At 63.7% G+C, this 55,774-nt stretch carries 55 protein-coding genes (1 of these 55 cut by a window edge); 24 read left to right on the top strand and 31 right to left on the bottom strand.

Going from position 1 to position 55,774, the window contains the following annotated elements; translation table 11 throughout:
- Positions 1-24, top strand: the 3' end of a protein-coding gene (locus tag AU465_RS37230; RefSeq protein WP_281396906.1) for a ubiquitination-like system serine protease family protein. The gene continues 345 nt to the left of window position 1, outside the view; the window shows 24 of its 369 coding nt (coding positions 346-369); its start codon lies off the left edge, out of view; it ends in the stop codon at positions 22-24.
- Between the two features lie 56 nt (positions 25-80).
- On the opposite strand, the gene dgt is transcribed toward AU465_RS37230, so the two are convergent.
- From dgt to AU465_RS27965, 5 genes are all read right to left on the bottom strand, one after another.
- Positions 81-1,379: a dGTP triphosphohydrolase gene (dgt, locus tag AU465_RS27985; protein WP_192255363.1), complete on the bottom strand. Its 1,299-nt coding sequence runs from the start codon at positions 1,377-1,379 to the stop codon at positions 81-83.
- A 7-nt stretch (positions 1,380-1,386) separates the two neighbouring features.
- Positions 1,387-1,608: a hypothetical protein gene (locus tag AU465_RS27980; RefSeq protein WP_192255361.1), complete on the bottom strand. Its 222-nt coding sequence runs from the start codon at positions 1,606-1,608 to the stop codon at positions 1,387-1,389.
- Between the two features lie 57 nt (positions 1,609-1,665).
- Positions 1,666-3,126, bottom strand: coding sequence for a site-specific integrase (locus AU465_RS27975; RefSeq protein ID WP_192255359.1), 1,461 nt, complete (start codon positions 3,124-3,126; stop codon positions 1,666-1,668).
- Between the two features lie 279 nt (positions 3,127-3,405).
- Positions 3,406-3,687, bottom strand: coding sequence for a hypothetical protein (locus AU465_RS27970; RefSeq protein WP_192255357.1), 282 nt, complete (start codon positions 3,685-3,687; stop codon positions 3,406-3,408).
- A 43-nt stretch (positions 3,688-3,730) separates the two neighbouring features.
- Entirely contained in the window at positions 3,731-4,171 is a 441-nt protein-coding gene (locus AU465_RS27965) for an Lrp/AsnC family transcriptional regulator (RefSeq protein WP_192255355.1), read from the bottom strand.
- Positions 4,172-4,317: 146 nt separating this feature from the next.
- Here AU465_RS27965 and rocF point away from each other — a divergent pair, with 146 nt between their 5' ends.
- A complete protein-coding gene (gene rocF / locus AU465_RS27960) occupies positions 4,318-5,250 on the top strand; it encodes an arginase (RefSeq protein WP_192255353.1) in 933 nt (310 codons plus the stop codon).
- Between the two features lie 2 nt (positions 5,251-5,252).
- Positions 5,253-6,311 carry an ornithine cyclodeaminase gene (ocd, locus tag AU465_RS27955; protein ID WP_192255351.1) on the top strand — a complete coding sequence of 353 codons (1,059 nt, stop codon included), beginning with the start codon at positions 5,253-5,255 and terminating at the stop codon, positions 6,309-6,311.
- A 147-nt stretch (positions 6,312-6,458) separates the two neighbouring features.
- Here ocd and AU465_RS27950 read toward each other — a convergent pair whose 3' ends face one another.
- The 5 genes from AU465_RS27950 to AU465_RS27930 all read right to left on the bottom strand — a co-directional run bounded on the left by AU465_RS27950 (position 6,459) and on the right by AU465_RS27930 (position 12,098).
- The gene (locus tag AU465_RS27950) at positions 6,459-7,460 is read right to left on the bottom strand and encodes a LacI family DNA-binding transcriptional regulator (RefSeq protein WP_192255349.1); all 1,002 of its coding nucleotides are present in this window, start codon (positions 7,458-7,460) and stop codon (positions 6,459-6,461) included.
- Between the two features lie 16 nt (positions 7,461-7,476).
- On the bottom strand, positions 7,477-8,493 hold the full coding sequence (locus tag AU465_RS27945; protein WP_192255347.1) for an ABC transporter permease: 1,017 nt from the start codon (positions 8,491-8,493) through the stop codon (positions 7,477-7,479).
- Positions 8,490-9,998 (bottom strand): sugar ABC transporter ATP-binding protein, encoded by a 1,509-nt coding sequence (locus tag AU465_RS27940; protein WP_192255345.1) that lies wholly within the window; start codon positions 9,996-9,998, stop codon positions 8,490-8,492. The genes AU465_RS27945 and AU465_RS27940 overlap by 4 nt, the downstream gene beginning before the upstream one ends.
- Positions 9,999-10,133: 135 nt before the next feature.
- On the bottom strand, positions 10,134-11,105 hold the full coding sequence (locus AU465_RS27935) for a sugar ABC transporter substrate-binding protein (RefSeq protein ID WP_192255343.1): 972 nt from the start codon (positions 11,103-11,105) through the stop codon (positions 10,134-10,136).
- A 69-nt stretch (positions 11,106-11,174) separates the two neighbouring features.
- Positions 11,175-12,098 (bottom strand): LysR family transcriptional regulator, encoded by a 924-nt coding sequence (locus AU465_RS27930; protein WP_192255341.1) that lies wholly within the window; start codon positions 12,096-12,098, stop codon positions 11,175-11,177.
- A 104-nt stretch (positions 12,099-12,202) separates the two neighbouring features.
- Between AU465_RS27930 and AU465_RS27925 the strand changes: the two genes are divergently transcribed.
- On the top strand, positions 12,203-12,847 hold the full coding sequence (locus tag AU465_RS27925) for an FMN-dependent NADH-azoreductase (protein ID WP_192255339.1): 645 nt from the start codon (positions 12,203-12,205) through the stop codon (positions 12,845-12,847).
- Positions 12,844-13,170 carry a DMT family transporter gene (locus AU465_RS27920; RefSeq protein WP_192255337.1) on the top strand — a complete coding sequence of 109 codons (327 nt, stop codon included), beginning with the start codon at positions 12,844-12,846 and terminating at the stop codon, positions 13,168-13,170. The genes AU465_RS27925 and AU465_RS27920 overlap by 4 nt, the downstream gene beginning before the upstream one ends.
- Positions 13,171-13,188: 18 nt before the next feature.
- On the opposite strand, the gene AU465_RS27915 is transcribed toward AU465_RS27920, so the two are convergent.
- The 3 genes from AU465_RS27915 to AU465_RS27905 form a co-directional block, all read right to left on the bottom strand.
- Positions 13,189-14,064, bottom strand: coding sequence for an SDR family oxidoreductase (locus AU465_RS27915; RefSeq protein ID WP_192255336.1), 876 nt, complete (start codon positions 14,062-14,064; stop codon positions 13,189-13,191).
- 143 nt (positions 14,065-14,207) lie between these two features.
- The gene (locus AU465_RS27910) at positions 14,208-15,227 is read right to left on the bottom strand and encodes an LLM class flavin-dependent oxidoreductase (RefSeq protein WP_192255334.1); all 1,020 of its coding nucleotides are present in this window, start codon (positions 15,225-15,227) and stop codon (positions 14,208-14,210) included.
- 164 nt (positions 15,228-15,391) lie between these two features.
- Entirely contained in the window at positions 15,392-16,885 is a 1,494-nt protein-coding gene (locus tag AU465_RS27905; RefSeq protein WP_192255332.1) for an aldehyde dehydrogenase family protein, read from the bottom strand.
- Positions 16,886-17,086: 201 nt separating this feature from the next.
- Here AU465_RS27905 and AU465_RS27900 point away from each other — a divergent pair, with 201 nt between their 5' ends.
- Together AU465_RS27900 and AU465_RS27895 are read left to right on the top strand one after the other, a co-directional pair.
- Positions 17,087-17,842 carry a COG4280 domain-containing protein gene (locus tag AU465_RS27900; RefSeq protein ID WP_192255330.1) on the top strand — a complete coding sequence of 252 codons (756 nt, stop codon included), beginning with the start codon at positions 17,087-17,089 and terminating at the stop codon, positions 17,840-17,842.
- Complete coding sequence (locus tag AU465_RS27895) at positions 17,839-18,057, top strand: hypothetical protein (RefSeq protein ID WP_192255328.1); 219 nt, start codon at positions 17,839-17,841, stop codon at positions 18,055-18,057. Before AU465_RS27900 ends, AU465_RS27895 begins: the two co-directional genes overlap by 4 nt.
- Positions 18,058-18,210: 153 nt before the next feature.
- On the opposite strand, the gene AU465_RS27890 is transcribed toward AU465_RS27895, so the two are convergent.
- Both AU465_RS27890 and AU465_RS27885 read right to left on the bottom strand, forming a co-directional pair.
- Entirely contained in the window at positions 18,211-18,396 is a 186-nt protein-coding gene (locus AU465_RS27890; RefSeq protein ID WP_192255326.1) for a hypothetical protein, read from the bottom strand.
- A gap of 132 nt (positions 18,397-18,528) precedes the next feature.
- Positions 18,529-19,161, bottom strand: coding sequence for a methyltransferase family protein (locus AU465_RS27885; protein WP_192255324.1), 633 nt, complete (start codon positions 19,159-19,161; stop codon positions 18,529-18,531).
- A 200-nt stretch (positions 19,162-19,361) separates the two neighbouring features.
- On the opposite strand from AU465_RS27885, the gene AU465_RS27880 reads away from it, so the two are divergent.
- From AU465_RS27880 to AU465_RS27870, 3 genes are read left to right on the top strand one after another with little or no spacing between them, the layout of a single operon-like run.
- Entirely contained in the window at positions 19,362-20,039 is a 678-nt protein-coding gene (locus tag AU465_RS27880; RefSeq protein ID WP_192255322.1) for a winged helix-turn-helix domain-containing protein, read from the top strand.
- 56 nt (positions 20,040-20,095) lie between these two features.
- Positions 20,096-20,476, top strand: coding sequence for a YkvA family protein (locus tag AU465_RS27875; protein ID WP_192255320.1), 381 nt, complete (start codon positions 20,096-20,098; stop codon positions 20,474-20,476).
- A gap of 4 nt (positions 20,477-20,480) precedes the next feature.
- Positions 20,481-21,860, top strand: a complete 1,380-nt coding sequence (locus tag AU465_RS27870; RefSeq protein ID WP_192255318.1) for a HAMP domain-containing sensor histidine kinase — start codon at positions 20,481-20,483, stop codon at positions 21,858-21,860.
- A gap of 8 nt (positions 21,861-21,868) precedes the next feature.
- Here AU465_RS27870 and AU465_RS27865 read toward each other — a convergent pair whose 3' ends face one another.
- Positions 21,869-22,735, bottom strand: a complete 867-nt coding sequence (locus tag AU465_RS27865; protein ID WP_192255316.1) for a helix-turn-helix domain-containing protein — start codon at positions 22,733-22,735, stop codon at positions 21,869-21,871.
- 106 nt (positions 22,736-22,841) lie between these two features.
- On the opposite strand from AU465_RS27865, the gene AU465_RS27860 reads away from it, so the two are divergent.
- The 6 genes from AU465_RS27860 to AU465_RS27835 all read left to right on the top strand — a co-directional run bounded on the left by AU465_RS27860 (position 22,842) and on the right by AU465_RS27835 (position 30,021).
- Entirely contained in the window at positions 22,842-24,110 is a 1,269-nt protein-coding gene (locus AU465_RS27860) for an ABC transporter substrate-binding protein (RefSeq protein WP_192255314.1), read from the top strand.
- 136 nt (positions 24,111-24,246) lie between these two features.
- Positions 24,247-25,107 (top strand): carbohydrate ABC transporter permease, encoded by an 861-nt coding sequence (locus AU465_RS27855; protein WP_192255312.1) that lies wholly within the window; start codon positions 24,247-24,249, stop codon positions 25,105-25,107.
- Complete coding sequence (locus tag AU465_RS27850) at positions 25,104-25,940, top strand: carbohydrate ABC transporter permease (RefSeq protein ID WP_192255310.1); 837 nt, start codon at positions 25,104-25,106, stop codon at positions 25,938-25,940. Before AU465_RS27855 ends, AU465_RS27850 begins: the two co-directional genes overlap by 4 nt.
- Positions 25,941-25,950: 10 nt before the next feature.
- Positions 25,951-27,036, top strand: coding sequence for an ABC transporter ATP-binding protein (locus AU465_RS27845; RefSeq protein ID WP_192255308.1), 1,086 nt, complete (start codon positions 25,951-25,953; stop codon positions 27,034-27,036).
- Between the two features lie 57 nt (positions 27,037-27,093).
- Complete coding sequence (locus AU465_RS27840) at positions 27,094-29,121, top strand: aldo/keto reductase (RefSeq protein ID WP_192255306.1); 2,028 nt, start codon at positions 27,094-27,096, stop codon at positions 29,119-29,121.
- A gap of 90 nt (positions 29,122-29,211) precedes the next feature.
- Positions 29,212-30,021, top strand: coding sequence for a class I SAM-dependent methyltransferase (locus tag AU465_RS27835; protein ID WP_192255304.1), 810 nt, complete (start codon positions 29,212-29,214; stop codon positions 30,019-30,021).
- 51 nt (positions 30,022-30,072) lie between these two features.
- Here AU465_RS27835 and AU465_RS27830 read toward each other — a convergent pair whose 3' ends face one another.
- Entirely contained in the window at positions 30,073-30,501 is a 429-nt protein-coding gene (locus AU465_RS27830) for an Lrp/AsnC family transcriptional regulator (RefSeq protein WP_192255302.1), read from the bottom strand.
- 181 nt (positions 30,502-30,682) lie between these two features.
- On the opposite strand from AU465_RS27830, the gene AU465_RS27825 reads away from it, so the two are divergent.
- Positions 30,683-31,786 (top strand): saccharopine dehydrogenase family protein, encoded by a 1,104-nt coding sequence (locus AU465_RS27825; protein ID WP_192255300.1) that lies wholly within the window; start codon positions 30,683-30,685, stop codon positions 31,784-31,786.
- Positions 31,787-31,948: 162 nt separating this feature from the next.
- Here the strand turns inward: AU465_RS27825 and lpdA are convergent, their stop codons facing one another.
- From lpdA to AU465_RS27805, 4 genes are all read right to left on the bottom strand, one after another.
- On the bottom strand, positions 31,949-33,346 hold the full coding sequence (gene lpdA, locus AU465_RS27820) for a dihydrolipoyl dehydrogenase (RefSeq protein ID WP_192255298.1): 1,398 nt from the start codon (positions 33,344-33,346) through the stop codon (positions 31,949-31,951).
- A 388-nt stretch (positions 33,347-33,734) separates the two neighbouring features.
- A complete protein-coding gene (locus tag AU465_RS27815) occupies positions 33,735-35,075 on the bottom strand; it encodes a dihydrolipoamide acetyltransferase family protein (protein ID WP_192255296.1) in 1,341 nt (446 codons plus the stop codon).
- An 11-nt stretch (positions 35,076-35,086) separates the two neighbouring features.
- The gene (locus tag AU465_RS27810) at positions 35,087-36,100 is read right to left on the bottom strand and encodes an alpha-ketoacid dehydrogenase subunit beta (RefSeq protein ID WP_192255294.1); all 1,014 of its coding nucleotides are present in this window, start codon (positions 36,098-36,100) and stop codon (positions 35,087-35,089) included.
- A 2-nt stretch (positions 36,101-36,102) separates the two neighbouring features.
- Complete coding sequence (locus AU465_RS27805) at positions 36,103-37,335, bottom strand: 3-methyl-2-oxobutanoate dehydrogenase (2-methylpropanoyl-transferring) subunit alpha (protein WP_192255292.1); 1,233 nt, start codon at positions 37,333-37,335, stop codon at positions 36,103-36,105.
- A 387-nt stretch (positions 37,336-37,722) separates the two neighbouring features.
- Here AU465_RS27805 and holA point away from each other — a divergent pair, with 387 nt between their 5' ends.
- Complete coding sequence (gene holA, locus AU465_RS27800; RefSeq protein WP_192255290.1) at positions 37,723-38,769, top strand: DNA polymerase III subunit delta; 1,047 nt, start codon at positions 37,723-37,725, stop codon at positions 38,767-38,769.
- Between the two features lie 304 nt (positions 38,770-39,073).
- On the opposite strand, the gene AU465_RS27795 is transcribed toward holA, so the two are convergent.
- The 5 genes from AU465_RS27795 to mnmE all read right to left on the bottom strand — a co-directional run bounded on the left by AU465_RS27795 (position 39,074) and on the right by mnmE (position 44,865).
- Complete coding sequence (locus tag AU465_RS27795; protein WP_192255288.1) at positions 39,074-39,964, bottom strand: ParB/RepB/Spo0J family partition protein; 891 nt, start codon at positions 39,962-39,964, stop codon at positions 39,074-39,076.
- 67 nt (positions 39,965-40,031) lie between these two features.
- Positions 40,032-40,829: a ParA family protein gene (locus AU465_RS27790; RefSeq protein ID WP_192255286.1), complete on the bottom strand. Its 798-nt coding sequence runs from the start codon at positions 40,827-40,829 to the stop codon at positions 40,032-40,034.
- A gap of 4 nt (positions 40,830-40,833) precedes the next feature.
- Positions 40,834-41,517, bottom strand: a complete 684-nt coding sequence (rsmG, locus tag AU465_RS27785; protein ID WP_376774911.1) for a 16S rRNA (guanine(527)-N(7))-methyltransferase RsmG — start codon at positions 41,515-41,517, stop codon at positions 40,834-40,836.
- On the bottom strand, positions 41,514-43,388 hold the full coding sequence (gene mnmG / locus AU465_RS27780) for a tRNA uridine-5-carboxymethylaminomethyl(34) synthesis enzyme MnmG (RefSeq protein WP_192255284.1): 1,875 nt from the start codon (positions 43,386-43,388) through the stop codon (positions 41,514-41,516). Before mnmG ends, rsmG begins: the two co-directional genes overlap by 4 nt.
- 163 nt (positions 43,389-43,551) lie before the next feature.
- Positions 43,552-44,865 (bottom strand): tRNA uridine-5-carboxymethylaminomethyl(34) synthesis GTPase MnmE, encoded by a 1,314-nt coding sequence (mnmE, locus tag AU465_RS27775; RefSeq protein WP_192255282.1) that lies wholly within the window; start codon positions 44,863-44,865, stop codon positions 43,552-43,554.
- A gap of 111 nt (positions 44,866-44,976) precedes the next feature.
- On the opposite strand from mnmE, the gene AU465_RS27770 reads away from it, so the two are divergent.
- A complete protein-coding gene (locus AU465_RS27770) occupies positions 44,977-46,995 on the top strand; it encodes a thioredoxin domain-containing protein (protein ID WP_192255415.1) in 2,019 nt (672 codons plus the stop codon).
- A gap of 154 nt (positions 46,996-47,149) precedes the next feature.
- Here the strand turns inward: AU465_RS27770 and rho are convergent, their stop codons facing one another.
- The 3 genes from rho to hemE all read right to left on the bottom strand — a co-directional run bounded on the left by rho (position 47,150) and on the right by hemE (position 50,143).
- The gene (gene rho, locus AU465_RS27765; protein WP_192255280.1) at positions 47,150-48,415 is read right to left on the bottom strand and encodes a transcription termination factor Rho; all 1,266 of its coding nucleotides are present in this window, start codon (positions 48,413-48,415) and stop codon (positions 47,150-47,152) included.
- A 166-nt stretch (positions 48,416-48,581) separates the two neighbouring features.
- Entirely contained in the window at positions 48,582-49,118 is a 537-nt protein-coding gene (gene hemJ / locus AU465_RS27760) for a protoporphyrinogen oxidase HemJ (protein WP_192255278.1), read from the bottom strand.
- Positions 49,115-50,143 (bottom strand): uroporphyrinogen decarboxylase, encoded by a 1,029-nt coding sequence (gene hemE / locus AU465_RS27755; RefSeq protein ID WP_192255276.1) that lies wholly within the window; start codon positions 50,141-50,143, stop codon positions 49,115-49,117. Before hemE ends, hemJ begins: the two co-directional genes overlap by 4 nt.
- Before the next feature lie 497 nt (positions 50,144-50,640).
- On the opposite strand from hemE, the gene AU465_RS27750 reads away from it, so the two are divergent.
- The 5 genes from AU465_RS27750 to dnaQ all read left to right on the top strand — a co-directional run bounded on the left by AU465_RS27750 (position 50,641) and on the right by dnaQ (position 54,343).
- Positions 50,641-51,462, top strand: coding sequence for a pyruvate, water dikinase regulatory protein (locus tag AU465_RS27750; RefSeq protein ID WP_127427036.1), 822 nt, complete (start codon positions 50,641-50,643; stop codon positions 51,460-51,462).
- A gap of 41 nt (positions 51,463-51,503) precedes the next feature.
- The gene (locus AU465_RS27745; protein ID WP_192255274.1) at positions 51,504-52,103 is read left to right on the top strand and encodes a Maf-like protein; all 600 of its coding nucleotides are present in this window, start codon (positions 51,504-51,506) and stop codon (positions 52,101-52,103) included.
- On the top strand, positions 52,096-52,929 hold the full coding sequence (locus AU465_RS27740) for a shikimate dehydrogenase (RefSeq protein ID WP_192255272.1): 834 nt from the start codon (positions 52,096-52,098) through the stop codon (positions 52,927-52,929). The genes AU465_RS27745 and AU465_RS27740 overlap by 8 nt, the downstream gene beginning before the upstream one ends.
- 28 nt (positions 52,930-52,957) lie before the next feature.
- Positions 52,958-53,563, top strand: a complete 606-nt coding sequence (gene coaE, locus AU465_RS27735) for a dephospho-CoA kinase (protein WP_192255413.1) — start codon at positions 52,958-52,960, stop codon at positions 53,561-53,563.
- Between the two features lie 75 nt (positions 53,564-53,638).
- Positions 53,639-54,343, top strand: coding sequence for a DNA polymerase III subunit epsilon (dnaQ, locus tag AU465_RS27730; protein WP_192255270.1), 705 nt, complete (start codon positions 53,639-53,641; stop codon positions 54,341-54,343).
- A gap of 102 nt (positions 54,344-54,445) precedes the next feature.
- Here dnaQ and secB read toward each other — a convergent pair whose 3' ends face one another.
- Positions 54,446-54,946 carry a protein-export chaperone SecB gene (gene secB / locus AU465_RS27725; RefSeq protein ID WP_059189571.1) on the bottom strand — a complete coding sequence of 167 codons (501 nt, stop codon included), beginning with the start codon at positions 54,944-54,946 and terminating at the stop codon, positions 54,446-54,448.
- A 296-nt stretch (positions 54,947-55,242) separates the two neighbouring features.
- Positions 55,243-55,653 carry a RidA family protein gene (locus AU465_RS27720; RefSeq protein WP_192255268.1) on the bottom strand — a complete coding sequence of 137 codons (411 nt, stop codon included), beginning with the start codon at positions 55,651-55,653 and terminating at the stop codon, positions 55,243-55,245.
- Positions 55,654-55,774: the final 121 nt, after the last annotated feature.

The raw sequence follows: 55,774 nt of genomic DNA, 5'->3' as shown, positions 1-55,774 counted from the left end.
TGGTGTCGGCAGATCGACACTTAGCATGGCAGGGTCGGCCCGCTCCTGGTGCCGCCGGGCGTAGGGGAGCGCCCGAGCCCTTAGCGTACGATTGGGTCCAAGACTGATCCCCCAGAGAGGCCGCATAACCTTCCATGCAGCGCCATAACTTCATGCTCAGTCAAGCTTGCAATGCAGTCGGCTGCAAATCGTGCTCTTTGCCCTTCGCCAATTTCCCAAATGTACCTTAATCTAACAGGCAGAAATTTAGGGCATCCCTTTTCAGAATTCTCCCATAATATATTGAACAGTTCTGCTATAACCTTCTTTTGCCCTAGCTGCTGAGCTATCAGAGAAGGGTTCGAAATAATATATTGCTTTGCTATCTGTTTTAGAAGTTTGACCTCCACCAGGGTATCCAATGGAATGTGTAATCCATTTCCCTCTTCGGTCAATTTCGCCGCTGTCAGGAAGCGCCCAATTAAGAACGATGTCAGGCTGCGGAGCGCCACTCGCTGCTCACGGGACCCTTCATAAGAGGTATTTAGAAGCACGCTAAATGTAGTGTTGAGCACCAGAGCTAGGCGGTCGAACCCCTCATTTAATTGCGCGAGTGCTTCGCTCGGTGCGCCGAACCAGACGTCATGGGTCTTATGGATAATATCTTGGGAGCCCTCATTGAGGATGTGGTTCCAGGGTATGGCTCCGACCCTGTGAAAGTCTTCTAAATCGTGAACCGAATAGGCAATGTCATCGGCCCAGTCCATCAGCGCGGCTTCTGTGGTTTGGAACGCGTGGTCTTGGTATTTCCTCGCAAAATCAAAGTCGGCTTGATCGACCTTGTAAGCGCCCCACTTGCTGCTCCGTTCAGGCTTTGTTGGATCTCGCGTCCAAGGGTACTTCAGGCACGCCGAAAGGGTAGCGCGAGTCAAATCCAGTCCGAGACAGTCCGGATATCGTACGCCCAATTTGGTCAGAATTCGGAAAGTTTGAGCATTACCTTCGAATCCGTCAGGGTCTCCCCTTTCCTCTACCAACTCGTCGAGTTTGGCTTCCCCAGCGTGCCCAAATGGGGGATGACCTAGGTCGTGGGCAAGACAGGCAGCCTCGACCACCTCAACTTCAACCCCCAGCTTCTTCGCGAGTTTAGGATCGGCATCGACACAATTCTGAGCGAGCCTTCGCCCAACTTGGGCCACCTTATACGTGTGTTGCTGCCGGGTATGGAACACATCGGCTTCGCCTACTCTAACGATTTGGGTGACGCCGGCGAGACGATGCAGCGCGGAAGAATACTGAATCCTATCGCGGTCGACCTCAAACGGTTTTCGCTGGTCTTTTTCAGGTGTGCTGTGGAGGCGCTTCCTCCGAGCCGCATCCGTCCATACGCGCGATACCATTCGCGATTTAGGCAGCCTGCAAAGTTTTGCCCGGCCTAAAGAAACGCATCTCTCTGTCGATGCGGATCTGATTGCGGCTCATGGCTAGATGCAACGCAGCTTGGATCTCACGGCGTGAGTACCCGTCCGCCGTCAGGAGCTCCACGAGCCGCTTGGGATCAACGGCTCGGTTTTCTTTGCGGATATGCCGCAGCAATGCATCTCTTGCTTCAGCGATTCGCTGGTCCATATGACGGTCTCCCTCGGTCACAACGTTGTCTCATACCCGTAAATTTTTGACAACAAGTTAGGTTGCACCAGGCATACCATGTCTGGCGGGGCTGGCCTCGCGCGCAGAGATCATGTCCGTCACGATAGCCTCAACGCGTGCCGCATCGATTCCCTCGACCAAGAGCCGAGCGGACAATAATTGAGTCAACCTATCGAGATCGGTTAAACCATCCGGCGCCACGGATTTTCTCAGGAGCTTGCGCGAGATCTGGTTGCCTCCGGCGAGGGCAGCAGCAATTTTCTTCGTCACGCGATTGGCGGCACGCCGAGACGGGTCGTTTTGCACGTGAGCGTAGATAGCTGTCGAACGCGGATTTGAATGGCCCAAGATCGCGCCCGTCAGTGCGAGCGCTTCACCAGTTGAGATTGCTGTCGAGCCGATCGTATGGCGAAGGGTATGTGGCGTAACCCCGGGAAGCTCCGCCTTCTTGATCGCCTTGGCCCAAATGCGCTTGGTGCCTTGGAAATAGCTGTCACCACGTTCGGCCGGGAAGACGAAATTGCAGTCTACCTGTCGCGGTAGGCTTTCGAGCAGCGTGACCGCAGCAGCTCCGAGCGGCCGGATTGACTTGCCCGTCTTGCTATCGTCGAGTTCCAAAAGTCCCTCGCCGAGATTTACCTCAGTCCACCTGAGCGACGCGATCTCCTCCCGGCGACAGCCGGTCAACGCCCAAAGCCGTGCGATATTGACCGCTTTTGAATTGACCCCTTCGGCCTCCAGTTCATCCAGAGCCGACCCGAGGCGGGTAACCTCGTCGAGAGCGAGGAAGCGTTTTCGCTGATTGTCCGTCTTACGGACGGCCGCTGTTTCGCAAGGGTTTCTCTGGACGATCTCGCTGCGGATAGCGAAGCTGAAAACGGCAGACAAATCTCTCACAACCTTACGAGCCGCGCCCTCACCGCCTCGAACAATGATGCGTTTGCGGGGACCGATCTTTTCGTCCCGATTCGTCTTGCCGGCAGTGACGTCACGGACGAACCGTTCGATGTCGCCGGCATTCAATTCGCTGACCCGCTTATGTCCGAGCAGCGGCACGACATGGTTGCGGAGGCGCGCAAGGGTGAGCTGCTTGGTCAACAATTTCATCGGCTGACCTTGCCGCTTTCCGCGCTGGATAACGCAGCCTTCTGCTTCGTACAGGTCGACTAGGCCCCCGATCTTCATCTCGCGCCGCTTCAAGCGGCGCTCATCCGCTGGATCCTCGCCCTTGGCGACACCACCGAGGAGAATTTTCGCCTGCTTACGTGCCTGATCGGGAGTGAGGGGACCAAACCTGCCTACGGTGACGAAGCGCTGCGCCGCCGACCGACCACCGCCTTCGGCGCGATACCGGACGATGAAGGTCTTGGCGCCGCTCTTTTCCACGCGCAGACCGAAGCCGGACAGCTCGCTGTCCCAAATGAAATAGCGCTGTTCCCTCTTCTCGGCAGCGTCAACCACCCGCTTTGTGAGAGCTACGCCAACGCGCTTTGCCACCGATCCATCTCCTCAAAAAAGCTCCCTTTGGTCAACACCTGGTCAACACCGTGAAGGCAAAAGCTTGAGTAAGCCTAGCGGAGGTTCGAAAGCAAGGTCAAGGAAATTCAATGCGTTATCGAGATTTCGGATATTGCCGGATAGCATGGAGTAGCCCTTCTCTAACCTTGCCAAGGTTGGGGTCGGGCGTTCGAATCGCCTCACCCGCTCCAGTTTCCTCACCGAGGATCAAGCAAACGAAAAGCCGCGATTTCCGCGGCTTTTTCGCGTTGATGCCCTTCAGAACAGGATTCCGTTGCGCGCCATTCCCCAGACCGCGGCGACGCAATGAACGATCCCGATGGGTAGCGCAAGCAGCGGCCTGAAGCGGATGAGCGCAATATAGATCGCGAATTGAGCACATGCGCTGAGCAAGAATGTCGAGATCCCAGCACCCGCCAACATCAGCAGCATAGTCCACGGAATCAGGATGAAGCCGGGAACGTTGGTGCCATGCCCGGCGCCCATCGTGAAAATTGTGATCACAAACGCGCCGAAACCGATCCCGGCTCCTGCGGCCATCGTCCTCAACATGCTTTTGCCATTTCGCAATCGCTGCGCCTCCCTACCCCAGCCGCGCCCTGGTCGTCCTCGGCGTCGCCAGCAACAAGCTCGTCTCGCTCCCCGTTATCCCCGGGATCAGCCGGATGCGCCGCAGCACGGCGTCGAAATCGGTCAGCGAGGCGGTTCCGAGCTCGACCACCAGGTCCCAGCGGCCATTGGTGGTGTGGATGGTCGACACCTCGGGAAAGCCGCCGAGCGCCCTAATCACGCGATCCGCGGCATGGCCCTCGATCTCGATCAGCATGACGCCGCGTATCTTCTGATCGACCGCGTCGGCGCGCAGCACCACCGTATAGCCGATGATCTCGCCGGATTTCTCCAGCCGCTCCATGCGTGCCCTGACCGTCGCGCGCGAAACGCCGAGATCGAGCGCGAGATCGGAGACGCTGCGCCGCGCATCGTGCCTCAGAAGCGTCACCAGTCTTTCGTCGAGCGTATCCATGATTGTCCATTTCGATCAGGATAGTTGCACAATATGATAGATCAGCCTTCTCGAAATGCCAATTTTCCCTATTCAAACCGCCAGGCCGCGATGGTTCAATAACCGGATCAATCGCCAGACTAATCGCAAGAGGGCGGAAGAAAATCATGCGCTGCAGGATCGTCGGCGCGCCGGTGCAGGACGGCGCGGGCAGGATGGGATGCGAGATGGGGCCGAGCGCGTTGCGCACTGCGGGGCTTGTCTCGGTGCTGTCGGAGCTTGGCCATGAGGTCGAGGACTATGGCGCGGTGCAGAAGGCTCAGGCGATCGCCGTCGCACATGGCAATCTTGCGCTCAAGGCGCTGCCGGAGATTTCCGCATGGACGACGGCGATCGCCGAGACCGCCTATGTGGCTTCGAAGGATGCCATGCCGATCTTCCTCGGCGGCGACCACTCGATCTCCGCCGGCACGGTGTCCGGCGTGGCGCGCCGCGCCGCCGAACGCGGCCGGCCGCTCTTCGTGCTGTGGCTCGACGCCCATCCCGATTTCCACACGCTCGACACCACGACAAGCGGCAATCTGCACGGCGTGCCGCTCGCCTATGCCAGCGGGCGCCCCGGCTTCACTGGCTATTTCCCTGATCTGCCGGCCGCGGTCGACCCCGCCCGCATCTGCACGATCGGCCTGCGCAGCGTCGATCCGGCCGAGCGCCGCGCGCTGAAAGAGGCGGGCGTGACCGTGCATGACATGCGCGCCATCGACGAGCATGGCATCGCCCCGCTGCTGCGCGCTTTCCTGGCCAAAGTCGAAGAGGCAAACGGGCTGCTGCATGTCAGTCTCGATGTCGACTTCCTCGACCCGTCGATCGCCCCGGCCGTCGGCACCACCGTGCCCGGCGGCGCCACCTTCCGCGAGGCGCATCTGGTGATGGAGATGCTGTCCGACAGCGGCCTCGTCTCCAGCCTCGACCTGGTCGAGCTCAACCCGTTCCTCGACGAGCGTGGCCGCACCGCGACGCTGATGGTCGATCTCACCGCCAGCCTGATGGGCCGCCGCATCATGGACCGCCCGACCCGCAGCCATTCCGGAAGCCTCTGACCATGACCCAGCCTTCGCGCCTTGCCATCGTTCCCTTCGTCAGCGTCGATCGCATGATGAAGCTGGTGCTCGCCATCGGCGTCGAGCGCTTCCTGACCGAGCTCGCCGCCTATATCGAGGAGGATTTCCGCCGCTGGGAGCTGTTCGACAAGACGCCGCGCGTCGCCTCGCACAGCCATGACGGCGTCATCGAGCTGATGCCGACCAGCGACGGCCGCCTCTACGGCTTCAAATATGTCAACGGTCATCCGAAGAACATGCGCGAGGGCCGCCAGACGGTCACCGCCTTCGGCGTGCTTGCCGATGTCGGCTCCGGCTATCCGATGCTGCTCACCGAAATGACGATCCTGACGGCGCTGCGCACCGCGGCCACCTCCGCCCTCGCGGCGAAATATCTGGCGCCCAAGGGCTCGCGAGCGATGGCGATAATCGGCAACGGCGCCCAGTCCGAGTTCCAGGCCATCGCCTTCAAGGCGCTGCTCGGCATCGATCGGCTGCGGCTCTACGACATCGACCGTTCGGCCTCGGAAAAATGCGCCCGCAACCTCGCCGGCAAGGGTTTCGACATCACCATCTGTTCGACCGGGCAGGACGCGGTGGAAGGCGTCGACATCATCACCACGGTGACCGCCGACAAGCAGTACGCCACGATTCTCACCGACAACATGGTGGGCTCCGGCGTCCACATCAACGCGGTCGGCGGCGACTGCCCGGGCAAGACGGAGCTGCACCGCGATATCCTGTTGCGCTCCGACATCTTCGTCGAGTTCCCGCCGCAGACCCGCATCGAGGGCGAGATCCAGCAGCTCGACGCCGACCATCCGGTGACCGAACTGTGGCAGGTGATGACCGGCCAGGCCGAGGGCCGCAAGGCGCCGGAACAGATCACGCTGTTCGATTCCGTCGGCTTCGCCACCGAGGATTTTTCCGCGCTCCGCTATGTCCGCGACCAGCTCCCGGCCACCGGCCTCTACGAGGAGCTCGACCTGCTCGCCGACCCCGACGAGCCGCGCGACCTGTTCGGCATGCTGCTTAGGGCCGCCATGCAGCCGGCGGCTTGAGGGGATTAGTAGAGGTCGCCCAGACTATCGCACGTTCCGAAGATGGCGTTCCCCTGCTTTGCCAGGTCGGCGCCGCAAGCGTCAGCGATTGGCAATGCAAGCCGCAGGCGATCATGCTGCAAGCGATATCGTGGCCGTTAATCGACGCTACTGGCGCGCCGCCGCGCAGCTTTCCCTCTCGACCAGCACCGGCGCCAGCACCTCGCGGCGCGACGGCGCTTCCGGCTCGCCGACGCGCTCGAGCAGCAGGCTCACCGCCCGCGTGCCGATCTTCTCTATCGGCTGGGCGATCGTCGTCAGCGGCGGCCAGGTGGTGACCGCATAGGGAATGTCGTCGAAACCGATCAGCGACATGTCGTCGGGCACGTGCAAGCCGCGCGAGCGCAGCGCGGTGATGGCGCCCATGGCCATCAGGTCGTTGCAGGCGAACACCGCCGTGATCTCCGGCGCCTGTTCCATCAGCCGCTCCATCGCCAGGCGGCCGCCGGCGAAATGATAGTCGGAATCGACCACCGATGCGGGGGGCAATTCCAGGCCTGATTCCTTGAGCGCGCGGGTAAAGCCGCGCAGGCGGGCGGGGCTGGAGCTCGAATCGCGCGGGCCGCCGATGACGCCGATCTTGCGGTGACCGAGCCCGACCAGATAGCGGCCGGCGAGATAGCCGCCGTGATCATGGTCGACCAGCACGGAATCGACATTGACGGAATGGATCTCGCGGTCGAGCAGCACCGCCGGCACGGCGGCGGAAAGGTGTGAGAACACCCGCGCATGGTCGGACGAGCCGGCAAAGATCAGCCCGTCGATCTGCTTTGCCATCAACACCGACAGATAGCGCTCTTCCTTTTCTGCGCTGCCGTCGGAATTGCACAGGATCACCGTATAGCCGGCGACGAAGCCCGCATCCTCGATCTGGCGCGCGACGCCGGCGAAGAACGGATTGGAATTGTCGGGGAGCAGGAGGCCGATGGTCTTGGTCTCGCCGCGCCTGAGGCTGCGCGCCAGCGAATTCGGGCTGTAGCGCAAGGCGGTGATCGCCGCGCGCACGCGCTCGGCCGTCTCCGGCTCGACATGGCGCGTGTGGTTCATCACATGCGAGACGGTTGCGACCGACACTCCGGCATGGCGCGCTACATCGGCGATTGTGGTCATGGTCCCAGCGATTCCTCTAGCGGATCCTCCGCAACAGCCTCTCCCGATATGCGTCTAGAATGACGGCGAGCACGATGACAAGGCCGATCACGATCGGTTTGAAATTGTCGCCGACACCGAGCAGCTGCAGCCCGGTGCTCAGCACCTGCAAGATGCAGGCGCCGACCAGCGTGCCGATGATCGAACCCTTGCCGCCGCTGAGGCTGGTGCCGCCGATGATGACGGCGGCAATCGCGTTGAGCTCGTAGCCGACGCCGGCGATCGGGCTGCCGATGTTGAGGCGCAAGAGATAGACCATCGCCGCGATGCCGGCCGTCAAGCCGCTGATGGTGAAGGCGGCGACCTTGTAGAAATCCGGATTGTGGCCGGAGAGCCGCACCGCCTCGTCATTGGTGCCGACGGCGAAGATCATGCGGCCGAAGACGGTGAAGCGCAGCACGAACCAGCCGGCCGCGATCACCAGCACCGCGACCAGGAAGATCGAGGGCAGGAAACCGCCGATGATCAGATTGCCGAAATCGACGAAGCTCTGCGGCAGGCCGGTGATGGTCGAATTGTCGCTGACGACGCGGGCTGCACCCGCTGCCATGTTGAGCATGCCGAGGGTGACGATGAAGGACGGGATCTTCCAGCGCGTCGATATCCAGCCGTTGAGGAAGCCGCAGGCAGCACCCGTCGCCATGCAGGCGAGCAGCGCCAGTGTTATTGCGACGGCCGGCGACAGGCTCTCATCGATCATGACGGTGGCGCCGACGACTGTGCAGAGCGCCAGCACCGAACCGACCGAAAGATCGATGCCGCCGGTAAGGATGACGAAGGTCATGCCGGCGGCAAGCACCGTGTTGATGGCGATCTGCACGAAGATCTTCAGCGCATTGCCGGGCGTGGCGAAATAGGGCGCGCTGGCCGAGAAGAACAGCGTGATCAGCACCAGCGCGAGCAGGACGCCGGCGTCGCGGATCAGGAAGCGCAGGAACTTCGCCCTGCTGGGAGAAACGGGCGCCGACACGAGGGGCTCGGACGTCTCGCTCATGGTCGCACATACTCCTGATAGGCGAGCGACAGGATGCGCTCCTGGTCGAATGCGGATCGCGGCACTTCGCCGACGATCCTGTCCTTGGAAAAGACGATGATGCGATGGCACATGCCCATCAATTCGGGCAGGTCGGACGACACCATGATGATGCCTTTTTGGGCCGCCGCCAGCATCCACAGAAGCTGGTAGATCTCGCGCCGCGCGCCGATGTCGACGCCGCGCGTCGGCTCGTCGAGGATCAGCGTCGAGGTGCCGCGAAACAGCCATTTGGCCAGCACCACCTTCTGCTGGTTGCCGCCGGAGAGGTTGCGCACCGCCTGCTCGATCGAGCTCGCCTTGACGCGCAACTGGCCGACAAGGTCGGTCGCTGCCGCGGACTCCGCCCGGCGGTTGACCAGCCCGTGCCGCGAGACCTTGCCGAGATCGGTGATGGTAATGTTCTTGTCCACGGCCAGGTCGAGCAGCAGGCCCTGCCCCTTGCGGTCCTCGGTAAGCAGGCTGAGCCCATGCCGCACGGCATCCTTGGGCGCCGTGATCGCCACCGGCCTGCCGTCGATCTCCACCACGCCGTCGAGCTTGGGATCGGCGCCGAACAGAGCCCGCATGGCTTCGGTGCGGCCGCTGCCGACCAGGCCTGCTACGCCCAGGATCTCGCCATGGCGGACGTCGAAGGAAATGGCGGGCGTCGCGGCATTGCGCTTCAGATTGCTGACGCTGAGCGCGACCTTGCCCGGCACGATCGAAGCGTCGAAGCTGAATTCGTCGGCGATGTCGCGGCCGATCATCATGCGCACCAAGTCCGGCACGCTGAGCCCATGGAGATCGCGGGTCGCGACCAGCCTGCCGTTGCGCAAGATGGTCACCCGATCGCCGATCTCGAACACCTCGTGCAGGCGGTGCGAGATGTAGATGATGGTGACGCCCTTGGCTTTGAGCCGCTTGATGATGGCGAACAGCCGCTTGATCTCCGGCGGCGTCAGCGTCGCCGTCGGCTCGTCCAGAACGAGCAGCTTGCTGTCGTAGCTCAGCGCCTTGGCGATCTCGACCAGTTGCATCTGGGCGACGCCGAGCGTCTCGACCCGCGTTCTCGGATCGATCTCGAGCCCGACCTCCTTGAGCAGCGCCATGGCGCGCCGGTTCAGCGCCTTGCGGTCGACGATGCCGAAGGCGCGACGCGGCAGGTTCTCCAGCATCAAATTCTCGGCGATGCTGAGATAGGGCAAAAGGTTCAGCTCCTGATGCACGATGCGGATGCCGCTCTGCTGAGCATCATGCGGCGTCTTCGGCTGGTAGGGCGCGCCGTTGAAGGCGATCGTGCCAGCGTCCGGCTGGTAGATGCCTGCCAGAAGCTTGATCAGTGTCGACTTGCCGGCGCCGTTCTCGCCCAGCACGATATGAGTTTCGCCGCGCGCGATCGACAGCGAGACGTCGCTCAGCGCGACGACGCCGGGAAAGATCTTGCCGACCCCTTGAAGGGAAAGAATCGCATCGTCCATGGGCATCAAGAATCCTGAATTACGCTCTGCTGCCGCCTAGGCGGCACGAGCGCGTCATCATCGCCGCCGGCAGTTGCCGGCGGCGATGATGAGACAAGCAGAGGGATGACGCCAGAGGGAGTGCCGGCGCCCTTGCTCGTCTCAAGCGGTGATCAGCTTGACGTCGGTCTTGACCCAGCCGGAGAATTTTTCGCCGGCGAGCTCGCGCAAGCCGTAGTCGATGCCCATGGCCGCCATCTGCGCGCCATACTGCTCGACGGTGGCAAGCATCTTGCCTTCCTTGAGCAGCGGACCGACCGCCGGGATGTTGTCGAAGCCGACGACCTTGATCTGGCCGGACTTGCCGGCGGCGTCGATCGCCTTGACGACGCCGAGCGCCATCGAATCGTTGGCCGCCATCACGCCCTGGATGTCGGGATGCTGGGTGAGGAAGTTGGTCATCAGCGTGTTGGCTTCCTCGGTCTCCCAATGCGCAGTCTTGCTGTCGAGCAGCTTCAGCTTGTACTCCTTCACCGAATCGTCGAAGCCGAGCTTGCGCTGCTTGGCGTTGTCGGCCTCCGGATTGCCTTCGAGGATGACGACCTTGCCGCCCTTGCCCAGCGCCTTGCCGAGCGCGTCGCCGGCAAGCTTGGCGCCGGCGCGGTTGTCCGGACCGAAGAAGGCGAGGTCGATGCCGGCCTTCTTCTTGGCTTTCTCGTCGAGGGCGACGTCGATGTTGATGACCTTGATGCCGGCCTTCAGCGCCTTGGCGATCGGCGTGACCATGGCCTTCGAATCGGCCGGCGCCACGACGATGATGTTGTAGTTCTGGGTGATGAAATTCTCGATGGCGTCGACCTGCGCGGCGAAGTCGCGCTCATCCTTCATGCCGACGGCGGCGAAATCGAACTTGTCCTTGTTCTTGGCTGCGTAAGCTTCGGCGCCGGCCTGCATCTGTTTGAAGAACTCGTTGGCCAGAGACTTCATGACCAGGCCGACCTTCGGCTTGTCAGCCGCGAAGGCCGGACCGAGCGGCAGCGCGAACGCGCCGGCCGCGAGCGCGCTGGTCTTCAGGAACTGGCGACGCGAGAACGAGCTCAGCTCGAGCCCATGGGTATTTGAAACCTTGCTCATGCTTTCCTCCACTTTTAATGATCCGTAATCGGTTACGTAACCGATTACGCAGACTAGGGTGACATTTTATCAGGTGTCAATATCGATGGTAAGGCAGACTGGAAGGCGTCGCCGGCTGTGACAGTTCAACCGCCTGGCTATGTTGTCGCCTGGGCACCAGCGCTTAGCCGTGTCCCGCAGCCACTTCGCCGAAAAATCGCTGAAGGCCCGCACACGCGGATTGCCCTTCAGGTCCGGGTGGTAGAGCACCCATAGCTCCGAACCGAGCGCCTCGATGCTTTTGCCCAGCGGCGAAAGGCGGCGAGCAGCACCCAGATAATCCGGCAGCAGCGCCCGACCCCAGCCGTCCTCGGCGGCCGCGGCAGCGGCGGTCAGGCTGTTGACCCTCAGCATGATCTCGTCCTCCGCGACATTCGCCTTCAGCCACTGCGCCGCCGTCAAGGCGGACAGTGACGCGTCGAAACCGATCCAGCCATTGCAAGGCGACGTGCAGCTTGTGTAGACGGCGTAGGAAAAGCGCGCTACGCGCCGGCCGACAAGCGTTTCCGGCGGCGCCAGCGTCGGGCGGATAGCGACATCGGCCTCCCGGCGCCCGAGATCGGCGAAGCTGTTGGTCACTTGCAGCGACAGCGCGATGCCGGGATGCGCGGCGCTGAAGGCCTTGAGGCAGGCCGAGGCAGTATCGAGCAGCGTGTCGGCCGTCGTCACATTGAGCGGTCCGACCAGGCGGTCGTCCAGCGCCGCCACACGTCGTTCGACCTTGGCAAGCCGATCCCGCAGATCTTCCGCCGCGCCGAGGAATGGCTCCGCCCTGGCGGTGGGCACGAGATTATCGCCGAGGCGCTCGAACAACGCGCCACCGGTTCGCTTTTCCAGTTCCCTGAGCTGCCGGTAGATCGTCGCGATATGGGTGCCAAGCCTTGCCTGCGCGCCGCGCACGCCGCCCGCCGTCGCGATGGCTGCCACCAGCCGCACGTCGTCGTAGTCAATCATCTTCGCATCCATGCGAACGAGAATGGCGAAATTGCTAAATGCACTCGCATCTCTGCGAACGTATATCGCGATCCGGAAACACGCCAGCCTGACGGAAGAAGGACATGAGCCGCATCCTGCACATCGAAGCTTCGCCCCGCGCCGAACGCTCCTGGTCGAGCAGGGCGGCACAGAATTTCCTGGCCCGTCTGAAGGAGAGCCTGCCCAAGGTCGAGGTCGATCGGTTCAACATCTGGACGGCCATCCTGCCGACCTTCGACGGCGCGGCGATCGACGCCAAATACGCCAAGCTCTCCAACACGCCGCTGACCGACGCGCAAGACCGGGCCTGGAAGCTGATCGGCGACTATGTCGCGAGGCTCGACGCCGCCGATGCGATCCTGATCTCGACGTCGATGTGGAATCTCGGCGTGCCATACCGGCTGAAACACCTGTTCGACCTGATGACGCAGCCCGGCCTGAGCTTTTCTTTCAATCCGGCGACCGGTTATTCGCCTTTGCTGCGCTCGCGCCCTACCGCCGTGCTGATGGCGACCTCCGGCGACTTCACCGAAGGCCCGAGCTATGGCCGGCCGGATCTGGCCACGCCTTATCTGCGCACCGCGCTCGCTTTCATCGGCCTGAAGGACGCCGACATCGTCCACGTTTCGCCGACGACCGGCGCGCCGGAAGCGATGGAGGCAGGCGCCAGACGGACCGAAGGCCAGGTGCACCGGCTCGCCGCGAGCTTCGCCGCGAGGCTCGCATGAGCCCGTCGCTCGCATGGCTGCTGCTCATCATTTCGGGTATCACCGACGTCGCCTGGGCGCTGGCAACCAAGAAATCGGCCGGATTTTCCGAGCCGCTCTGGGCAGCAGTCTCACTGGTGCTGCTCGTCATCTTCATCGTCCTGCTGACCAAGGCGCTGACCGTGCTGCCGCTCGGTACCGCCTATGCGGTGTGGACCGGCATCGGCGCCGTCGGCTCTTTAGCCGCCGGCATCGTGCTCTTCGGCGAAAGCACAGACGCGGTGCGGCTCACCTTCGCCGCCGTGACCATCCTCGGCGTGGTCGGCTTGAAGGTGAGCTCGTGAAGGTTTCCTGCCCCAAGCCTATCCGGAAAAGGTGCTCGCATATGTCCGGGCGAATTCCGCGAAATTGGTCGGCCGGACACCGAAGGCCGCATGTGTTCCGAGATGGACGCGCGATTTTGGCCGCTTGAGGCGCTCTTGGAGCTGTTCTTCCATCGCGGCGACGAAACCGGCCGGCGCGCCGCTCTCCAGCAGTGCTTGACGACGCTCTTCCGAGCTGATGGGCACATATCTGACCGGCCTCCCAATCGCGGCCGATATTCGCTCGGCGACGTCGTGCATGGTCAGAGCCTCCGGTCCCGTCACGTCCAGGCTTTCGCCCTCGTGCCCGCCGTCCCGCAGGAGTCGGCAAGCGATCCTAGCGATATCCTCGATGGCCACGGGAGAAAGCTCTGTGTCCCCGAAAGGCAGACGCAGCTCTTGATCCCTGGCTATGGTCGGCGCTTCCCTGAGATAGACCTGCATGAATTGCGACGGCCGCAAATGCGTCCAGGCAAGGCCCGATGCTTCGAGGTGATCTTCGATCTCCTCGTGCATTCTCGTGAAGCGGAATTTTGCCGGATCGAAGCCAATCCCGGACTCCGCGCCCGAGAATTTGACGACATGTCCGACGCCGGCTGCCTTGCAGGCATCTATGAAGCGGCATTGCGTTTCGCGCATGTCCGGGCCTGCCGACGAGATCAGCAAAGCGCGGTCTACCCCCTCGAGTGCCGGAATCAGACCTTTTTCGTCCTGCATGTCGCATTCGACGAGATCAATGCCGGCAAGCTTGTCGAGGCCCGCCGTGGTCGCCTTCCGAGCGCTTCTGACGACCGCCTTGGCCGAGACTCCATTTTGCACCAGCTCGCGGACGATCTTCTGACCGCTCATTCCTGTCGCGCCTGTCACCAAAATCATGTGCGTTCCTTTTCCGCGATCGGGCAGAGGCATGCCCGGCAAGGCCTTCGTGCCTTTGCTAAGACGCGATGGCGGGCGGAAAGGATTCGCGCATAACGGAAAATTTGCCCGGTTCGATTGCGAAGCCGGGCGGTCACCCAGCCTCACCGCCAGCCCAGCGCCGGCGCGACGTGCTTCAGGATCGCCTCGATGACATGGGCGTTGTAGTCGACGCCGAGCTGGTTGGGAACGGTGAGCAGCAGCGTGTCGGCCTCGGCGATCGCCTCGTCCTCCTTGAGCTGTTCTATGAGCTTGTCCGGCTCGGCGGCATAGGTGCGGCCGAACACGGCGCGCTTCTCCGGCTCGATGTAGCCGAAATGGTCCTCTCCCTCGCTGCCGCCGAAATAGGCGCGGTCCATGTCGTTGACCAAGGCGAAGATGCTGCGGCTGACCGAGACGCGCGGCTCCCTGGCGTGGCCGGCCTCCTTCCAGGCGGCGCGGAAGGCTCTTATTTGCTCGGCCTGCTGGATGTGCAGCGGCTGGCCGCCCTCGTCGAATTTCAGCGTCGAGCTCTGCAGGTTCATGCCGAGTTTCGCCGCCCATTCGGCGGTGGCGTTGGTGGCCGCACCCCACCAGATGCGATCGCGCAAGCCCTCCGAAAAGGGTTCGAGCCGGAGCAGGCCGGGCGGATTGGGGAACATCGGCCGCGGGTTGGGCTGGGCAAAACCTTCGCCGCGCAACAGATCGAGGAAGATTTCGGCATGACGGCGCGCCATGTCGGCGTCGGTCTTGCCCTCTTCCGGTACATAGCCGAAATAGCGCCAGCCATCGATCACCTGCTCGGGCGAACCGCGGCTGATGCCGAGCTGCAGCCGGCCGCCGGCGATGAGATCGGCGGCGCCCGCATCCTCGGCCATGTAGAGCGGATTCTCGTAGCGCATGTCGATGACAGCGGTGCCGAGCTCGATGCGCTTGGTCTTCGCGCCGGCCGCGGCAAGCAGCGGAAACGGCGAGCCGAGCTGGCGGGCGAAATGGTGGACGCGGAAATAGGCGCCGTCGGCGCCGAGTTCCTCGGCCGCGACCGCGAGGTCGATCGACTGCAGCAGCGCATCGGCGCCCGAGCGCGTGCCCGACTGCGGCGAGGGCGACCAATGCCCGAAGGACAGAAATCCGATCTTTTTCATGCGCTCCATTCCGCTTCAGAGCGGGACCGCTGAGCCGCTCGAACTCTTGTGTTGCTTCAGCGCAATACCAGGAAAAGCGTACAACGGCTCCCGCTTCGGGATTGCGCAAGGCAAATAGTTAAAGCCGCGCGGCGGTTCAACGGAACGCGGCCGGATACAGACCGTCAATCGATCCGGATCCAGACGCCCTTGGTGTTGAGATATTCCTCGAGATGCTCAGCGCCGCCCTCGCGGCCGTAGCCGCTCATCTTGTAGCCGCCGAACGGCACCGCCGGATCGATGGCGTGATAGGTATTGACCCAGACCGAGCCGGCGCGCAGCCGGTTGGCGAGCTGATGCGCCTTGCCGACATCCTTCGTGAACACGCCGGCGCCGAGGCCGTAGGGCGTGTCGTTGCCGCGCCGCACCGCTTCGTCCAGCGTGTCGAAAGGCAGCGCCGAGATGATCGGCCCAAAAATTTCCTCGCGCGCGATGCGCATCCCGTCGGTGACGCTCGCGAACACGCCCGGCGTCATGAAATTGCCGGCGGCCAGGGCACCTTCGGTGATGCGGGTGCCGCCCGTCACCAGCCGCGCGCCCTCGCGCGCGCCGTCCGCGATGAAGCCGCTGACGCGTTCGAGCTGTTTTGGCGAGATCAGCGGTCCGATTTCGGTCTCGGGATCGGCGCCGTCGCCGATCCGAAGCTTGGCAGCAAAGGCAGCCACGCGCTCGACGAACTCCTCATAGATCGGCCGCTCGACGAAGAGCCGCGAACCGGCGATGCAGACCTGGCCGGAATTGGCGAAGACCGACATCGCCGCCACCGGCACGGCGCGCTCGATATCGGCGTCGGCCAGGACGATCACCGGCGACTTGCCGCCGAGCTCCAGCGACACGCGCTTCATGTTGGCGGCCGAGGCGCGCAGGATCGCCTGGCCGGTAGCGGTCGAGCCGGTGAAGACCAGCTTGTCGACATCCATATGCGCGGCCAAGGGCGCGCCGGCCTCCGCGCCGGTTCCGGTCACGACATTGACGACGCCGGGCGGCACGCCGGCTTCCTGCATCAGGTCGGCGATCAGAAGCGGCGTCAGCGGCGCTTCTTCCGACGGCTTCAAGACGATGGTGCAGCCGGTGGCCAAAGCCGGGCCGATCTTCCAGATCGAGGCGGCGGTGGGCGCATTCCAGGGGATGATCGCGCCGACCACGCCGACCGGCTCCTTGCTCGTGTAGGAGACGATCTCGCCCGGCAGCGAATTGCCAATGGTCTGGCCATGGATCGACGTCGCCATGCCGGCGTAGAAGCGCAGCATGCCGAGCACGCGGTTCCGGTTGGCCAAGGTGCGGGTGATCGGCATGCCCATGTCGGTGGTGTCGGAGAGCGCCAGCTCCTCCCAATGCCGCTCCATGAGATCGGCGATCCTGAGCAGCAAAAGCTGGCGCTCATAGGGTTTGAAGCGGCTCCATGGCCCTTCGAAGGCGCGCCGCGCCGCGGCGACCGCAAGGTCGATATCCTTGGAATCGGCCCGCGGCACGGTGCCGATCACCGCGCCGGTGGCGGGGTTGCGCGTCTCGAGCGTTCGGCCGCTGACCGCATCGCACCATTGGCCATCGATCAGCATCTGCCGGTGCCGGCCGTCGATCGGCGTGCGCGGGGAAAGGTCTCTCACCGATAACGTCATCTGAAGCCGCTTCCTCTGATGAGCATGGTGTTATGACACCGGCCTGCGCATGGGTGCAAGTTCGCCCCTGCGGTCGAATGTCCAGTCGCCGGCGGATGATCTATCCATCCGCCATACTTTGTGCTTCATCGCCTGCTGAACAAGGCTGGACCGGCCCGCCTTCTGGAAAGGGCGGCAAAACACGGAGCCCGGTACCCGTTCATGCATGAACTGACGCCCGTTCTCTCCACCGTGACGGCTTCCTTCCTGGCGTCCTTCGTCGAGGTGGTCGAAGCCTTCACCATCGTGCTTGCCGTCGGCGTGACGCGCGGCTGGCGGCCGGCGCTGACCGGCGCCGCATCGGCGCTCGCCGTGCTGGCCGCGCTGGTGCTGGCCTTCGGGCCGCTGCTGGCGCTCGTCCCCCTCACGCTGCTGCAATTCGCGGTCGGCGTGCTTCTGGTCCTGTTCGGCATGCGTTGGCTGCGCAAGGCAATCCTGCGCAGCGCCGGCGTCATCGCGCTCCGCGACGAAGAGGCCGCCTTTTCCCGCGAAACCGACGCGCTCAGCCGCCAGGCCGACGACCGCCGCGCCGACTATCTGGCCGGCGTGGCGGCCTTCAAGGCGGTGCTGCTCGAGGGCGTCGAGGTGGTGTTCATCGTCATCGCCGTCGGTGCCGCCCACGGCCAGACGCTTCAAGCCGGCCTCGGCGCGCTGGCGGCTTTCGTGCTGGTGATGCTGATCGGCCTCGCCGTGCACCGGCCGCTGGCGCGCGTGCCGGAAAATGCGCTCAAATTCGTCGTCGGCCTGATGCTGACCAGCTTCGGCGTGTTCTGGACAGGCGAAGGCCTCGGCGCCGAATGGCCGGGCGAGGATTTTGCGCTCCTTGCCATCTTCGCCGTCATCGCCGCTGCATCCTTCGCCATAATGCGCCGGCTGCGCAGCACCTACACGGCGCCCGCTGAAGGAGTTGCCCGATGAGAATCATCCGCCTCGTCCTGAAGGAGCTCGTCGGCATGTTCGTCGACGACGGCAGCCTGGCGCTTCTGGCACTGCTCCTGATTGCCTTGGTCGCCAGCGCCGTGAAGCTTCTGGCGTTGCCGGCGCTGGCCGGCGGCGTTCTGATCCTGGTCGGCTGTCTGGCGATCCTTCTGGAAAGCACGCGGCGCAGCGCGCGCGGCGGCGGCAAAGGCTAGAGCAATTCCAGGAAAAGCGTGTAACGGTTAGGCGCGGCGCCTTCGCCGCAGCCTTCCGTCCGGAATTGCGTGAAAACAATAAAGACAGAGCGGTTCGGCGTTTCCATGAAACGGTGAACCGCTATGAGCCGACCTGAAGGTCGCACCGGCCGATCAGGCCTGGATGGCGCGACTTTCTTTGCCGATCGCGCTTTTGACGAAAAGCTCGGCATGCTCGGCCCACTGGATTTCGGTGACGTTGTTCTCGCGAACCGATCGCTTGAAAGCTTCTCGCAAGGCGTCGAGTTCAAACACCGACAGCCGTCCGAGTGTATTGTGTTTCGATATGCGAACGTCCATCGCGCCAGCCGACAGCCAAAGTTATACCGATGTATATGCTCCGTCAGCACGGACTCAAGGCGCTGCCCGTGACTTCTTTTGGGTGCAATCGGCCGGGGCTTTTTAGATTGGACAGCGAATGCCCAATCACGATCAGTAGATTGTGAACAAGGTCGGCAGCATGCCGATCACACGAAAATGCTCGACCGTCTCGATGAGCGGAAACAAGGCCAGGAAATAAAGCCCATCCCGGAACGTGCTTTTCAGCGCGCTGGTGGAAAAGAGCCACTGGTCCTGGTCGCGGTAGCGCATCGGGTTCGGCCAGAAACGCGGTGTCCGTTCGGCATAGGCCGTGTAGGCGGCGCCGAACTTGGCCGTCAGGAACTCGGCCTCCCGGCCGGCGGTGAAGCGGAAGACGAGGAAGCTCGCGAGGCCGAGCATCCCGGCCGCCAGCACCGATCCGAACATCAGCCCGATGCCGACCGCTCCGATGGTCGAGAAGAAATAGAGCGGGTTGCGGCTCATCGAGAACGGACCCGAGACGATCAGTTCGTCGTTCTTCTTGCCGCCGACATAGAGGATGCTCCACAGCCGGCCGAGGAAACAGACGAGCACAAGGCCGAAGCCGGCCGTCTCCACCAGCTCGTGCCCGCTCGAGCCCTCGCTGAGAAACGGCTTGGAAAACAACAGCAGCACGACGGCCACCACCGCGGCGGCCTGGACGACGATCAGGCGCTTGTGCTGGTCGAACGCTTTTGGCGCCGACTTGAGCAATGTGTAAGCCATTCGGTTTCAGTCACTCCGGCCAGGCAGGACGTCATCCCACTAGCCTTTCTCCAACCCCATTGCGAGGCCTGATCGGTATTTTCGGTCATTCTTACGAATTTGTAAGGACCTGGACAGGCGTGCGTAAGCCCGGCTTGTGGGAATGGGTCGTCGCCGATGCTACCATGGCGTTTGCGATGGAATCCGGACGATGCGCCAACATGCGACTTCTGCTGGTTGAGGATGATCCGAGGACTGCCGACTACATCGTCAGGGGGCTGGGCGAAGCCGGGCACGCCTGCGATCTCCTGCGCAACGGCCATGACGCGCTCGTCGCGGCGACCCGCGATGCCTATGACGTCATCGTAGCCGACCGCATGGTTCCCGGCCTCGACGGCCTGTCGATGATAAAGGCGGTGCGCGCGGCCGGCGTCAAGACGCCGGCCATATTCCTGACCTCCATCGGCGGCGTCGACGACCGGGTCGAAGGACTGGAGGCCGGCGGCGACGATTATCTCGTCAAGCCGTTCGCCTTTTCGGAGCTGCTTGCCCGCATCAACGCGCTCGGCCGGCGGCCGGCGGCGCAGGAGCAGAAGACCAGCCTGCGCGTCGCCGACCTCGAAATGGACCTGATCATGCGCCACGTGACCAGGCAGGGCCAGGTGATCGACCTGCAGCCCCGCGAATTCAGCCTGCTCGAGGTGCTGATGCGCGGCGAGGGCCGCGTGATTACGCGCACCATGCTCCTGGAGCGCGTCTGGGATTTCCATTTCGATCCCAAGACCAGCGTCGTCGAGACCCATATCAGCCGGCTCAGGGCCAAGGTCGACAGGCCGTTCGAGGTGCCGCTCATCCATACCGTGCGCAATACCGGCTACAGCCTGCATGCCCAGGGTTGACGATGCATGCTCGATCGCATCTCGCACGTCCGGCAGGGTGTCGGTATATAAGCGGCATGTCGATGCTGGACACTGCAAAGCGATGGGCGCGCGGCATCAAGCGCGACGTGGTGGCGTTGTGGCTTGCCGCCCGCGATCCTCGCGTTCCCTGGTATGCGAAGGCCGTTGCCGGTGCGGTCGCGGCCTATGCCCTCAGCCCCATCGATCTCATTCCGGATTTCATCCCAATCTTCGGCTATCTGGATGACCTTTTGATCGTGCCGCTCGGCATCATGCTGGCGGTCAGGCTGGTTCCGGCCGGTCTCATGCAGGAATTCCGCGACGAGGCAACGCGCAGCGCCAGGCCGGTCAGCAAGGCAGGGCTGATCTTCATGATTGCTGTCTGGATCTTGGCGGCCCTGGTCTTGCTGCGGCTGTTCTGGCCGATGCCTGCCTAGTGCAATGAAAGAGGCACGCCCCAGCCTGCTGCGCAGCACGCCGTTCCGGCTGGCGCTCACCTTTGCCTTCCTGTTCGTGCTTGCCTTCATCCTTTCCGGCGCGATCGTCTACCAGCTGATGAGCGCCAACCTGGCGAGACGGCTCGATCAATCGATCAAGGAGACCTATACGGTCGTGGCCCTGACCTATGCGGGGAACGAAAAGGAGGACCTTGTCGCCTCGGTCAACAACAACGCCGACCTCAGCCCCGACAAGGATCAGCTTTTCTCGCTGAGCGATGCCGACGGCAACCATCTGGCCGGAAACTTCACCGCTTCCGGCCTGCCCGACGGTTTTTCGATGTTCGCCGCCAGATTGCCGGGCGTGCCGCCCGACACGATGTACCGCGCCTATACCGGCGAGGTCGGCGGCAACAGTCTCACGGTCGCCTTCTCGCTGGCCGAGACCGACGAGCTGGAGACTATCGTGCTGATGAGCTTCGGCTGGGGCACGCTGTTCATCACCGGGCTCGCGATCGCCGGCGGCGCCTTGCTCGCCTCGCGTGTCCAGCGGCGCCTCGACGGCATCGCCGCCACCATGGTCGACGTCTCGCACGGCCGGCTCGACGCGCGCATTCCGCTGGTCGGCAATGGCGACGACATCGACGCCGTATCCACCCAGGTGAACGCCGCGCTCGACCGCCTGTCGGGCCTGGTCGACGGCATGCGCGAGGTCAGCGCCAACATCGCGCACGACCTGAAGACGCCGCTCAACCGCCTGCAGATGATCCTGGAGCAGGCCGCCGACAAGACGGCTGTAGGCGAGGACATCACCACCGAGCTGGCCGATGCGCGCACCGAAAGCCGACAGATCAACGAGACCTTCGACGCGCTGCTGCGCATCGCCCAGATCGAGGCCGGCGCGCGCAAGGCGCGTTTTGTCGACCTCGACGTCGGCAGCGTCGTCGGCACCATCGGCGAGGTCTATGCCGATGTGGCGGAGGACGATGGAAAATCACTGTCGACAGAGATCGTTCCGGAGACGAAATGCCACATCCACGGCGATCGCGACCTGCTGATGCAGATGCTCGCCAACCTGGTCGAGAACGCGCTTAGGCATTGCCCGCCGGGCACGGCGATTGAGCTGGCGGTGACCAGGCAAGGCGACCGCGTCCTCGTCCATGTCCGCGACAATGGCCCCGGCATCCCGGCCGAGGAGCGCGAGAAAGTCTTCCAGCGGCTCTACCGGCTGGATTCCAGTCGCACGACGCCGGGCAGTGGCCTGGGCTTGAGCCTCGTCAAGGCGGTGGCCGACCTGCATGGCGCGACAATTACGCTGGAGAACAACAATCCAGGGCTTGCCGTGATCGTCAGCTTTCCAGCGGCGAGGGAACCCGCCGCCTGATCAATGGGCTACCTGACGCCCGCCCTGCGGAAATCTGAGGGTGACATGCCGGCAAGCTTGCGGAAGGATTTGTTGAAAGCGCTGAGCGAGCCGAAGCCCGAGTCCATCGCGACCTTCAGCACGTTGGCGCCCTCATGCATCAGAAGCGCCTGCGCATAGCTCAGCCGCAAAAGATTGACATACTCGTTGAGCGTCATGCCTGTCGATTTCTTGAAAAGGCTCATGGCGTATTTCGGATGGATGTCGGCGGCTGAAGCGATGCTCACGCAGTCGATGTCGTAGAGGAAATTCTCGGCGATGAAGTCGCACATGCGCCCGACATTGCGCGAGGACTGCTGGTCGAAGGGACTGCCCGCCCCGTGTCCGGACGCGGTTTCCGGCACCAGCCGGTACGGCTCGAAGCGCACCCGCTCGAGCCGCAAGAGCAGCTCGTTGACGGCGTGTTCGGCCTTGGCCGCATCGCCCGAGCGCGCATACTCGTTCCAGCGCTTGAAATTGTCGTTGTCGGACTGGTCGGTGGCATTCGTCACAAGGGTCGCGCCGGTCATCAGCCGGTGCCTGACATCGGCGGGCAAGTGCAGCCTGAAGAAATGCACCAGGGGCAGGTGCGCGCCGGCATAGATCGCGTCGTCGGTCAGATCGTCCATCTGGTGCGGCAGTCCGCCCCAGAACAGGCACATCTCGCCGGCCGATAGCGAGATCTCATGCTCCGCCATGCGGTAATGCACGCTGCCGCGGACGATAAAATTCACCTCGACCTGGGCGTGCCAGTGCGGCTTCAACATCACCAGCGGGTGGTTGTGGAACATCTGCAAAGCCAGCGGCAGGCCTTCGACGCTGCTTGCGCCTGGCTGGTAGAACGGACGCTCCGGCATCTTACTTTCCGCCAACTTCTTATTCCCTTTGTCGGGGACAAGCCTTCCGCGCCGCATAATCTATCCACGCTCACGGTGAGAGAGCAAACGAAATGGGAGGATTTCAATGCGCACCACACTGACCTGCGCCACGCTTTTGCTTGCCCTGGGCTGCGGCCCTGCCTTGGCGCAATCCGGCGAACTCACGATCTGGAGCTGGAACATCGCCGCCTCGTCGCTGAAATCGACGGTCGAAGGCTTCAACAAGAAATATCCCGACATCAAGGTCACGGTTCAGGACCTCGGCAACCAGCCGACCTATGACAAGTCGATCGCCGGCTGCGCCGCCGGCGGCGTCGGCCTGCCCGACATCGTCTCGATCGAGAACGGCGAGGCCGAGAATTACTGGAGCCAGTTCCCGGACTGCTTCGTCGACCTGCACACGCTGGGCTACACCGCGGAAGACCAGAAGAAATTCCCCGACTTCAAGCGCACCGAGCTCGAGGTCGGCGACAAGGCCTACGCCATGCCCTGGGATTCCGGCCCGGTCGCCGTCTTCTACCGCCGCGACTTCTACGAGAAGGCCGGCGTCGATCCGGCTTCGATCAAGACCTGGGACGATTTCATCGCCGCCGGCAAGAAGATCCAGGCCGCCAATCCCGGCGTCACCATGACCAATGCCGACTTCAACGGCGACACCGAATTCTTCCGCATGATCTCCAACGAGCAGGGCTGCGCCTATTTCGCCGAGGATGGCCAGTCGATCACGGTCAACCAGCCGAAATGCGTCGATGCCATGACCAAGGTCAAGGAGATGAAGGACGCCGGCATCGTGTCCTCGGCCGACTGGTCGACCAAGATCACCAACAACACCGCCGGCACGGTCGCCACCCAGGTCTATGGCGGCTGGTATGAGGGCACGATCCGCACCGAATCGCCGAAGGAAAGCGGTAAGTGGGGCGTCTATCTGATGCCGAGCCTCACCGCCGACGGCCCGCGCGCCGCCAATCTCGGCGGCTCCTCCTTGGCCATCACCTCGGCCAGCAAGAACAAGGAAGCTGCCTACGCCTACCTGAAATACACGCTGGAAACCAACGAAGGCCAGATCACCATGCTGAAGGATTTCGGCCTGGTGCCCTCGCTGATCTCGGCGCTCGACGATCCTTACGTCGCGCAAGGCCAGCCCTATTGGGGCGACCAGGCGGTGTGGAAGGACATTCTGGCCACCTTGCCGAAGGTCGTGCCGAGCCGCGGCACGCCGTTCCAGAGCGATGCCGAGATCATCATACGCGCCGTGCAGACCAAATATCTGGCCGGCGGCTACGCGGATGCCAAGGCCGCGCTCGACGACGCCGCCAGCCAGATCGCCGCGGCGACGGGCCTGCCGGTCAAGTAATCGGCCATCTTCCCTTCTCCCCGTCACTATACGGGGAGAAGGAGCCCGACGGGCGGATGAGGGGCAGGGCCTGCCTTTGCGATTGACGCCGGCAACCGGCGTGACAAACCATCAGGAGTAGAAAGGAGGAAGGACGATGCGCTACCGCAACGCCACCGCGTATCGCTTCCTCACGCCCTATCTGCTGATCTTCGCCATCTTCTGGATCTGGCCGATCATCAGCTCCTTCCTGATCTCCTTCCAGGCGACCCGCACCGTGCCGTGGCGCTTCGCGCCAACCTTCAACTGGGGCCGCCTGATCGGCGACCCTGCCTTCTTCAATGCGCTGAAGAACACGCTGCTGATCCTCGTCATCCAGGTGCCGGTGATGATCTCGCTGGCGATCGTGATGGCGGTGCTTTTGAATTCGCCGCTGCTGAAAGCGCGCGGCCTCTACCGCTTTGCCTTCTTCGCCCCGGTCGTGGTCGGCGAGGTGGCCTATTCGGCGGTGTTCCGGCTGATGTTCAGCCTCGATTTCGGCATCGTCAACAAGCTCTTGAACAGCGTCGGCCTGCCGAAGATCGACTGGTTCTCCAACGTCACGCCGGCCATGGCGCTGATCATGATCGCGGTCACCTGGCGCTGGGCCGGCTACAACGCCATCATCATCCTTGCCGGCCTGCAGTCCATTCCGGACGACGTCTATGAGGCGGCGACGCTCGATCGTGTCAGCAAGGTCAAGCAGTTCTTCCACATCACCTTGCCGCTGTTGAAGCCGGTCATCGTCTTCTGCGCCGTGCTGTCGATCATCGGCACCATGCAGCTCTTCACCGAGCCGTTCCTGATCACCGAGCGCGGCGGACCGGGCGGCGGCACGGAGACGCTGGGTCTCTTGCTTTATCGCCAGGGCTTCCGCTCGCTCAATTTCGGCTATGCCTCGGCCGTCGCCTACACCATGGCGGGCCTGGCGATCGCGATCACTTTGGTGCAGCTCTGGCTGACGAGGGAGCCGAAATGACTTCGCGTTCCCAAAGACGGCTCGGGCGCACGATTGCGCTGCATCTTTTCCTGACGCCGCTGGCGCTGATCTGGCTGTTTCCGCTGTGGATGATGGTGGTGTTTTCCACCATGCCCGACAACGGCATCTTCAGCCCCGGCATCGAGCTTCTGCCGCATGACGGCTTCCTCGACAATTTCAACAATCTGCAGCGCGACACCAATTTCGTCGGCGCCATCGGCATCTCCGTTTCGGTGGCGGTGACCTATACCTTCCTTTCGGTGCTGCTCACCTCGATGGCCGGCTGGGCGCTGGCGCGTTACGAGTTCCTCGGCAAGGGCATCGTGGTGGCGATCATCTTCGGCACCATCACGCTTCCCTACGCGGTGGTGCTGATCCCGCAATTCATCATGGTTGCGCGCGATTTCCAGCTCGCCAACACCTGGGTCGCGCTGATCGTGCCGCCGCTCTTCAATTCGCTCGGCGTGCTCTTCATGCGCCAGGCTTTTTCGATGATGCCGGCGGAGCTGTTTGATGCGGCAAGGGTCGAAGGCGTGAAGGAATGGCGCATCTTCCTGTTCGTCGCGCTGCCGCTGGCGCGGCCGATGCTGGCGGCGCTCGCCATCATCCTCTTCCTCGCCTCGTGGAACAATTATCTCTGGCCGCTGCTGATCAACAGCCAGCCCGGCGCGATGACGGCGCCGGTGGCGCTCGGCACGCTGATCGGCCTCACCAAGGTTTCCTGGGGCGGCATCATGGCCGGCGCCGTCATGCTGACCGTGCCGATGCTCATCGTCTTCGTGCTCTTGCAGCGCCATTTCATCGCCGGCATCGCCGCCGGCGCCGTCAAATAGAAAGGACGCGATGGCCGCCGTCACCCTCACCAATGTCGTCAAGCGCTTCGGCACCTTCGAGGTCGTCCATGGCGCCAACCTTGATATCGCCGACGGCGAATTCGTCGTCTTCGTCGGACCGTCGGGATGCGGCAAGTCCACGCTTTTGCGCATGGTCGCCGGGCTGGAGGACATCAGCGGCGGCGAGATCGCCATCGGCGGCAAGGTGGTGAACGACGTCGAGCCGGCGGACCGCGGCATCGCCATGGTGTTCCAGTCCTATGCGCTCTATCCGCATATGACGGTGGAGCAGAACCTGAGCTTCGGATTGCGGATGAACGGCAACCCGAAGGCCGACACCGAACGGCGGGTGAAACGCGCCGCCGAGATCCTGTGCATCGACGAGCTGATGCAGCGTCGCCCAAAACAATTGTCCGGCGGCCAGCGCCAGCGAGTCGCCATCGGCCGCGCCATCGTGCGCGAGCCGCAGGTGTTCCTGTTCGACGAACCGCTCTCGAATCTCGACGCCGAGCTCAGGGTCCAGATGCGGGTCGAGATCTCGCGCCTGCACAAGGAGCTCGGCGTCACCATGATCTATGTGACGCACGACCAGACCGAAGCCATGACGCTGGCCGACCGCATCGTCGTGCTCAAGGCCGGCAATGTCGAGCAGATCGGCGCGCCACTCGACCTCTATGACGATCCGACCAACCGTTTCGTCGCCGGCTTCATCGGCTCGCCGAAGATGAATTTCATCGCAGCGAAGGTCGTCGAGACGTCCAACAGCGCAGCAGTCGTCGAGCTCGTCAATCACGGCGGCGCCCGGTTGCGCAAACCGCTCTGCGAGGCGTTCCCGACCGTAGGCACCGAGGTCATGCTCGGGGTCAGGCCGGAGCATTTCTTCGAGGCCGGCGAGGGCGACTGCGACATACCGGTCAAGGCCGACGTCGCCGAGCATCTGGGCTCGGTAAGCTACGTCTACGCCGATGCCGGGCCGGAGGAGCTGATCATCGAGCGCGAGGCCAGGCGCCAGCGCGCCAGCAGCGACCATTTCACCGTCTCGATCAAGGCCGAGCGCTCGCTGCTCTTCGACAGGACAGGTGCGAGGATTCGCTGATCCCAGTTTTCTTTGCCGGCATGCCAGGCGTGGCGGCGATCGCATGGAGAATTCGACATGACATTTGGAAAAATTCGCTGGGGCATCCTCGGACCCGGCAGCATCGCAAGATCCTTTGCCGGCGGCGTGGCGCAGTCGCGCACCGGCGAGTTGGTCGCGCTCGGCGCCCGCAACCCCGGCAAGCCGGGTCTCGCGGAGGCCTTTCCGGGCGCGCGCATCCTCGACGGCTATGAGGCGCTGCTTGCCGACGATGGAGTCGACGCCGTCTACATCTCGATACCGCATCCCGGCCATGCCGAATGGGCGATCAAGGCCACCGAGGCCGGCAAGCACGTGCTTTGCGAGAAGCCGCTGGCGCTGACCGCCTTCGAGGCCGACGCCATGATGCATGCGGCGCGCAAGGCGGGCACGTTCCTCGGTGAAGCCTTCATGTACCGCCTGCACCCACAAACCTTGCAGCTGGTCGAGTCGGTCAAGTCGGGCGTCATCGGCGAGGTGCGCATGATCAAGTCGAGCTTCGGCTTCGCCATGCCGGGCTTCCTGCCGGAGCACCGGCTTTACGCCAACGAGCTGGCCGGCGGCGGCATCCTCGATGTCGGCGGCTATCCGGTGTCGATGGCCAGGCTGATTGCCGGCGCGGCCGTGGGGCAGCCCTTCCTCGAGCCGGACAAGGTGGTGGGCACCGCCCATCTCGGCCAGTCCGGCGTCGACGAATGGGCCTCGGCGCTGCTGCATTTCCCCGGTGGCATCGTCGCCGAGGTCTCCTGCAGCATTTCGCTCAACCAGGACAATGTGCTGCGCATTTTCGGCACCAAGGGCCATGTCGAGGTGCCTGACTTCTGGTTCGCCGGTGGCAATCGCGATGTCGGCCTGGGCAAGATCGACGTGATCCGCTCCGACGGGACGCGCGAAACCATCAGTGTCAACGAAACCCGCCATGTCTATTCCTTCGAGGTCGATGCCGCCGGCGAAGCGATCCGGGCAGGCAGGCAGGAGTTCGCCTGGCCGGGCATGGGCTGGGCCGACAGTCTCGGCACGCTGCGCGTGCTCGACAAATGGCGCGCCGCGGTCGGGCTCGAATATGAGATCGAGAAGCCGGCTAAGCGCGTCAACACCATCTCCGGCCGGCCGCTCAGAACCGGCGGCACCGCCATCGGCAAACGCGATATCCCAGGCCTGCCGCGCTCCGTGTCGCGGCTGGCGCTCGGCTTCGAGGATTTCCGAACTTTTTCCTCAGGCTCTATCCTGCTCGACGCCTTCTTCGAAGTCGGCGGCAATTTGTTCGACACCGGCTATGTCTATGGCGCCGGCTACACCGAGACGCTCCTTGGGCAGTGGCTGAGGAATCGCGGCGTGCGCGAAAAATCGGTCATCATCGCCAAGGGCGCGCATTCGCCGCTCTGCTACCCCGACGTGATCGGCAAGCAGCTCGCCCAGTCGCTCGACCGGCTGCAGACCGACCATGTCGACGTCTATTTCATGCACCGCGACAATCCGGACGTGCCGGTCGGCGAGTTCGTCGATGCCATGGACCGAGAGGCCAAGGCAGGCCGCATCCGCGGGCTGTTCGGCGGCTCCAACTGGACGATGGAGCGCATGGACGAGGCGATTGCCTATGCCGAACGCACCGGCAAGCAGAAGCCCGGCGCGCTCTCCAACAATTTCTCGCTGGCCGAGATGCTGGAGCCGATCTGGGCCGGCTGCATCACCTCCTCGACTGATGCCTGGAAAGCCTGGCTGACGGCGCGCCAGATGCCGAACTTCGCCTGGTCGAGCCAGGGCCGCGGCTTCTTCACCGACCGCGCCGGCCGCGACCGCCACGACAATGAGGAGCTGGTGCGGGTCTGGTACTCGGAGAAGAACTTCGGCCGCCGTGACCGCGCCATCGAGCTGGCGAGGAGGCTCGGCAAGAGCCCGATTCATGTCGCGCTCGCTTACGTGCTGGCGCAGCCCTTCCCGTCCGTGCCGCTGATCGGCCCGCGCACGCTGGACGAGCTGGAGGACAGCCTCAAAGCGCTGGATATTTCGCTGTCGCCGGAGGATCTGGAGTGGCTGGATCACGGGCCAGAGCGGCGCCGGGCATAGCGGGGCTCCCTCGGGGTGTCCGCCCGATCGACAAGTGTGAACAACGCGGGTGAGGGCTTCATGATATCCTGCGCCGGCAGGGAGGATATCATGGGCAGCGACTCCGCGCGTTTCACCGGCTCCATCCCCGAACACTATGATCGGATCCTGGGACCAGTCATCTTCGCCGGCTATGCCGAAGACATCGCGCGGCGGGTGTCTGCTTTCGCTCCGGCGCGGGTGCTGGAGACAGCGGCGGGGACCGGTATCGTCACCCGCCGGCTGCGCGATGCCCTGCCTGACGGCGCGGCGCTGATTGCGACCGATCTCAACCCGCCCATGCTCGAGGTCGCGAGCCAGAAATTCAGGCCTGGCGAGCAGGTCGAATTCCAGCCCGCCGACGCCATGCAGCTGCCCTTCGAGGATGCCAGCTTCGATGCTGTCGTCTGTCAGTTCGGTGTGATGTTTTATCCGGACAAGGGCAAGTCCTACCGTGAGGTCCATCGCGTTCTGGCGCCCGCAGGCCGCTATCTTTTCAACGTCTGGGATTCGCCTCGGTATAATCCCTATGCCTGGATCGCGGACAAGGTTGTGGAGCGTTTCTTCCCCGTCGATCCGCCGCAGTTCTACAAGGTGCCGTTCTCCTTCCACCAGGTCGATCCGGTCAAAGAAGGCATGATCGACGCCGGCTTTGCCGATATCGACATTTCCGTGGTCAGGCTGGAAAGGGAGATCCCGGACATCGATCAGTTTGCCCGCGGAGTCGTCCATGGCAACCCGCTGGCCGATCAGATCCGGGCGCGTGGCGGCGAGCCGGAGCAGGTGGTCCAGGCGGTCGCGGAGGAGCTTCGCCGGGAATTCGGCAGCCACCCCGGGCGCATGCCGCTGCAGGCGATCGTCTATTCGGCCGGCAAGCGATAGCGAGCCCTGGAGCAATTCCAGGAATTGCGTCGGAACAAACAGCTGTTCTGGTCAGCGATCGATCCGCGTCGACAGGATGATCGACGACGACGTCCGCTCCACCCCGTCCATCGCCCCGATCCGGTCGAGCAACGCGTCGAGATCGCGGATCGACGGCGCGTCGACGATGACGATCATGTCGAAATTGCCGCTCACCGAATGCAGCGTCCGCACCTGCGGCAGCGCTTGCAAAGCGCGCACCACCTTGTCGGCGAGCTTGGGCGTGACGGTAAGCAGCACATGCGCCTTGACCAGCCCCTGCTCATAGTCGGGCGAAAGCCGCACACCATAGCCGGCGATGATGCCGCGCTGCTCCAGCCGCTCGATCCGGCTCTGCACCGTGGTGCGCGAGACGCCGAGCTGGCGGGCGAGCTCGGCAGTCGAGGCGCGGGCGTTGGCGCGCAGTAGCGAAAGCAGGGCCTGTTCGGCAGCAGTGATCATTTCGACGAATTCTTCCGGCAAATCGCTTAACGTTGCGCTTCACTTTGCCAGATTCCACGCTTCCTTTCGACAGGCAAGCTGCAATTATTCCGCCAACTCGTGAGCAATTCCAGGAAAAGTGTGAAGCGGTTTTCCGTCCGGAATTGCGTACAGCAACTCGAATCGGCGGGGGTATTTGATCATGAAGAACATCGTTGTCGTCGGCGCCGGCAAGATCGGCTCGACCATCGCCGACATGCTTAGCGCCACGGGCGACTACCACGTCACGCTCGTCGACCGCTCGGCGGCCCAGCTTGCCGCGGCCGAATTGCCCGCCGGCGTCGAGACCAAGGAACTCGACATCGCAGCGCCCGGCGCGCTGGAGAAAACCCTCGCCGGCAAGTTCGCGGTGCTGAGCGCAGCACCCTTCCACCTCACCACGCGCATCGCGGAGGCCGCGGCCGCGACCGGCGTGCACTATCTCGACCTCACCGAGGACGTCGTGTCGACCCGGCGGGTGAAGGAGCTGGCGCGCGAGGCCAAAAGCGCCTTCATCCCGCAATGCGGCCTGGCGCCGGGCTTCATCTCGATCGTCGCCAACGATCTCGCCAGCCGGTTCGACACGCTGGAAAGCGTGCGCATGCGCGTCGGCGCGCTGCCGCAATATCCGTCGAACGCGCTGAACTACAACCTCACCTGGAGCACGGACGGCGTCATCAACGAATATTGCGAGCCCTGCGAGGCGATCGTCGAGGGCGAGCTGATCGAGGTGCCGCCGCTGGAGGAGCGCGAGGAGTTCTCGCTCGACGGCGTCACCTATGAGGCCTTCAACACCTCGGGCGGGCTCGGCACCTTGGCCGAGACGCTCAAAGGTAAGGTGCGCACGCTGAACTACCGCACCATCCGCTATCCCGGCCACGCCGCGATCATGAAGGCGCTGCTCAACGACCTCGGGCTGCGCCATCGCCGCGACGTGCTGAAGGACATCTTTGAAAGCGCGCTTCCGGCGACGCTGCAGGATGTGGTCATCGTCTTCGTCACCGTCTCGGGGCGCAAGAACGGCCGCCTGCTGCAGGAAACCTACGCCAACAAGATCTATTCGCACCGCGTCGGCAATGTCGTGCGCAGCGCCATCCAGATCACCACCGCCTCCGGCATCTGCGCCGTGCTCGACATGCTGGCCGACGGCTCGCTGCCGGCGAAGGGCTTCGTCCGCCAGGAGGACATCGCGCTCGACGCGTTCCTCGCCAACCGCTTCGGCCGCGCCTATGCGCAGCACGAGATGGTGAGCCGGCTGGCGAGCTGAGCTTCTCCCTCTCCTTCTCCCCTTGTGGGAGAAGGTGGATCGGCGCGTAGCGCCGAGACGGATGAGGGGTGCTCCAGGGAACGCCAGCGTCTCACCCCCCTGGAACACCCCTCATCCGTCGCCTTCGGCGACACCTTCTCCCACAAGGGGAGAAGGGGGAGCTCAAATATGCAGCGCGTGCCCCAGCGCCTTGAGCGCCGCTTCCTGGAAACCTTCGCCCTGCGTCGGGTGCGCATGGATGGTGCCGGCGATGTCCTCCAGCCGCGCGCCCATTTCGAGCGCCAGGCCAAACGCCGCCGACAGTTCCGACGCACCCTGCCCGACCGCCTGGATGCCAAGCACCAGATGATTGTCGGCGCGTGCGACGACACGCACGAACCCGTCCTCGCCTTGCTTCGTCATGGCGCGGCCGTTGGCGGCGAAGGGAAACTGCCCGATCTTGATCTCGCCGCCCAAGGCCTTCGCCTCTTCCGGTGACAGGCCGGCAGTGACCAGCTCCGGATCGGTGAAGCAGATCGCCGGGATGGCGCGCTTGTCCCAGCTTCGTTTGTGGCCGGCGACCATCTCGGCCACCATCTCGCCCTGCGCCATGGCGCGATGCGCCAGCATCGGCTCACCGGTGACGTCGCCGATGGCGTGGATGCCGCGCATGGAGGTACGGCACTGGTCGTCGATCCGGATGAATTTTCCCGCCATGTCGACATCGATCTGCTCCAGCCCCCAGCCCTCGGTGAGCGGCTTGCGGCCGACGGTGACCAGAATCCTGTCGGCGGCGACCTTGGCGTTCTTCCCGTCGGCCATCTCGACCAGCAGTGCGTCACCCTTGGTCGACAGCCCCTTGGCCTTGGCGCCGGTTACGACCTCGACTCCGAGCTCGCCGAGCCGCTTCAGAACCGGCCGCGTCAGTTCCGCGTCATATTGCGCCAGCACGCGTGGCAGGGCCTCGACCACGGTGACCTTGGCGCCCATCTTGGCGAAGGCCATGCCGAGCTCCAGCCCGATATAGCCGCCACCGACCACGGCAAGCGTCTTCGGCACCTCGTTCAGCGCCAGCGCTTCGGTGGACGAGATGACCGGACCGCCGAAAGGCAGAAACGGCAATTCGACCGCGGCCGAGCCGGTGGCGATTACGACCGTCTCGGCGCGGATCACCTGCGTCCCGGTCTCGGTCTCGACCTCGACGGTCTTGCCGTCCCGGAACGTCGCCCAGCCATGAACGGTTTTAACTTTCGCCTTCTTGAGCAGGCCGGCGACGCCACTGTTCAGCCGGCTAACGATTCCGTCTTTCCAGGCGATGGTCTTGACCAGGTCGAGCGTCGGCGGGGCGAGCGCGATACCGAGCGGGCTCTTGCCGCCAGCCATATGCGCGATCTTCTCGAACTCCTCCGCCGCGTGGATGAGCGCCTTGGATGGGATGCAGCCGACATTGAGGCAGGTGCCGCCCGGCTTGCCGAACTCGACGATCACCGTGTCGACGCCGAGCTGGCCGGCGCGGATGGCGCAGACATAGCCGCCGGGGCCGGCGCCGATGACGAGCAGCTTGCAGGAGATTTCTTTCATGGGGTCCTCGTTACTGAGCACGGGGATTTCGGCGGGCAGGCAGCCTGCGACGATAGACGTCGGGAATTCAGTCGCAGACCTTGGCGATTGGCCGAGCCCTCCCGAACCTCGTCATCCTGGGGCGGAGCAAGGAGCGCAGCGACGCGTGCAGACCCCAGGATCCATGCCGTGACGCGAAGGCGTTGCAACGGTCCAGAATTCTGCTCCGCCGCGCCCTTCGACGTCGGGCACGGCATGGATCCTCGGGTCAAGCCCGAGGATGACGAAGGCATGGAAGTCTGCTGCCAACCGCAGACGTTGGCAATTTGCGACTGCTGGCCGGTTGCCGGGGATCGGCGACGGCCTCTTTCGGATTGAGTCAAAGAGGCAACTCCTCCTCCCATCCCGATCAATCCACGAAGATCAGCGCCGGCGTCTCCAGCAGCGCCTTGATGCGCTGGACGAAGACGGCGGCATCCCAGCCGTCGATGACGCGATGGTCGAAGCTGGACGACAGGTTCATCATCTTGCGTGGAATGAATTGCGTGCCGTCCCATACCGGCCGCACCATCATCTTGTTGACGCCGACAATCGCCACTTCCGGATAGTTGATGACCGGCGTCGTCGCCACGCCGCCCATGGCGCCGAGCGAGGTGATGGTGATGGTCGATCCCGAGAGCTCCTCGCGTGTCGCCGTGCCGGACTTGGCCGCCTCGGCAAGCCGGTTGACCTCGGCAGCGCTATCCCAGATGTCGCGGGCCTCGGCATGCTTGACCACCGGTACCACGAGCCCGGTGGGCGTCTGCGCGGCGATGCCGATATGGATGCCCTCATGCTGGTGGATGACGCCTGCCTCGTCGTCGAACAGCGCATTGAGATTCGGCTGGTCGGCGATCGCCTTGACCATCGCCCGCATCAGGAAGGGAAGCAGCGTCAGCTTCGGTCGATCCTGCCGCTTCTCCTTGTTGAGCGCGGCGCGCAGCTCCTCGAGCGCCGTGACGTCGATCTCCTCGACATAGGTGATATGCGGGATGCGCGATTTGGCGAGCGACATTTTTTCGGCGATCTTGCGCCGCAGGCCGACCACCTTGATGTCCTCGACGCCCTCCTTGCGCGCAAGGCCGGTGGCACGGGCAAGCTGCGGCCCGCGTGCCAGGAAAGCGTCGATATCCTCATGGCTGATGCGCCCGGCCGGGCCGCTGCCCGGAACCTGGCGAAGGTCGATGCCGGCTTCCTTGGCGCGCAGCCGGACGGCAGGTGAGGCCAAAGGTTTCTCGCCTTCCGCCCGCGGCGCAGCACCACCATCCCTAACCCCTCCCGCCAAGAGGGAGGGGGATTGCGGCGCCGGCTCGCCCTTCGCCACGGGTACTTTTTTGGGTGAAACTGCGACCGGTTTGACACCGGCTTCAGTGGCCGAGGCTCGTCCCCCTCCCCCTTGCGGGGAGGGGTTGGGGGTGGGTGCCGCCGTGACCTCCGGCGATTTCGCACCCGCCACGACATTGCCCTCTCCGGCTACCTTCAGCCGCACGATCGGCGAGCCGATCGCCACCGTGTCGCCGATCTCGGCGCCGAGCCAAAGGATCTCGCCATCCACCGGCGACGGAATCTCCACCGTCGCCTTGTCGGTCATGACGGCCGCCAGCACCGCGTCCTCGCGCACCAGGTCGCCGATCTTGACGTGCCACTCGACAAGCTCGGCCTCGGCGACGCCTTCGCCGACATCGGGAAGCTTGATCACATATTCGCCCATCGTCAGGCTCCTCAGGCTTCCATGGTCTCGACGAGGGCGCGCCCGACCCGCGCCGGGCCGGGGAAATACTCCCACTCCTGCGCGTGCGGATAGGGCGTGTCCCAGCCGGCGACCCGCGCCACCGGGGCTTCCAGCTGGTAGAAGCAGTTTTCCTGCACCAGCGCGACCAGCTCGGCGCCGAAGCCGGAGGTGAGCGTCGCCTCGTGCACGACGACGCAGCGGCCGGTCTTCTTCACCGACGCGACGATCGTGTCGAGATCGAGCGGCAAAAGTGTCCTCAGATCGATGATCTCGGCATCGATGCCGGTCTCCTCGGCCGCGGCCTCCGCGACATACACCATGGTGCCGTAAGCGAGCACGGTGACGGCCGAGCCCGGCCGTCGGATCGCCGCCTTGCCGAGCGGGATGGTGTAATGGCCGTCCGCCACCTCGCCGAGCTCGTGCTTCGACCAAGGCGTAACCGGCTTGTCGTGATGGCCGTCGAACGGGCCGTTGTAGAGCCGCTTGGGCTCCAGGAAGATCACCGGATCGGGATCCTCGATCGCCGCGATCAACAGCCCCTTGGCGTCATGCGGGTTGGACGGCACCACCGTCTTCAGCCCGGAGACATGCGTGAACAGTGCTTCCGGGCTCTGGCTGTGCGTCTGCCCGCCGAAAATGCCGCCGCCGGTCGGCATCCTGACGACGATCGGACAGGTGAAGTCGCCGTTCGATCGATAGCGCAGCCGCGCCGCCTCGGAGACGATCTGGTCGTAAGCCGGGTAGACATAGTCGGCGAACTGCACCTCGACGCAGGGCCTCAGCCCATAGGCCGCCATGCCGATGGCCGAGCCGACGATGCCGGATTCGCTGATCGGCGCATCGAAGCAGCGGCTCTTGCCGTATTTGGCCTGCAGGCCTTGCGTGCAGCGGAAGACGCCGCCGAAGAAGCCGACATCCTCGCCATAGACGATGACGCGTTCGTCGCGCGCCATGGAGACATCCATGGCATCGCGGATCGCCTCGATCATGGTCCGTCTCGGCATGGTCAGACCCCCGCCTGCTGGCGCTGGCGCCTGAGATGCGGCGGCATCTCCGCATAGACGCCCTCGAACATGTCGCGCGTCGACGGCTTGCCGCCGGCATGCAGTGTGCCGTGGCTCTCGGCCTCCTTCTGCGCCGCGATCACCGTCTCCAGGATCTCCGCCTCCGCCTGGGTGTGGCGCTCCTCCGACCAGACTTTCCTGTGGATGAGATGGTTCTTCAGCCGGATGATCGGGTCGCCGAGCGGCCAGGCATCGGACTCTGCCTTCGGCCGATAGGCGGACGGATCGTCCGAGCTCGAATGCGCGCCGGCGCGGTAGGTGACATATTCGACCAGCGTCGGCCCGAGATTCTTCCGCGCCCGCTCCGCCGCCCACTTGGCCACCGCATGGACGGCCAGATAGTCGTTGCCGTCGACGCGCAGCGCCGGGATGCCGAAGCCGAGGCCGCGTGCCGCGAAGGTGCCGGAGCCGCCGCGCGCGATCCCTTGAAAAGTCGAGATCGCCCACTGGTTGTTGACGACGTTGAGGATGACCGGCGCCTTGTAGGTCGAGGCGAAGACCAGCGCCGAGTGGAAATCGGACTCGGCCGTCGAGCCGTCGCCGATCCAGGCCGCAGCGATGCGCGAATCGTTCGAGATCGCCGAGGCCATCGCCCAGCCGACCGCCTGGATGTATTGCGTCGCCAGATTGCCGGAGATCGAGAAGAAGCCGTGCTCCTTCGAGGAGTACATGATCGGCAGTTGCCGGCCCTTCAGCGGATCGGCCTCGTTGGAATAGATCTGGTTCATCATCGTGACCATCGGGTAGCCGTCGGCAATCAGCAGGCCGGCTTGCCGATAGGTCGGGAAATTCATGTCGCCCGGCTTGAGCGCCTTGCGGAAGGCTGAACTCACCGCCTCCTCGCCGAGATGCTGCATGTAGAAGGAGGTCTTGCCCTGGCGCTGCGCCATCTGCATGCGCGCGTCGAAGGTCCTGAGCCGCATCATATTGCGCAGGCCTTCGAGCAGCTCCTCGTCGGTGAGCAGCCCGGCCCATGGACCGACGGCCTCGCCGGCACGGTTGAGCACCCGGATGATGGAGAAGGCCATGTCGCGGATCGTGCGCGGATCGACGTCGATCTCCGGGCGCGGCACAGAGCCCGCCTTGGGAATGGTCACATTCGAGAAGTCGGGCGTGCCGCCGGGCCGAACCTCGGGCTCGGGCACGTGAAAGCGCAACATTCCAGCATCGGCCATGACCTTCGTCCTCCAATGTTGCCGATGCGATACTTGCACATCCGCGGCGCCATTTCATCGGGCGAGATGGCGGCGGTCCCCCGGTCATCAGCCTTGTGGAGCCGATGCGGCGCATGGGCGACAAGATGCAGATATGGCGGCGAAATTTCTTGTCGATGTTTTCGCCCGCCGCGCAATTTGGCGAATGACAGGAACGGTTTAGGCGCAAGAGCCGGCAAATGCGCAATTACAGAAGCTCCGGCAAAACTGTCGACGCCGGTGCGGCGCCGGCGCTCAACCATGAATCATCCGACATCGAAGCAATCGCCCGGCGTGAACCAGATGGGCCGTCGCAAGTTGCCGAAACTCTGGTTCACCGCACCCTCCCCGCCGTGCTAACTCACCCGCATGGCACAGAAGAAAGGATATGAGGTCGATTCGTGGCTGGCGCGGCCGGACCCGGCCATGGCAATCGTCCTGCTCTACGGCCCCGACCGCGGCCTGGTCGCCGAGCGGGCCAAGACCTTCGCCACCAAGACCGGCCTGACGCTCGACGACCCGTTCTCGGTGGTCAAGCTGGATGGCGCGGAAGTCGATCGCGACGAGGGCCGGCTGCTCGACGAGGCCCGCACCGTGCCGATGTTTTCCGACCGCCGGCTGCTTTGGGTGCGCAACGCCAGCGGCCAGAAGGCGCTGGCCGACGACATCAAGGCGCTGACGACCGAGCCGGCGCGGGATGCGATCATTCTCATTGAAGCCGGCGACCTGAAGAAGGGCACGGGCTTGAGGGCTATCGTCGAGGCCGCCGGCAACGCAATTGCCTTGCCCTGCTATGCCGACGAGGTCCGCGATCTCGACTCGGTGATCGACGACGAATTGCGCAAGGCCGGCATGTCGATGACGCTCGAAGCCCGCCAGGCGCTGCGCCGCAATCTCGGCGGCGACCGGCTAGCCTCGCGCGGCGAGATCGAGAAGCTGGTGCTTTACGCCCACGGTCGCAAGGAGATCGACCTCGACGACGTCAATGCGATGTCCGGCGATGTCTCCGGCGTCTCTTTCGACGCCGCGGTCGACGCCGTGCTCGACGGCAAGGTCGGCGACTTCGACATTGCATTCACCCGCCACTGCCAGTCGGGCGGTCATCCCTTCCTGGTGCTGTCCTCGGCGATGCGGCAATTGCAGGCGATCCAGGTGATGCGCGGCCAGATGGACACCGGCGGCCGCAACGCGGCCTCGGTCGTTGCCGGAGCACGACCGCCGGTCTTCTTCTCACGCCGCAAGCTGGTGGAAAAGACGCTCGAGCGCTGGAACAGCGAAGCCCTCGGCCGCGCGCTGAACCGGCTGCAGACGGCAGTGCTGCAGACCCGCAAACGGCCCGATTTGTCGGAGGCGCTGGCCCGTCAGGCGCTGCTCGGCATCGCGGTGGAAAGCGCGAGGCTGGCGCAGCGAGGGTAATCTCCCCCTTGAGGGGGGAGATGTCGCCGAAGGCGACAGAGGGGGTCGCCGCTCGTGGAGCGCCAGCGCCTTCCGGCACGACCGATAACGTTGGCGATCTACGCGGAACGACGCCCTCTGGCCTGCCGGCCATCTCCCGCTCGAGGGGGAGATCAGCCGTCGCCTCGGCTTTCGCCAATCGCCATCGCCAACGAAAAGGGCCGGCGTAGCGTCTGCCCTTACGTCTATCACCAATATATCAGGCTTGAAACTTAACCTTAAGCCAGACCTTTATTAGCCGGCTAAATCGTGGCGCATCAGAAACTTAGCGCTCGTCCTTCAACCGCCGGCAGAGCTCGTCGAGCTGGTCCAGCGTCCGGTAATTGACCCGTAGCGTGCCGCCCTTGCCCTTGTGCTCGATGCTCACGATCATGCCGATCGTGTCGGTCATCAGCTTTTCCAGCGCCAGCGTATCGGGATCCTTCTCCGGCGCGCTCGCCGCGGACTTGGTCTTGGCCGGCGTCGGTCCGGCGGGCATCTGCGCCAGCGCCTCGGCCTGGCGCACCGACAGGCCCTCCTTGACGATGCGCTTGGCGAGCCCGGCCGGATCCTCGGCGGTGACCAGCGTGCGGGCATGGCCGGCCGACAAATCGCCGTCGACCAGCATGTCGCGGATGACGTTGGGCAGCTTGAGCAGCCTGAGCGTGTTGGCGACGTGGCTGCGGCTCTTGCCGATCACCTGGCCGAGATCGGCTTGCGTATAGCCATGCTCGTCAATCAGCTGCTGATAGCCTTGCGCTTCTTCGACCGGATTGAGGTCGGCGCGCTGCACGTTCTCGATGATCGCCAGCTCCAGCGCGGTGCGATCGTTGACGTCGCGCACGATGAGCGGGATCTCGGTCAAGCCGGCGCGCTGCGCCGCGCGCCAGCGCCGCTCGCCGGCAATGATTTCGTAGCGGCCGGGCTGTGAGGGCGAGGGCCGCGCCACCACCGGCTGCACGACGCCATGTTCGCGGATCGATTGCGCAAGGTCGGTGAGCTCGGCGTCGCCGAAATACCGGCGCGGGTTTTTCGGGTTCGGGCTGACGAACTCGATCGGCACCTTGCCGTCCGCCGCGACCGCGCTCGGCTTTTCCGGCGCCGCCGGACGATCGATCTCGCCGATCAACGCCGCAAGGCCACGGCCCAGTCTTTTTCTCGATTGGTCTTCGCTCATTACTCTGTCCAGATCGTTACGGAATCGAATCGGCTACTCGTTAATGGAATTCGGCCTGTCGCGCCGCTCAGGCCGCGCGCAGCTTGCGCTCGCGGCGGATCACCTCGGAAGCGAGCTGCAGATAGGCTTGGCTGCCCGAGCATTTGAGATCGTAGAGGATCGCCGGCTTGCCGTAGGAGGGCGCTTCGGAAACGCGCACATTGCGCGGTATGATGGTCTCGTAGACCTTGTCGCCCATATGGGTGCGCACATCCTGCACCACCTGGTTGGCGAGGTTGTTGCGGCCGTCATACATGGTGAGCACGATGCCTTGGATGGTGAGATCCGGATTGATGGTACGGCGCACCTGCTCGACCGTTTCGAGCAATTGGCTGAGACCTTCAAGCGCGAAGAACTCGCATTGCAGCGGAACGAGAACGGAATCGGCCGCCGCCATTGAATTCAAAGTCAAAAGGTTGAGCGAAGGCGGGCAATCGATCAGCACATAGCCGAACGGCGCCGCGCGTTCGGCGGCGGCGCGCAGCGCGTTGCGCAGCCTGAGCACGCGATCGGGTGCCGAGGCGATCTCCATCTCGATGCCGAGCAGGTCGAGCGTCGAGGGAACGATGGACAAGCCCGGCACCGCGGTCGGCACCGCGGCCGCTTCCAGCCCCAGCTCGCCGGTCAGCACATCGTAAGACGAGACGGTGCGGTCCTTGCGGTCGATGCCCAGCCCGGTGCTGGCATTGCCCTGCGGATCGAGGTCGACGATCAGCACGCGCTCGCCGATCGCGGCCAGCGCCGTGGCCAGGTTGATGGCCGTCGTCGTCTTGCCGACGCCGCCCTTCTGGTTGGCGACTGTGATGATACGCGGTCCAGTTTTCATGGGTTTATGCCAGTAATTCATTGCGGGTCGCCGGGCGCAGATCGGTGATTTCCAGGACGACGCCATGAGCGTCGGTCATGCTCGGATGTTCTACCAGATCGAAGGCCCAGCGGTGAGCGCTTTCTTCCACTTCGGCGCGGTAATCCCGGCCTTTGTGGAAAAGCCCGCGCGCCCCTTTGCTCAGCCAGGGCGCGGACAGATCGAGCAGGTCCGGAAGCGCCGCCAGTGCCCGCGCCGTCACGATTTCCGGCGCAGAAACAAGAGGATAGCTGTCATCGATCCGTCGCGCGAGGACACGCGCCGGCAGATCGAACTGGCCGATGACCGATTGCAGGAACGAGGCCTTCTTGCGGTTGCTCTCGACGAGGTCGATCGAGGCGGCCGGGCGCTCAACAAGCAGGAAGGCCAGCACCAGTCCGGGAAAGCCGCCGCCGGAGCCGAGATCGACCCAGCGCATTGCCGCGGGTGCGATTCGGGCAAGCTGGGCGCTATCCAGGATGTGGCGACGCCAGACATCGTCCAGCGTCGACGGCGCCGCCAGATTGATGCTGCGGTTCCATTTCTGGAAGAGCCGTTCGAAGGCCTGCAGCCGCTCGAATGTTTCACGTGAAACCGGCCCCGCCGCCTTCCGCAGGTCTTCCCAGCCATCGGCGCCCCAACCATCAGCGCCCAAGCGATCGGCGCTCACGCCACCGACCTTCGCGCAGCGAGCTCGGCATTGCGGACATGGGCGACGATGATCGCGAGCGCCGCCGGCGTCATGCCTTCCATGCGCTGCGCATCGGCGATCGAGCGCGGCTGACGCATCTTCATCTTCTGCTTCAGCTCGTTGGAGAGGCCAGGCACTTCGGAGAAGTCGATGCTCTCAGGAATAAGCCGCGACTCCTCATGCCTTATTTGCGCGACATCGGTCTGCTGACGTTCAAGATAGACGGAATATTTCGCTTCCGTCTCGAGCCGTTCCGCCGTCTTGGCGCCAAGCTCGGTGAAACGAGGCTCGACACGGGTCAGCCAGGCAATGTCGACGCCCGGATGCGCCAGCAGATCGTAGGCCGAGCGACGCACCCCATCCTTGTTGATCTCCAGCCCGTGCCGCGCCGCTTCGTTCGGCGTAAAGGTGATCGCCTTTGCCAGAGCGCGGGCATGGTCGAGCTTGCTCGCCATCTCATCGAATCGCTGCATGCGCTCCGACGAGGCGATCCCTAGCCGGTCGGCCAGCGGCGTCAACCGCTCGTCGGCATTGTCGGCGCGCAGCGAAAGCCGGAACTCGGCCCGCGAGGTGAACATGCGATAAGGCTCGGCGATGCCGCGGCTGGTCAGATCGTCGACCATCACGCCCATATAGGCTTCGGTGCGGCTGAGCAGGACCGGATCGCCTCCCGATGCCTTGCGCGCAGCGTTGACCCCCGCGAGCAGACCCTGCGCGCCGGCCTCTTCGTACCCGGTCGTGCCGTTGATCTGCCCGGCCAGGAACAGGCCCCCGACACGCTTAGCCTCCAGCGTCGTCTTGAGCTCGCGCGGGTCGACGTGGTCGTATTCGATCGCATAACCCGGCTGCAGCATCGTCGCCTTTTCCAGCCCGGGGATCGTCTTCAGAATGTCGAGTTGCACGTCTTCCGGCAGCGAGGTCGAGATGCCGTTCGGATAGACGGTGTCGTCGTCGAGGCCTTCCGGCTCGAGGAAGATCTGGTGGCCTTCGCGATCGCCGAACTTGACGATCTTGTCCTCGATCGAAGGACAGTAGCGCGGGCCGACACCTTCGATCGAGCCGGAATACATCGCTGAACGGCCAAGATTGAGGCGAATCAACTCATGCGTCGCCGTCGAGGTGCGCGTGATACCGCAATGTATCTGCGGGTTGGCGATTCGGTCGGTCATCAGTGAGAAGGGCACCGGATCCTCGTCCGCCGCCTGGCTCTCCAGCGCCGCCCAGTCAATGGTGCGGCCGTCGAGGCGAGGGGGCGTGCCCGTCTTGAGCCGTCCAAGCTTGAAGCCCGCGCGGCTCATAGTCGCCGACAAACCCACGCTCGCCTGCTCGTTCATGCGGCCAGCGACGATCTTCTTCTCGCCGATATGGATCAGCCCACGCAGGAAAGTGCCGGTGGTCAGCACCACGGCGCCGCAGGCGAGGCGCCTATCGCCCGAAACCAGCACGGCAACAACCTGCCCGTCTTCAATCTCGAGATCGAGCACCTCGCCTTCGACCACGTCGAGATCGGCCTGCTCACAAATCGCGGTTTGCATGGCGAGGCGATAGAGCTTGCGGTCGGCCTGGGTGCGCGGTCCGCGCACGGCGGGGCCCTTGCGACGGTTGAGCAAACGGAACTGGATGCCCGCGGCATCGGCGATGCGCCCCATCAGCCCGTCCATGGCGTCGATCTCGCGCACGAGATGTCCCTTGCCGAGACCGCCGATCGCCGGGTTGCAGGACATGACGCCGATCGTGTCGAAACGCAGCGTCACCAGTGCCGTCCTGGCCCCGGCGCGCGCGGCGGCACTGGCCGCTTCGCAGCCGGCATGGCCACCGCCTACCACCACCACATCATAGTGATTGGTCATTTCGAGAATCCGGTTTCAGAGATTGCCCGACACATGTCCCCGGCGGCCTTCGCTGTCAAGGACGAAGGCCGGACTCGTTTCACGTGAAACACATGTCCGACACATCGCGCCGGTGTTTCACGTGAATCAGCCATGCCGTGTCCTGTTCCGTGTTTCACGTGAATCACTTACCGATGCAGAACTGCGAAAAGATGACGTCGAGCATGTCCTCGACATCGACCGCGCCGACGATCCGCCCGAGCCGATCGGTTGCCAGCCGCAGTTCCTCCGCGCGCAACTCCTGTCTCGATCCCGAAGCGGCTGCGATGAGAAAATCCTTCGATTCCTTCAGCAACTCGACATGGCGCAGCCTGGACGGCAGGACATCGCCGGCGTCTCCGATGGCAGCAGCCGCGCGCCGCGCAATTTCATCCAGAAGGCCGGAAAGCCCGGAACCGTCCCTGGAGGAAATGACCATGTCATAGATCCCTTTGCGCGCGCCCTCGATATCGGCCTTCGTGCCGATCTTCAGCAACGGAACGCCTGTCGGAACCTCGCCCACGGGCTGCGGATCGATCATGTCCTCGAGCAGCAGGACAAGGTCGGCGCCGCCCGCCTTGGCGCGCGCCCGTTCGATGCCGATCGTCTCCACCTTGCCGGCGGATTCTCGCAAGCCTGCCGTATCCACGATCCGCACCCGCATCCCGTTGAGATCCAGGACCACCTCAAGCAGGTCGCGCGTGGTGCCCGGCTCGTCGGTGACGATCGCCGCCTCACGCCGGGCGAGCGCGTTGAACAGGCTGGATTTTCCGGCATTCGGCGCGCCGAGGATGACGACCTCAAAACCGTCGCGGATGATCTCGGCGGCCTTGAAACCCTGGATGTGCCGTTCGATCTCCGCGATCATCGCCGCTACGTCGGCCCAAACCGCGTCGGACACGGAGCCCGGCACGTCCTCTTCATCGGCGAAGTCGATCTCGGCCTCGATCATGGCCCGCGCATGGATCAGCCGCCGGCGCCATCCCGAATAGAGCGCGCTTTGCGCCCCTTCGGCATTGCGCACGGCGAAGCGGCGCTGGGCTTCAGTCTCGGCATTGACGAGGTCAGCCAATGCTTCCGTCTCGACCAGATCGAGTTTCCCGTTAAGGAAAGCGCGCCGGGTGAATTCGCCGGGCTCGGCATGTCTGACACCTTCGAAGCCGGTGATCGTTTCCAGCATTTTCGCAGCGACGGCGCGGCTGCCGTGGACATGGAACTCGGCAACGTCCTCGCCGGTGAAGCTGCCGGGCCTCGGAAAGAACAGGACAAGGCCTTGATCGATGACCGAGCCGTCGGGCGCCTTCAGCTTGCGCAACGTGGTAAACCGATCCTTAACCGTGCCGCCGGCGATCGTTTCGACCACGAATCGAGTCTTCGGGCCGGAAATACGGATCACGGCAATGCCGGCGGGCAGCCGGCCGCTCGACAGCGCCACGATCGAATCCTTCGAAGTTACCATTTGCCCGACCCGCCGAACCACCCTAGGTATCTTCTTTCAGGTGCCGTTCCGCACGGAAGCCGCAGCTTTCGCGGAATTGCATTGCTCATCAACCAAGCCGAGCCGCCCATCGTGACCTTGCCCGCGCGAAACCTGCTTGCCGAAGAGGCGAGCCCCTATCTGCAGCAGCACAGCGACAATCCCGTGCACTGGCGGGGCTGGTCGCCGGACGCCCTTGCCGAAGCCAAGGAACTCGGACGGCCGATCCTGCTCTCCATCGGCTATGCCGCCTGCCACTGGTGCCATGTCATGGCGCATGAAAGCTTCGAGAACGACGCCGCTGCCGCCGTCATGAACCGGCTCTTCGTCAATATCAAGGTCGATCGCGAGGAGCGCCCGGACATCGACCAGATCTATATGGCGGCGCTGCATGCCATGGGCGAGCAGGGCGGCTGGCCGCTAACCATGTTCCTCACGCCCGACGGCAAGCCTTTCTGGGGCGGCACCTATTTTCCACGCGAGGCGCGCTATGGCCGGCCGGGCTTCGTCCAGGTGCTGGAAGCGGTCGACAAGGCCTGGCGCGAAAAGCAGCAAAGCCTCGCCGAAAGCGCGGACGGTCTGACGGCCCATGTCGAGCAACGGCTGGCCGGTGCGCAAGGCAAGGCGGTGCTCGACCGCGACACGCTTACCGATCTCAGCAACCGTATCGACAGCATGATCGATCGCGACCTCGGCGGCTTGCGCGGCGCGCCGAAATTCCCCAACGCGCCCTTCATGCATAGTCTCTGGCTGTCCTGGCTGCGCGACGGCCAGACCGCGCATCGCGACGCAGTGCTGCTCAGTCTGGAAAAGATGCTTGCCGGCGGCATCTATGACCACGTCGGCGGCGGCCTCAGCCGCTATTCGACCGACGCCGAATGGCTTGTGCCGCATTTCGAGAAGATGCTTTACGACAACGCCCAGCTCATCCGCATGTGCAACTGGGCCTATGCCGCTACCGGCAACGACTTGTTCCGGATACGAATCGAAGAGACCGTCGCCTGGCTGCTGCGCGAGATGCGAGTCGATGGTGACGCCTTCGCCGCCAGCCTCGATGCCGACAGCGACGGCGAGGAGGGGCTCTTCTACACTTGGAGCAAGGACGAGGTCGAAGCCGCGCTCGACGGCGATTCGGCCGCGTTCTTCCGATATTTCGAGCTGGCCGCCCCGCATGGCTGGGAAGGCAAGCCGATCATCCGCCAGAGCGAACCACAGCAGCGCCAAGGCGTCGCCGACTACGCCGAGCTTGCGCCGCTGAAAGCGAAACTGCTGACAGTGCGTGAAAAGCGGGTCAGGCCGGGCCGCGACGGCAAGGCACTCACCGATTGGAACGGCCTGACGATCGCAGCACTGGCGGAAGCCGGACGCGCTCTCGCCCAGCCTGATTGGATCGAGGCAGCGGCCAAAGCCTTTGCCCATATCGTCGATGCCAGCCGGGATGGCCGCCTGCCGCATTCGATGCTGGGTGAGAAAAAACTCTTTCCGGCGTTGTCGAACGACTATGCCGCCATGACCAATGCCGCGATCGCGCTGTTCGAGGCGACCGGAGATGTGGCCTACTCGGGCCGCGCCCGACGGTTCATCGCCGAGCTCGACCGCTGGCATCAGGACAGCGAAAAATCCGGCTATTATCTGACGGCATCCGACAGCGCCGACGTGCTGATCCGCATCCGCGGTGACGTCGACGAGGCGATCCCTTCGGCCACCAGCCAGATCGTCGAAGCGTTGGTGCGGCTCGCTTCGCTCACCGGCGATCCCGAGTTTTGGGAAAAGGCCTGGACGACCGCCGAGCATGCCATGGGTCGCGCCGCGCAACAGGCCTACAGCCAAGCCGGCATCGTCAACGCCTGCGCGCTGGCGCTCGAACCGCTGAAGCTCGTCATTATAGATAGGCCAGAGTCTCCCGGTCTCGTTCCGGCCGCGAATCGATATCCCGATCCGCGCCGGGTCGACATTGTCGTGCCGATCGGTACGGAAGCGAATCAACCGCTTCTACCGGGTGGCGTGCTGCCGCCGACGGACAAGCCGGGCGCCTGGTTCTGCAGCGGGCAAGTGTGCCTGCCGGCGGTTACGGAGCCAGGTGAGTTGGAGAAGCTGTTGCGGCGGGGGTAGAGCACCCACCCGCCCCGTTGTGGGAAGGATCGGCTTACGATTGCAGCAAAGCGAAGATCGTAAGCCGGGGTGGGGTCGCGCGAAAGAGTCCATGAACCCCCACTCCGCTCCGCGTCGCGGATCGACCCTCCCCACAAGGGCGAGGATAGGCCAATCACGTATTCATCGAATCGAAGAAGTCGGCGTTGGTCTTGGTTTGCTTGAGCTTGTCGATGAGGAACTCGATCGCGTCGGTCGTTCCCATCGGCGCGAGAATCCGGCGCAGCACGAAGATCTTCTGCAGGTCCGCGCGTGGCACCAAAAGGTCTTCCTTGCGGGTACCGGATTTGAGGATGTCCATCGCCGGGTAGATGCGCTTGTCGGCCACCTTGCGATCGAGCTGGATTTCACAGTTGCCGGTGCCCTTGAACTCTTCGAAGATGACTTCGTCCATGCGGCTGCCGGTGTCGATCAGCGCAGTGGCGATGATGGTGAGCGAGCCGCCTTCCTCGATATTACGGGCGGCGCCGAAGAAGCGCTTCGGGCGCTGCAGCGCATTGGCGTCGACACCGCCGGTCAGCACCTTGCCGGATGACGGCACCACGGTGTTGTAGGCGCGGCCGAGGCGCGTGATCGAATCGAGCAGGATGACGACATCGCGGCCATGTTCGACCAGGCGCTTGGCTTTCTCGATCACCATTTCGGCGACCTGCACATGGCGCGCCGCCGGCTCGTCGAAGGTCGAGGAGATCACCTCGCCCTTCACCGAGCGCTGCATGTCGGTCACTTCCTCCGGGCGCTCGTCGATCAGAAGCACGATCAGGTAGCATTCCGGATGGTTGGCGGTGATCGAGTGGGCGATGTTCTGCATGAGAACCGTCTTGCCGGTACGCGGCTGCGCGTTGATCAACGCGCGCTGTCCCTTCCCGATCGGCGCGACCAGGTCGATCACGCGGGGTGAGATGTCCTTGCTGGTCGGATTGTCGACCTCCATCTTCAGCCGCGATGTCGGGTAGAGCGGCGTCAGATTGTCGAAGTGGATCTTGTGCCGGATCTTCTCCGGGTCGTCGAAATTGATGGTATTGACCTTGAGCAGCGCGAAGTAACGCTCGCCCTCTTTCGGGCTGCGGATCGGTCCCTCGACCGTATCGCCGGTCTTGAGCGAAAAACGCCTGATTTGCGACGGCGAGATATAGATGTCGTCGGGACCTGGCAGGTAATTGGCGTTGGCCGAGCGCAGGAAGCCGAAACCGTCCTGCAGTACCTCGACCACGCCTTCGCCGATGATCTCGACGTCCTGGGTGGCGAGTTTCTTCAGGATCGCGAACATCAGCTCCTGCTTCCGCATGACGCTGGCGTTCTCCACCTCGAGCGATTCGGCATAAGCGATCAGCTCCGGCGGCTTTTTGTTCTTGAACTCTGCGAGTTTCATTTCTTGCATTAGATGGACTCTGGGTAGGCTTTGGGGAGAAAAAATCGGCTGGATACGACAAATGCCGGGCGCGGCCGAAAGCGAGAAAGGGGCGGCGCATGACGGGAAGGAAGACCCGTCTTTTATCGTCGGTCGCCTGAAAGAGCAAGCCGCCTTTTGCGGGGTCGTTCGAGCCTCAGAACGGCTTCACGACGACCAGGATGACGATGACGATCATGAGCAATGTGGGGATCTCGTTGACGATCCGCCAGTGCCTGGCAGGCTTTTCGTTCTTGTCCTCGGCAAATTTCCGCACCGCGCCGGCGAGATAGCCGTGAAGCCCCGAAAGCAGAAGCACCGCCGCGATCTTGGCGTGCAGCCAACCGCCCTGAAAGTCGAAACCCTTCCAGGCCAGCCAAAGCCCGAACACCCAGGTGACGATCATCGCCGGATTGATGATCCCCCTCAGCAGCCGGCGCTCCATCACCTTGAAGGTCTCGGATTGCACGGAGCCTTTCTCGGCATCGACGTGGTAGACGAAGAGCCGCGGCAGATAGAGCATGCCGGCCATCCAGGAGATGACGGCAACGACGTGGATTGCCTTCGCCCATGGATAGAAACTGTCGGGCGCCACGAAATAGAGCAGCGCCGTCAACACGACGAGAACGACGATGCCGATCACCATGCGCTTCATCGCCTGGCCGGCGCTGTTCTCGTTGGTCGTGTCGGTCATCGGTGACTCCTCACCATTTTCACCATGGCCTCGACATGCGCCACCGGCGTTTCCGGCGTGATGCCATGGCCGAGATTGAAGATCAGCGGCCCATCGCCCAGCATGCGAAGGATGGCATCGACGCCGTCGGCCAGCGCCTTGCCACCGGCGACCAGGCGAAGCGGATCGAGATTGCCCTGCACCGCGCCTTCGCCCTGCAGTTCCTTCGCCATCGACAGCGGCACGGTCCAGTCGAGGCCAAGACCGGTGATCCCCGTCTTTTCCCTGTAATCGCGATAGCGCTCGCCGGCGCCCTTCGGAAACCCGATCACCGGGATATCCGGGTGCGCCGCCTTCACCTGCCGCACGATCTCGGCAACGGGCTCGACGCAAAACGCCTCAAAGGACGGTTCATCGAGAACGCCCGACCAGGAGTCGAAAATCTGCACCACATCGGCGCCGGCCTCGATCTGACGGATGAGATAGGCGGCCGAGTGGTCGGCCAGTATCTTCAGAAGCCGTGCGAAGGCCTCCGGTTCGCGATAGGCGAAGAGCCGCGCCGGTCCCTGATCCGGCGTGCCGTGGCCGGCGATCATATAGGTCGCGACCGTCCAGGGCGCGCCGCAAAAGCCGATGAGGGTCGTCTGATCGGGCAGCTTTGCGCGCAGCCGTCGGACGGTCTCATAGACCGGTTCGAGATTCACGTGAAACGTTTCGCTGTTGAGCGCTGAAATCTCGGCCGCCGCAATCGGCTTCAGGATCGGCCCATGTCCCTCTTCGAAGCGGACTTCCCGGCCCAGCGCATTGGGCACGACGAGAATGTCGGAGAACAGGATCGAGGCATCGAAGCCGAAGCGCTCGATCGGCTGCAGCGTCACTTCGACGGCAAGGTCGGGATCGTAGCAGAGGTCGAGAAAGGATCCGGCCCGCTTCCGGGTCTCGCGGTATTCCGGGAGATAGCGGCCTGCCTGACGCATCATCCAGAGCGGCGGCGGCGAAACCGCATTGCCCTTGAGGACGTCCAGCATGATCCGTTTCCCAGCCATCCAGTGCTCGCCCTCTCTCTACAGCGCCGCGCGTCCTAAGACGCGCAAAGGACGCTGTAGCACTTTATCTGACGCATGATCCTTTCCGAGCCTTCGGTTCGGGGTCATGCGCCAGGTCTCTTAAATCAAATATCTATTTTAAAAGAGTCTTCTGATTCTAAGAGTCTGTTGGTTGTGGTGGTTGCGACCTGTCCCGTCTGTCGCTCGAAAAGGCCAGTCAGCATATTGTCGCGCGGCGTCATTCGCAAATTGGAGGGATCTGGGGAAGAACCGGATTCAGCGATTAGAGTCAGCGGCTTGGCATCCTTGTTCCGAATTCCGCGCTGTGGACGACGCGGCCCAAGAAAAGTTGATCCCCGGTTTTGTCCCCAGCGTCCCGACAAAGCCTACAGCTGGGCGAATTGTGGACAAGGTACCATCTGATACAGTCGCCTTCGACGTCGCGATCTTTCTGTCCAACCTTGTCCACATCTGCCCACAGCCCGGAACCGACCCTTGTGAACAAACCCCAGAGCTTCTTCCATCTGCATCTGATTTCCGACGCCACCGGCGAGACCCTGCTGGCGGCCGGCCGCGCGGCGTCCGCGCAGTACAAGGATGCGCGCGCCATCGAGCACATCTATCCGCTGATCCGCACGGAAAAGCAGGTCGCCAAGGTCTTCGAGGATATCGAGGAGGAACCGGGCATCATTCTCTATACGGTGGTCGACCAGAAGCTGGCGCGCAGCATCGACGAGCGCTGCGCCGCCATGGGTCTGCCTTGCGTTTCGGTGCTGGAGCCGGTGCTTGCCGTCTTCCAGTCCTATCTCGGCACGCCGGCCGGCCGCCGCGTCGGCGCCCAGCATGTGCTCGACGCCGAGTATTTCCGCCGCATCGATGCGCTCAACTTTACCATGGAGCATGACGACGGCCAGCTGCCGGCCAATATGGACGACGCCGATATCGTGCTCATCGGCATTTCGCGCACCTCGAAGACGCCGACCAGCATCTATCTCGCCAACCGCGGCATCAAGACCGCCAACATCCCGATCGTGCTCGGCGTGCCGCTGCCCGAAAGCCTAATCGCCGCCAAGACGCCGCTGATCGTCGGCCTCGTCGCCACGGCCGAACGCATATCGCACGTCAGGCAAAACCGCATCCTCGGCAACACCAGCGCCTATGTGCCGACCGACTATATCGACCGCGCCGCGATCAACGAGGAGCTCGCCTATGCGCGCCAGCTCTGCACCAGGCATGGCTGGCCGATGATCGATGTCAGCCGGCGTTCGATCGAGGAAACGGCGGCGGCCATCGTTGCCCTGCGGGGCAAGAACAGGTAACCCATGCCCCGGTAAATCGGGACGCGATGGCGTGACAGAATATGGCCGAGACAATCATCCTCGCTTCGGGCAGCCCGTTCCGCAAGGCGATGCTCGTCAATGCCGGGCTCGACATCGAGGCGGTGCCGGCGGAAGTCGACGAGCGCGCACTCGAGGCGCCCCTGCAGGATAGCGGCGTATCTCCCGAAGACGTCGCTTCCATCCTCGCCGAGGCCAAGGCGACCGAAGTCAGCGAGCGCAGGCCGGGCGCATTGGTGCTCGGCTGCGACCAGACGCTGTCGCTGGGCGACGAAATCTTCCACAAGCCGGCCGAAATGGAAGGCGCGCGGAGGCATCTCCTGGCTTTGTCGGGTAAAACCCATCAGCTGAACAGCGCCGCCGTGCTCTGCCGCGATGGCGAGGTGCTGTGGCGTCATGTCGGGGTCGCCGGCCTGACCATGCGCAAGCTCGACCCGGCCTTCATCGGCCGGCACCTGGCGCGGGTCGGCGCCAAGGCGCTGTCCAGTGTCGGCGCCTATCAGATCGAGGGCGAAGGCATCCAGCTCTTCGAGAAAATCGAGGGCGACTATTTTACGATCGTCGGCCTGCCGCTGTTGCCGCTGCTCAAGGAACTGCGCGCGCTGGGAGCGATCGATGGTTGAGAAAAAGGCCTTCGTCACCGGCCATCCGATCGCGCATTCGCGCTCGCCAAGGATCCACGGCTACTGGCTGGCGAAATACGGCATCGACGGCAGCTACCGGGCGATCGACGTTCGGCCGGAGGATTTCGCGGCGTTCCTGAAATCGCTGGGCGAGAACGGCTACCGCGGCGGCAACGTCACCATCCCGCACAAGGAAGCCGCCTTCGCCCTGGTCGAGCGCCGCGACGAGGCGGCCGAGGCGATCGGCGCGGTCAACACGCTCTGGCTGGAAGAAGGCAGGTTGTGGGGCGGCAACACCGACGGACTCGGCTTTGCCGGCAATCTCGATGACCATGCACCGGGCTGGGCGGCAAACGGCCCGGCTGTGGTGCTGGGTGCGGGCGGTGCGTCCCGCGCGGTCATCCACGCGCTGAAGGACCGTGGCGTTAGCGACATCCGCATCGTCAACCGCACCCTGGCGAGGGCCGAGGAACTCGCCGATCGGTTCGGGGCCGGAGTGTCCGCGCATGGCGCCGGCGCGGTCGGCGAATTGCTTGCCGATGCCGGCCTGCTCATCAACACCACCGCGCTCGGCATGCATGGCAACGAGGGCCTCGTTGCCGATCCGGCGGGTCTGCCCGGCCACGCCATCGTCACCGACATCGTCTATGTGCCGCTGGAAACGCCGCTGCTAGCAGCCGCCAGGGCGCGTGGCCTGAAGACGGTCGATGGGCTGGGCATGCTGCTGCACCAGGCGGTGCCCGGCTTCGAGCGCTGGTTCGGCAAAAGGCCGGAGGTCACGCCGGAATTGCGGCGCATGATCGTTGCCGATATCCAAGCCCATTGATGGAAGTCCATTGATGATAGGCAAAGCCATGATCGTGCTCGGCCTCACCGGATCGATCGGCATGGGCAAGTCGACCACGGCGAAGATGTTCACTGATGCCGGCGTGCCGGTGCATGATTCGGACGAAACCGTGCATCGTCTCTATGCCGGCAAGGCGGCACCTCTGGTCGAAGCGGCCTTTCCCGGCACGACAAAAGCAGGCGCGGTCGATCGCGCCAGGCTGGCCGAGAAAGTGCTGGGCGATCCCGCCGCGCTGAAGACACTGGAAGCGATCATCCATCCGCTGGTGCGCGCCGACGCCGATGCGTTTTTGGCCAGGCACCGTGCCGCCGGCGCGCCGATCGCCGTGCTCGACATCCCGCTGCTGTTCGAGACCGGCGGCCGTGACCGCGTCGACAAGGTGGTCGTCGTCACCGCGCCGGCGGAGGTCCAGCGCAGCCGCGTGCTGGAGCGGCCCGGCATGAGCGAGAAGAAATTCGCCGCTATCCTGGCCAAGCAGGTGCCAGACGAGGAAAAGCGCCGTCAGGCGGATTTCATCGTCGACACCGGCAAGGGTTTTGATACCGCGCGTGCGGCGGTCGAGGCGATCATTGCCGAACTCTCAGGGGAAAAGTCCGGCAAAGCCGGCTCCTGACGGCAGGCCGTCAGCATTGCCCATTGCCATTTTGTTCCGGTGTAGGATTCTGCTTCCTGGAGTGGATTGATTCGAATGCGTGAGATCATCTTCGATACGGAAACCACCGGCCTCGATTTGCGCGACGACCGCATCATCGAGCTCGGCGGCGTCGAGCTGGTCAACCGCTTTCCGACAGGGCGAACCTTCCACAAATTCATCAATCCGCAGGGCCGCGCGATTCACGCCGAGGCGCAGGCCGTGCACGGCATCAGCGCCGCCGACCTGATCGGCAAGCCGACCTTCGCCGAAATCGTCGAGGAGTGGCTGGCCTTCACCGACGGCGCCAAGCTGATCGCCCACAACGCCACCTTCGATATCGGCTTCCTCAACCTCGAATTCAGCCGGCTCGACCATCCGGCCATCGATCCCGGCCGCATCGTCGACACGCTGGCGCTCGCGCGCCGCAAGCATCCGATGGGCCCGAACTCGCTGGACGCGCTTTGCCGCCGCTACGGCATCGACAACACCCGCCGCACCAAGCACGGCGCGTTGCTCGACTCCGAATTGCTTGCCGAGGTCTATATCGAGCTCATCGGCGGCAAGCAGGCAGCCCTTATCCTCGATGCCGTGGCGGTGCAGGTGAATGGCGCCGGCGAGGTGGCCGACATCGACATCTCGATCGGCGCAAGGCCGATCGCCCTGCCGCCGCGCCTCACCGAGGCCGATCGTGCGGCGCATGCCGGCCTTGTCGGCACGCTGGGCGAAAAGGCGCTGTGGCTGAAGGTGGCTGTGGGTTGAGCGGACAACCGGGCAAGTAGCGATCCTTCGCTGTCCCGCCAACCTCTCCAACAAAAAGCCCGGCGCGAGGCCGGGCTTTCGTAACTTCCTAAGGGGTCTTTCTCAGCTCACCTGGACCTTGGAGGCCGCCTGATCCTCGGCGATGCGCTGCTGGAACATCTGCGCGAAATCGATCGGGTCGAGCATCAGCGGCGGGAAGCCGCCGTTGCGGGTCGCGTCGGCGATGATCTGGCGGGCGAAGGGGAAGAGCAGCCGTGGGCATTCGATGAACAGGATCGGCAGCATGTGCTCCTGCGGGAAGCCGCTGATGGCGAAGACGCCGCCATAGACCAATTCGACGTTGAACAGCACTTCCTGGTCGAAGGAGGCCTTGGCGTTCAAGGTCAGGTTGACGTCAAACTGCTTGTCCGAAAGCGGATTGGCGTTGACGTTGACATTGATGGCGATGCCCGGAGCCTTGTCGCGGCCACGCAGAGAGTTCGGCGCGCCGGGGCTTTCGAAGGACAGGTCCTTCACATACTGGGCGAGCACGTTGAGCGAGGGCTGTGCCTGGTTGCCGTTGCCGTTGGCGGCGCCTGCCGCGGCATCATCATTGCTGGCCATGAGCCTTAGTCCTTTTGCCTGGGCAGCATTGCTGACCGGATTGAAATCGGGGGTTCGCTATCATGGTCGGCAGGACAAGACAAGTTTTGCCGCCTTCACGCATGTCGCCCAAAAGTGCGTAGCGGTTTTGGGATAACGACATGCGTCAGCCAAAAAGGATGTCGCCCAAAAGTGCGCAGCGGTTTTGGGACACGACAGGGGTCAGGCAAAATCTGCGTGCCGCCCAAAAGTGCGCAGCGGCCCGGGTCGACTGCAGCTTCGGACCTAGTATAGACGCGGGCCGCATTGTGGCGACGCTATCTTCCGACGGCCTCGTCAATGACCGCTATCGCGTCGACCTCTATGAGGTAGCCTGGGGACATTATCGCTACCCCGACCACCACATTCGCTGGTTTGTGATCTCCAAACAGGGAAATCTGCGCTTCTTCGATGATCGGAACGTGTTCATCGCGCTTATAATCGACAATGTAGATTGTGATCTTGCAAACTTGCTCAGGCCGTGCACCTGCCGCACTGAGCGCTCGGCCGAGATTGCCGAATGCCAGGCGCGCTTGCGCCGCAAAATCACCATGCCCAACGAGCTTGCCGTGTATGTCTTCGGGCTGCTGACCTGAGACGAATACCAGCTTGGATCCCTTCGCGACGACAACCTGTGTGTACATCTCTGGAATTGGCAAATCATCTGGGTTGATGAGTTCGAGCGACATAAAACGATCTCCTACTTCATTCGACCGAAATCGACATTGGCGATCACCGCGTCGCTGGCACACAGGACGATGGCTAGGGTCAGGACCCATTAATTTGTTGAGTTGATATCTGTTGGGTGAT

The sequence above is a fragment of the Mesorhizobium silamurunense genome, assembly GCF_014843905.1.
GTDB lineage: Bacteria > Pseudomonadota > Alphaproteobacteria > Rhizobiales > Rhizobiaceae > Mesorhizobium > Mesorhizobium silamurunense.
Note: the sequence above shows the minus strand (reverse complement) of the source record. Positions and strands in the feature narration are given on the sequence as shown.

Coding starts and splice junctions, on each gene's coding strand:
- dgt (WP_192255363.1), bottom strand. CDS start 1,379: ATGGTATCGCGCGTATGGACGGATGCGGCTCGGAGGAAGCGCCTCCAC.
- AU465_RS27980 (WP_192255361.1), bottom strand. CDS start 1,608: ATGGACCAGCGAATCGCTGAAGCAAGAGATGCATTGCTGCGGCATATC.
- AU465_RS27970 (WP_192255357.1), bottom strand. CDS start 3,687: ATGGCCGCAGGAGCCGGGATCGGTTTCGGCGCGTTTGTGATCACAATT.
- AU465_RS27965 (WP_192255355.1), bottom strand. CDS start 4,171: ATGGATACGCTCGACGAAAGACTGGTGACGCTTCTGAGGCACGATGCG.
- rocF (WP_192255353.1), top strand. CDS start 4,318: ATGCGCTGCAGGATCGTCGGCGCGCCGGTGCAGGACGGCGCGGGCAGG.
- ocd (WP_192255351.1), top strand. CDS start 5,253: ATGACCCAGCCTTCGCGCCTTGCCATCGTTCCCTTCGTCAGCGTCGAT.
- AU465_RS27950 (WP_192255349.1), bottom strand. CDS start 7,460: ATGACCACAATCGCCGATGTAGCGCGCCATGCCGGAGTGTCGGTCGCA.
- AU465_RS27945 (WP_192255347.1), bottom strand. CDS start 8,493: ATGAGCGAGACGTCCGAGCCCCTCGTGTCGGCGCCCGTTTCTCCCAGC.
- AU465_RS27940 (WP_192255345.1), bottom strand. CDS start 9,998: ATGCCCATGGACGATGCGATTCTTTCCCTTCAAGGGGTCGGCAAGATC.
- AU465_RS27935 (WP_192255343.1), bottom strand. CDS start 11,105: ATGAGCAAGGTTTCAAATACCCATGGGCTCGAGCTGAGCTCGTTCTCG.
- AU465_RS27930 (WP_192255341.1), bottom strand. CDS start 12,098: ATGATTGACTACGACGACGTGCGGCTGGTGGCAGCCATCGCGACGGCG.
- AU465_RS27925 (WP_192255339.1), top strand. CDS start 12,203: ATGAGCCGCATCCTGCACATCGAAGCTTCGCCCCGCGCCGAACGCTCC.
- AU465_RS27920 (WP_192255337.1), top strand. CDS start 12,844: ATGAGCCCGTCGCTCGCATGGCTGCTGCTCATCATTTCGGGTATCACC.
- AU465_RS27915 (WP_192255336.1), bottom strand. CDS start 14,064: ATGATTTTGGTGACAGGCGCGACAGGAATGAGCGGTCAGAAGATCGTC.
- AU465_RS27910 (WP_192255334.1), bottom strand. CDS start 15,227: ATGAAAAAGATCGGATTTCTGTCCTTCGGGCATTGGTCGCCCTCGCCG.
- AU465_RS27905 (WP_192255332.1), bottom strand. CDS start 16,885: ATGACGTTATCGGTGAGAGACCTTTCCCCGCGCACGCCGATCGACGGC.
- AU465_RS27900 (WP_192255330.1), top strand. CDS start 17,087: ATGCATGAACTGACGCCCGTTCTCTCCACCGTGACGGCTTCCTTCCTG.
- AU465_RS27895 (WP_192255328.1), top strand. CDS start 17,839: ATGAGAATCATCCGCCTCGTCCTGAAGGAGCTCGTCGGCATGTTCGTC.
- AU465_RS27890 (WP_192255326.1), bottom strand. CDS start 18,396: ATGGACGTTCGCATATCGAAACACAATACACTCGGACGGCTGTCGGTG.
- AU465_RS27885 (WP_192255324.1), bottom strand. CDS start 19,161: ATGGCTTACACATTGCTCAAGTCGGCGCCAAAAGCGTTCGACCAGCAC.
- AU465_RS27880 (WP_192255322.1), top strand. CDS start 19,362: ATGCGACTTCTGCTGGTTGAGGATGATCCGAGGACTGCCGACTACATC.
- AU465_RS27875 (WP_192255320.1), top strand. CDS start 20,096: ATGTCGATGCTGGACACTGCAAAGCGATGGGCGCGCGGCATCAAGCGC.
- AU465_RS27870 (WP_192255318.1), top strand. CDS start 20,481: ATGAAAGAGGCACGCCCCAGCCTGCTGCGCAGCACGCCGTTCCGGCTG.
- AU465_RS27865 (WP_192255316.1), bottom strand. CDS start 22,735: ATGCCGGAGCGTCCGTTCTACCAGCCAGGCGCAAGCAGCGTCGAAGGC.
- AU465_RS27860 (WP_192255314.1), top strand. CDS start 22,842: ATGCGCACCACACTGACCTGCGCCACGCTTTTGCTTGCCCTGGGCTGC.
- AU465_RS27855 (WP_192255312.1), top strand. CDS start 24,247: ATGCGCTACCGCAACGCCACCGCGTATCGCTTCCTCACGCCCTATCTG.
- AU465_RS27850 (WP_192255310.1), top strand. CDS start 25,104: ATGACTTCGCGTTCCCAAAGACGGCTCGGGCGCACGATTGCGCTGCAT.
- AU465_RS27845 (WP_192255308.1), top strand. CDS start 25,951: ATGGCCGCCGTCACCCTCACCAATGTCGTCAAGCGCTTCGGCACCTTC.
- AU465_RS27840 (WP_192255306.1), top strand. CDS start 27,094: ATGACATTTGGAAAAATTCGCTGGGGCATCCTCGGACCCGGCAGCATC.
- AU465_RS27835 (WP_192255304.1), top strand. CDS start 29,212: ATGGGCAGCGACTCCGCGCGTTTCACCGGCTCCATCCCCGAACACTAT.
- AU465_RS27830 (WP_192255302.1), bottom strand. CDS start 30,501: ATGATCACTGCTGCCGAACAGGCCCTGCTTTCGCTACTGCGCGCCAAC.
- AU465_RS27825 (WP_192255300.1), top strand. CDS start 30,683: ATGAAGAACATCGTTGTCGTCGGCGCCGGCAAGATCGGCTCGACCATC.
- lpdA (WP_192255298.1), bottom strand. CDS start 33,346: ATGAAAGAAATCTCCTGCAAGCTGCTCGTCATCGGCGCCGGCCCCGGC.
- AU465_RS27815 (WP_192255296.1), bottom strand. CDS start 35,075: ATGGGCGAATATGTGATCAAGCTTCCCGATGTCGGCGAAGGCGTCGCC.
- AU465_RS27810 (WP_192255294.1), bottom strand. CDS start 36,100: ATGCCGAGACGGACCATGATCGAGGCGATCCGCGATGCCATGGATGTC.
- AU465_RS27805 (WP_192255292.1), bottom strand. CDS start 37,335: ATGGCCGATGCTGGAATGTTGCGCTTTCACGTGCCCGAGCCCGAGGTT.
- holA (WP_192255290.1), top strand. CDS start 37,723: ATGGCACAGAAGAAAGGATATGAGGTCGATTCGTGGCTGGCGCGGCCG.
- AU465_RS27795 (WP_192255288.1), bottom strand. CDS start 39,964: ATGAGCGAAGACCAATCGAGAAAAAGACTGGGCCGTGGCCTTGCGGCG.
- AU465_RS27790 (WP_192255286.1), bottom strand. CDS start 40,829: ATGAAAACTGGACCGCGTATCATCACAGTCGCCAACCAGAAGGGCGGC.
- mnmG (WP_192255284.1), bottom strand. CDS start 43,388: ATGACCAATCACTATGATGTGGTGGTGGTAGGCGGTGGCCATGCCGGC.
- mnmE (WP_192255282.1), bottom strand. CDS start 44,865: ATGGTAACTTCGAAGGATTCGATCGTGGCGCTGTCGAGCGGCCGGCTG.
- rho (WP_192255280.1), bottom strand. CDS start 48,415: ATGCAAGAAATGAAACTCGCAGAGTTCAAGAACAAAAAGCCGCCGGAG.
- hemJ (WP_192255278.1), bottom strand. CDS start 49,118: ATGACCGACACGACCAACGAGAACAGCGCCGGCCAGGCGATGAAGCGC.
- hemE (WP_192255276.1), bottom strand. CDS start 50,143: ATGGCTGGGAAACGGATCATGCTGGACGTCCTCAAGGGCAATGCGGTT.
- AU465_RS27745 (WP_192255274.1), top strand. CDS start 51,504: ATGGCCGAGACAATCATCCTCGCTTCGGGCAGCCCGTTCCGCAAGGCG.
- AU465_RS27740 (WP_192255272.1), top strand. CDS start 52,096: ATGGTTGAGAAAAAGGCCTTCGTCACCGGCCATCCGATCGCGCATTCG.
- coaE (WP_192255413.1), top strand. CDS start 52,958: ATGATCGTGCTCGGCCTCACCGGATCGATCGGCATGGGCAAGTCGACC.
- dnaQ (WP_192255270.1), top strand. CDS start 53,639: ATGCGTGAGATCATCTTCGATACGGAAACCACCGGCCTCGATTTGCGC.
- secB (WP_059189571.1), bottom strand. CDS start 54,946: ATGGCCAGCAATGATGATGCCGCGGCAGGCGCCGCCAACGGCAACGGC.
- AU465_RS27720 (WP_192255268.1), bottom strand. CDS start 55,653: ATGTCGCTCGAACTCATCAACCCAGATGATTTGCCAATTCCAGAGATG.